Annotated in this window: 52 protein-coding genes and 4 pseudogenes (1 of these 56 cut by a window edge); 27 read left to right on the forward strand and 29 right to left on the reverse strand. The window is 55.0% G+C overall.

Features of this window, described 5'->3' with window-relative positions; translation table 11 throughout:
• Positions 1-1,496, reverse strand: the 5' portion of a protein-coding gene (locus JAO29_RS14325; RefSeq protein ID WP_334268924.1) for a M14 family zinc carboxypeptidase. The gene continues 367 nt to the left of window position 1, outside the view; the window shows 1,496 of its 1,863 coding nt (coding positions 1-1,496); it begins with the start codon at positions 1,494-1,496; its stop codon lies off the left edge, out of view.
• Positions 1,497-1,912: 416 nt separating this feature from the next.
• A complete protein-coding gene (locus JAO29_RS14330) occupies positions 1,913-4,663 on the reverse strand; it encodes a TonB-dependent receptor (protein ID WP_334268925.1) in 2,751 nt (916 codons plus the stop codon).
• A gap of 1,140 nt (positions 4,664-5,803) precedes the next feature.
• Here JAO29_RS14330 and JAO29_RS14335 point away from each other — a divergent pair.
• The 3 genes and pseudogenes from JAO29_RS14335 (at position 5,804) to rpmG (ending at position 7,400) form a co-directional block, all read left to right on the forward strand.
• Positions 5,804-7,012 carry a GTP-binding protein gene (locus JAO29_RS14335; RefSeq protein ID WP_334268926.1) on the forward strand — a complete coding sequence of 403 codons (1,209 nt, stop codon included), beginning with the start codon at positions 5,804-5,806 and terminating at the stop codon, positions 7,010-7,012.
• Between the two features lie 9 nt (positions 7,013-7,021).
• Positions 7,022-7,251, forward strand: a pseudogene (gene rpmB, locus JAO29_RS14340) (50S ribosomal protein L28).
• Positions 7,248-7,400, forward strand: coding sequence for a 50S ribosomal protein L33 (gene rpmG / locus JAO29_RS14345; RefSeq protein WP_334268927.1), 153 nt, complete (start codon positions 7,248-7,250; stop codon positions 7,398-7,400). The pseudogene rpmB and the gene rpmG overlap by 4 nt, the downstream one beginning before the upstream one ends.
• A 583-nt stretch (positions 7,401-7,983) precedes the next feature.
• On the opposite strand, the gene JAO29_RS14350 is transcribed toward rpmG, so the two are convergent.
• Positions 7,984-8,373 (reverse strand): Fur family transcriptional regulator, encoded by a 390-nt coding sequence (locus JAO29_RS14350; protein WP_334268928.1) that lies wholly within the window; start codon positions 8,371-8,373, stop codon positions 7,984-7,986.
• 206 nt (positions 8,374-8,579) lie between these two features.
• On the opposite strand from JAO29_RS14350, the gene JAO29_RS14355 reads away from it, so the two are divergent.
• The 3 genes from JAO29_RS14355 to JAO29_RS14365 all read left to right on the forward strand — a co-directional run bounded on the left by JAO29_RS14355 (position 8,580) and on the right by JAO29_RS14365 (position 16,386).
• Positions 8,580-9,002, forward strand: a complete 423-nt coding sequence (locus JAO29_RS14355) for a MerC domain-containing protein (protein ID WP_334268929.1) — start codon at positions 8,580-8,582, stop codon at positions 9,000-9,002.
• 1,077 nt (positions 9,003-10,079) lie between these two features.
• Positions 10,080-12,380: a TonB-dependent receptor gene (locus JAO29_RS14360; protein WP_334268930.1), complete on the forward strand. Its 2,301-nt coding sequence runs from the start codon at positions 10,080-10,082 to the stop codon at positions 12,378-12,380.
• A 10-nt stretch (positions 12,381-12,390) separates the two neighbouring features.
• Positions 12,391-16,386 carry a cobaltochelatase subunit CobN gene (locus JAO29_RS14365; protein ID WP_334268932.1) on the forward strand — a complete coding sequence of 1,332 codons (3,996 nt, stop codon included), beginning with the start codon at positions 12,391-12,393 and terminating at the stop codon, positions 16,384-16,386.
• A 923-nt stretch (positions 16,387-17,309) separates the two neighbouring features.
• Here JAO29_RS14365 and kdpC read toward each other — a convergent pair.
• The 7 genes and pseudogenes from kdpC to JAO29_RS23530 form a co-directional block, all read right to left on the reverse strand.
• Positions 17,310-17,867: a potassium-transporting ATPase subunit KdpC gene (kdpC, locus tag JAO29_RS14370; RefSeq protein WP_334268933.1), complete on the reverse strand. Its 558-nt coding sequence runs from the start codon at positions 17,865-17,867 to the stop codon at positions 17,310-17,312.
• Positions 17,868-17,876: 9 nt separating this feature from the next.
• Positions 17,877-19,913, reverse strand: coding sequence for a potassium-transporting ATPase subunit KdpB (gene kdpB, locus JAO29_RS14375; protein ID WP_334268934.1), 2,037 nt, complete (start codon positions 19,911-19,913; stop codon positions 17,877-17,879).
• Between the two features lie 18 nt (positions 19,914-19,931).
• Positions 19,932-21,695, reverse strand: coding sequence for a potassium-transporting ATPase subunit KdpA (kdpA, locus tag JAO29_RS14380; RefSeq protein WP_334268935.1), 1,764 nt, complete (start codon positions 21,693-21,695; stop codon positions 19,932-19,934).
• Positions 21,695-21,781 carry a K(+)-transporting ATPase subunit F gene (gene kdpF, locus JAO29_RS23525; RefSeq protein ID WP_442886401.1) on the reverse strand — a complete coding sequence of 29 codons (87 nt, stop codon included), beginning with the start codon at positions 21,779-21,781 and terminating at the stop codon, positions 21,695-21,697. The genes kdpA and kdpF overlap by 1 nt, the downstream gene beginning before the upstream one ends.
• Entirely contained in the window at positions 21,778-21,972 is a 195-nt protein-coding gene (locus JAO29_RS14385) for a hypothetical protein (RefSeq protein ID WP_334268936.1), read from the reverse strand. Before JAO29_RS14385 ends, kdpF begins: the two co-directional genes overlap by 4 nt.
• Positions 21,973-22,005: 33 nt before the next feature.
• A complete protein-coding gene (locus JAO29_RS14390) occupies positions 22,006-22,209 on the reverse strand; it encodes a hypothetical protein (RefSeq protein WP_334268937.1) in 204 nt (67 codons plus the stop codon).
• 28 nt (positions 22,210-22,237) lie between these two features.
• Positions 22,238-22,309: pseudogene (locus JAO29_RS23530) on the reverse strand (hypothetical protein); the annotation flags it as partial.
• Positions 22,310-22,683: 374 nt separating this feature from the next.
• On the opposite strand from JAO29_RS23530, the gene JAO29_RS14395 reads away from it, so the two are divergent.
• Positions 22,684-23,472, forward strand: coding sequence for a sensor histidine kinase (locus JAO29_RS14395; protein ID WP_334268938.1), 789 nt, complete (start codon positions 22,684-22,686; stop codon positions 23,470-23,472).
• Between the two features lie 72 nt (positions 23,473-23,544).
• On the opposite strand, the gene JAO29_RS14400 is transcribed toward JAO29_RS14395, so the two are convergent.
• The 3 genes from JAO29_RS14400 to JAO29_RS14410 all read right to left on the reverse strand — a co-directional run bounded on the left by JAO29_RS14400 (position 23,545) and on the right by JAO29_RS14410 (position 26,051).
• Entirely contained in the window at positions 23,545-23,784 is a 240-nt protein-coding gene (locus tag JAO29_RS14400) for a hypothetical protein (protein ID WP_334268939.1), read from the reverse strand.
• 138 nt (positions 23,785-23,922) lie between these two features.
• The gene (locus tag JAO29_RS14405; protein WP_334268940.1) at positions 23,923-24,624 is read right to left on the reverse strand and encodes a response regulator transcription factor; all 702 of its coding nucleotides are present in this window, start codon (positions 24,622-24,624) and stop codon (positions 23,923-23,925) included.
• Positions 24,618-26,051: a sensor histidine kinase gene (locus JAO29_RS14410; protein WP_334268941.1), complete on the reverse strand. Its 1,434-nt coding sequence runs from the start codon at positions 26,049-26,051 to the stop codon at positions 24,618-24,620. The genes JAO29_RS14405 and JAO29_RS14410 overlap by 7 nt, the downstream gene beginning before the upstream one ends.
• 238 nt (positions 26,052-26,289) lie before the next feature.
• Between JAO29_RS14410 and JAO29_RS14415 the strand changes: the two are divergent.
• The 4 genes and pseudogenes from JAO29_RS14415 (at position 26,290) to JAO29_RS23535 (ending at position 30,729) form a co-directional block, all read left to right on the forward strand.
• Positions 26,290-28,188, forward strand: a pseudogene (locus tag JAO29_RS14415) (APC family permease).
• A 458-nt stretch (positions 28,189-28,646) separates the two neighbouring features.
• Positions 28,647-29,315, forward strand: a complete 669-nt coding sequence (locus JAO29_RS14420) for a hypothetical protein (protein WP_334268942.1) — start codon at positions 28,647-28,649, stop codon at positions 29,313-29,315.
• A gap of 17 nt (positions 29,316-29,332) precedes the next feature.
• Positions 29,333-30,346, forward strand: a complete 1,014-nt coding sequence (locus JAO29_RS14425; RefSeq protein WP_334268943.1) for a hypothetical protein — start codon at positions 29,333-29,335, stop codon at positions 30,344-30,346.
• Positions 30,274-30,729: a hypothetical protein gene (locus JAO29_RS23535; RefSeq protein ID WP_442886396.1), complete on the forward strand. Its 456-nt coding sequence runs from the start codon at positions 30,274-30,276 to the stop codon at positions 30,727-30,729. The genes JAO29_RS14425 and JAO29_RS23535 overlap by 73 nt, the downstream gene beginning before the upstream one ends.
• Before the next feature lie 5 nt (positions 30,730-30,734).
• Here JAO29_RS23535 and JAO29_RS14430 read toward each other — a convergent pair.
• Positions 30,735-31,087, reverse strand: a pseudogene (locus tag JAO29_RS14430) (carboxypeptidase regulatory-like domain-containing protein); the annotation flags it as partial.
• Positions 31,088-31,128: 41 nt separating this feature from the next.
• On the opposite strand from JAO29_RS14430, the gene JAO29_RS14435 reads away from it, so the two are divergent.
• The 3 genes from JAO29_RS14435 to JAO29_RS14445 all read left to right on the forward strand — a co-directional run bounded on the left by JAO29_RS14435 (position 31,129) and on the right by JAO29_RS14445 (position 34,112).
• Positions 31,129-31,710: a hypothetical protein gene (locus JAO29_RS14435; RefSeq protein WP_334268945.1), complete on the forward strand. Its 582-nt coding sequence runs from the start codon at positions 31,129-31,131 to the stop codon at positions 31,708-31,710.
• A gap of 146 nt (positions 31,711-31,856) precedes the next feature.
• Positions 31,857-33,419, forward strand: coding sequence for an outer membrane beta-barrel protein (locus tag JAO29_RS14440; protein WP_334268946.1), 1,563 nt, complete (start codon positions 31,857-31,859; stop codon positions 33,417-33,419).
• 63 nt (positions 33,420-33,482) lie between these two features.
• Complete coding sequence (locus tag JAO29_RS14445) at positions 33,483-34,112, forward strand: SOS response-associated peptidase family protein (protein WP_334268947.1); 630 nt, start codon at positions 33,483-33,485, stop codon at positions 34,110-34,112.
• A 95-nt stretch (positions 34,113-34,207) separates the two neighbouring features.
• On the opposite strand, the gene JAO29_RS14450 is transcribed toward JAO29_RS14445, so the two are convergent.
• Positions 34,208-34,411: an aldo/keto reductase gene (locus tag JAO29_RS14450; protein WP_334268948.1), complete on the reverse strand. Its 204-nt coding sequence runs from the start codon at positions 34,409-34,411 to the stop codon at positions 34,208-34,210.
• A 9-nt stretch (positions 34,412-34,420) separates the two neighbouring features.
• Positions 34,421-34,663: a putative quinol monooxygenase gene (locus tag JAO29_RS14455; RefSeq protein ID WP_334268949.1), complete on the reverse strand. Its 243-nt coding sequence runs from the start codon at positions 34,661-34,663 to the stop codon at positions 34,421-34,423.
• Between the two features lie 730 nt (positions 34,664-35,393).
• Here JAO29_RS14455 and parS point away from each other — a divergent pair.
• From parS to moaA, 7 genes are all read left to right on the forward strand, one after another.
• Positions 35,394-35,873, forward strand: coding sequence for a type II RES/Xre toxin-antitoxin system antitoxin (parS, locus tag JAO29_RS14460; RefSeq protein WP_334268950.1), 480 nt, complete (start codon positions 35,394-35,396; stop codon positions 35,871-35,873).
• Entirely contained in the window at positions 35,870-36,331 is a 462-nt protein-coding gene (locus JAO29_RS14465; RefSeq protein ID WP_334268951.1) for an RES family NAD+ phosphorylase, read from the forward strand. Before parS ends, JAO29_RS14465 begins: the two co-directional genes overlap by 4 nt.
• A 636-nt stretch (positions 36,332-36,967) precedes the next feature.
• Positions 36,968-37,867: a LysR family transcriptional regulator gene (locus tag JAO29_RS14470; RefSeq protein WP_334268952.1), complete on the forward strand. Its 900-nt coding sequence runs from the start codon at positions 36,968-36,970 to the stop codon at positions 37,865-37,867.
• A gap of 180 nt (positions 37,868-38,047) precedes the next feature.
• Positions 38,048-39,316 (forward strand): cupin domain-containing protein, encoded by a 1,269-nt coding sequence (locus JAO29_RS14475; RefSeq protein WP_334268953.1) that lies wholly within the window; start codon positions 38,048-38,050, stop codon positions 39,314-39,316.
• An 82-nt stretch (positions 39,317-39,398) separates the two neighbouring features.
• Entirely contained in the window at positions 39,399-40,235 is an 837-nt protein-coding gene (locus JAO29_RS14480; protein WP_334268954.1) for a sulfite exporter TauE/SafE family protein, read from the forward strand.
• A complete protein-coding gene (locus tag JAO29_RS14485; RefSeq protein ID WP_334268955.1) occupies positions 40,232-40,630 on the forward strand; it encodes a DUF1634 domain-containing protein in 399 nt (132 codons plus the stop codon). The genes JAO29_RS14480 and JAO29_RS14485 overlap by 4 nt, the downstream gene beginning before the upstream one ends.
• A 344-nt stretch (positions 40,631-40,974) precedes the next feature.
• The gene (gene moaA, locus JAO29_RS14490) at positions 40,975-42,024 is read left to right on the forward strand and encodes a GTP 3',8-cyclase MoaA (RefSeq protein WP_334268956.1); all 1,050 of its coding nucleotides are present in this window, start codon (positions 40,975-40,977) and stop codon (positions 42,022-42,024) included.
• A gap of 454 nt (positions 42,025-42,478) precedes the next feature.
• Here the strand turns inward: moaA and JAO29_RS14495 are convergent, their stop codons facing one another.
• Positions 42,479-43,186: a hypothetical protein gene (locus JAO29_RS14495; protein ID WP_334268957.1), complete on the reverse strand. Its 708-nt coding sequence runs from the start codon at positions 43,184-43,186 to the stop codon at positions 42,479-42,481.
• Between the two features lie 252 nt (positions 43,187-43,438).
• Between JAO29_RS14495 and JAO29_RS14500 the strand changes: the two genes are divergently transcribed.
• Entirely contained in the window at positions 43,439-44,386 is a 948-nt protein-coding gene (locus tag JAO29_RS14500) for a helix-turn-helix transcriptional regulator (RefSeq protein ID WP_334268958.1), read from the forward strand.
• On the opposite strand, the gene JAO29_RS14505 is transcribed toward JAO29_RS14500, so the two are convergent.
• From JAO29_RS14505 to fdhD, 4 genes are all read right to left on the reverse strand, one after another.
• On the reverse strand, positions 44,325-44,783 hold the full coding sequence (locus JAO29_RS14505) for a hypothetical protein (RefSeq protein ID WP_334268959.1): 459 nt from the start codon (positions 44,781-44,783) through the stop codon (positions 44,325-44,327). The two genes, JAO29_RS14500 and JAO29_RS14505, sit on opposite strands and share 62 nt — an antisense overlap.
• 24 nt (positions 44,784-44,807) lie before the next feature.
• Positions 44,808-45,296 carry a hypothetical protein gene (locus tag JAO29_RS14510; RefSeq protein ID WP_334268960.1) on the reverse strand — a complete coding sequence of 163 codons (489 nt, stop codon included), beginning with the start codon at positions 45,294-45,296 and terminating at the stop codon, positions 44,808-44,810.
• 136 nt (positions 45,297-45,432) lie between these two features.
• Entirely contained in the window at positions 45,433-45,816 is a 384-nt protein-coding gene (locus JAO29_RS14515; RefSeq protein ID WP_334268961.1) for a DUF7009 family protein, read from the reverse strand.
• Entirely contained in the window at positions 45,813-46,727 is a 915-nt protein-coding gene (gene fdhD / locus JAO29_RS14520) for a formate dehydrogenase accessory sulfurtransferase FdhD (protein WP_334268962.1), read from the reverse strand. Before fdhD ends, JAO29_RS14515 begins: the two co-directional genes overlap by 4 nt.
• 346 nt (positions 46,728-47,073) lie before the next feature.
• Here fdhD and JAO29_RS14525 point away from each other — a divergent pair, with 346 nt between their 5' ends.
• The 3 genes from JAO29_RS14525 to JAO29_RS14535 all read left to right on the forward strand — a co-directional run bounded on the left by JAO29_RS14525 (position 47,074) and on the right by JAO29_RS14535 (position 49,742).
• Positions 47,074-48,420 carry a cytochrome ubiquinol oxidase subunit I gene (locus JAO29_RS14525; protein ID WP_334268963.1) on the forward strand — a complete coding sequence of 449 codons (1,347 nt, stop codon included), beginning with the start codon at positions 47,074-47,076 and terminating at the stop codon, positions 48,418-48,420.
• A complete protein-coding gene (locus tag JAO29_RS14530; RefSeq protein WP_334268964.1) occupies positions 48,413-49,429 on the forward strand; it encodes a cytochrome d ubiquinol oxidase subunit II in 1,017 nt (338 codons plus the stop codon). The genes JAO29_RS14525 and JAO29_RS14530 overlap by 8 nt, the downstream gene beginning before the upstream one ends.
• Positions 49,430-49,595: 166 nt before the next feature.
• A complete protein-coding gene (locus JAO29_RS14535) occupies positions 49,596-49,742 on the forward strand; it encodes a hypothetical protein (protein WP_334268965.1) in 147 nt (48 codons plus the stop codon).
• A gap of 36 nt (positions 49,743-49,778) precedes the next feature.
• Here the strand turns inward: JAO29_RS14535 and JAO29_RS23540 are convergent, their stop codons facing one another.
• The 8 genes from JAO29_RS23540 to JAO29_RS14560 form a co-directional block, all read right to left on the reverse strand.
• A complete protein-coding gene (locus JAO29_RS23540) occupies positions 49,779-49,916 on the reverse strand; it encodes a LuxR C-terminal-related transcriptional regulator (protein ID WP_442886398.1) in 138 nt (45 codons plus the stop codon).
• Entirely contained in the window at positions 49,894-50,205 is a 312-nt protein-coding gene (locus JAO29_RS23545; protein ID WP_442886402.1) for a hypothetical protein, read from the reverse strand. The genes JAO29_RS23540 and JAO29_RS23545 overlap by 23 nt, the downstream gene beginning before the upstream one ends.
• A gap of 567 nt (positions 50,206-50,772) precedes the next feature.
• A complete protein-coding gene (locus JAO29_RS14540) occupies positions 50,773-51,504 on the reverse strand; it encodes an LrgB family protein (protein ID WP_334268966.1) in 732 nt (243 codons plus the stop codon).
• Positions 51,501-51,851, reverse strand: a complete 351-nt coding sequence (locus tag JAO29_RS14545; RefSeq protein ID WP_334268967.1) for a CidA/LrgA family protein — start codon at positions 51,849-51,851, stop codon at positions 51,501-51,503. The genes JAO29_RS14540 and JAO29_RS14545 overlap by 4 nt, the downstream gene beginning before the upstream one ends.
• A 187-nt stretch (positions 51,852-52,038) precedes the next feature.
• Entirely contained in the window at positions 52,039-52,875 is an 837-nt protein-coding gene (locus JAO29_RS14550) for a transporter (protein WP_334268968.1), read from the reverse strand.
• Between the two features lie 47 nt (positions 52,876-52,922).
• A complete protein-coding gene (locus JAO29_RS14555) occupies positions 52,923-53,843 on the reverse strand; it encodes a bestrophin family protein (protein WP_334268969.1) in 921 nt (306 codons plus the stop codon).
• Positions 53,840-54,175 (reverse strand): Rieske (2Fe-2S) protein, encoded by a 336-nt coding sequence (locus tag JAO29_RS23550; RefSeq protein WP_442886399.1) that lies wholly within the window; start codon positions 54,173-54,175, stop codon positions 53,840-53,842. The genes JAO29_RS14555 and JAO29_RS23550 overlap by 4 nt, the downstream gene beginning before the upstream one ends.
• Positions 54,176-54,247: 72 nt before the next feature.
• A complete protein-coding gene (locus tag JAO29_RS14560) occupies positions 54,248-55,192 on the reverse strand; it encodes a cupin (protein WP_334268970.1) in 945 nt (314 codons plus the stop codon).
• Between the two features lie 1,158 nt (positions 55,193-56,350).
• On the opposite strand from JAO29_RS14560, the gene JAO29_RS14565 reads away from it, so the two are divergent.
• A complete protein-coding gene (locus JAO29_RS14565) occupies positions 56,351-57,232 on the forward strand; it encodes an SDR family NAD(P)-dependent oxidoreductase (protein WP_334268971.1) in 882 nt (293 codons plus the stop codon).
• A 71-nt stretch (positions 57,233-57,303) separates the two neighbouring features.
• Positions 57,304-57,477, forward strand: a complete 174-nt coding sequence (locus JAO29_RS14570; protein WP_334268972.1) for a hypothetical protein — start codon at positions 57,304-57,306, stop codon at positions 57,475-57,477.
• Positions 57,478-57,519 lie beyond the last annotated feature (42 nt).

The following is a 57,519-nucleotide window of genomic DNA, read 5'->3' on the forward strand; positions in this document are numbered from 1 at the left end:
ACGGGTTTCATGGAATAGTCCACCAGCATGCCGCCCTCCATCATGGCAGCTGCGTACTTCACATCCGAAAAGCGCCAGGTGTCAAACTCCTGCTCCATATCTTTCGTCGTGCGTTCCATCACGACCCCGTGCAGGGCGAGTTCATCGGCGATCTCTTTCCATGCGCGAGGAATGAGCCAGCCGAGCGGTTCCTGCGCCTCGGCCGTAGTATCGATGCCGTCATGCATGGCCACTTCGATGTCGTCTTTCTCTGAGGTGTAACGGGTGACAGGCGTTCCCGTTATCTCCGACTGAAACTGTGCCGTTTTTAGGGAGTGATAAAGAAGCGGATGGGAGGTGGAGGCGGTTTTGCCCGCCAGATAAACGGGCGAAGCATTGCGATCACCGGCCATGGCAGCATATTTGTCATCAGCCGCTTGAATGGATGATCGGAGCGCTTTCGGATCCTCGGTGACAATATCGATAGCCGCAACCATGATGTCGTAGTTGGCCCAGGCACGGGTCTTGGCTTCCTTGAGGCTATGAGTCTCCACCAAAAGGCACGGACGGTTAAGTGCAGCGGTGTACAGGTGTGAATACCGTGGCGAGAAGACCTCGACGAAGAAGTCGCGTTTGCCATCGGCGGAACGTCGCAGCGCGCCGTAGGGCGAGACGAGATGGCCGCCAGATTCCATGCGCTTATTAAGCTCGGGGATAAAGCGATCATTCACCCAGGCGCGCGTTGGTTCTCCCAGGTCGCCGTGATGGGCCATATCCCAGGTGACGTCGTATTGGTAGTCGGCACCATCGGTGACGTGATTATCGAACATGAAGTCCGGCATCCAGGCGTGATATAGAGAGAGCCAACCTTTCATCTCCGGGGTGGCCGCCTTGATGTAGTCGCGATTGAGATTCAGTAGTTGAGCATTGGTCCGCGTGCCACTGATCTCGGGGCCGTTCTGGTTGGCGCGGTTGAAATGGCCGCGGTCCTCATGACCATCGATGTTGAAGACGGGAATGACGACAAAGATCGCCTTCCTGAGCCAGGCTGCCTGATGCTCACGTTTCGTGATCACCATGTCGCGGATAAGCATGAGGGCGGTGTCTTTGCCTTCGATCTCTCCGGAGTGAATGCCACTCTGGATGAGGATGATGGCCTTGCCGGTCTTTGCCGCAGCCGCAGGTGTAAAAGCCTTGTCGGAGGAGACAATGGCTGCATACATCGGGCGTCCTTCGGCGGTAGTGCCGAACCGGACCACCTTGACCGAGGAGGAACTCTTCTCGAATCGCCGCAGCATGGCCACCGTCTCGGCATATAGGCCTGTTTGGCGCCAGTCTGTCTTTTCGCCCGTAGTAAGCCAGTCCACCGGTGCCGCTTTTGAGCTGGCCGCAAGCGTCGCGGCTTCCTTGGCCATGGGAGGTTCATAGGCCGAATGAGGAGAGAGCGCCTCGCGTTGGGCAAAGACGGGAGTAAAGGCCAGACAGAGGCAAAGAGAAGCAATATGCCGGATGGGCATGGGTTGGGCTCCGTGAGATTCAAGTATGTTACGAGGACGCAGAGAGCACCTTTCAGGACGCAGGACATTGAGTCCATCGGCCGGAACATCGGTTCGCGCCTATCGCATCTCTCTTTCAGAGCGATGCAACGCTCCCTTGACGAACATAGACCTCTTATCGCGAGTAAGGCTCCGTGTTGGGGTTCATATCAGTGAGAATGATCGTGGTGATGATGCCACCTTTCAAAGGAGACCACCACATATACCGTGACGGAGAAGCACAGGAGAAGCAAAATTGCCAGTGAGATCAATTCAGCCCGCTTCCAACGTATAGCCGCCACACGCCGTTTACTTCCTTTGCCCAGAGTGAACATAAGTCACCTGAAACAGACCTGGGAGCAGAATCTGCTCCCAGGTCTGTCATTACCGGAACTGAGCTAGAAGTGAAAACCGATTTCGGCTGTCATCGCTCGTGGAGTGACGTAGTGCGTTCCACTGAACGTTGAGAGGAAGTTGTACAGAGCGACCTTGTTTGTAAGGTTGACCGCGGTCAAACGCAGACTGACCCGTCTTTTGTCCCCGCCAAAAAGATTGTCTTCCCCTACTGAAAGATCGAACAGGTTTCTCGGCGCGACACGTGGCGGATTTTTATCGTCATCTTCAGTGTTCGGTGCAGGAATGCTGACGAGCTTCGAGGTGAGTTGATTGGCAGGGCACAGTGCCGGAAGGGCTGCGAAGGGAGTCGCCTTCACGCCATTACAAGTAAGGCCTGCCTGAGCTTGCTGATCTGCCGTTAGACCGGAGATATCGATATAGTTGACGCCATTGATAACCGGGTTCAAGGAGCCATCATCGCCGGCGCACGGGCTGTTAGCGCCAGTCGGGTTGAAGCACGGTACGGCACCAGCTACAAGACCGCTATCGAAGCGCCAATTGAATCCAATAAAGGGGCCATGTTTGAAAGGAATTTGATACTGAACGTGGGTTGTTTGATTGAAGCGCTCATCGTGGTCGATACGGAATGGATAGCCACTTTGCCCGACGGTCGCACCCGCCCCCGCATTCTGCGGGGGAAAGAAACGCGCCGAAACACCCGACATAACGACGAATGCGGTTATGTTGTGAATGTTCGGCACGTCTGCACGGAGGGCAAATCCAGGGATCTTCGAGTTGTGCCAGTTAATGGGGAAGGTGATCGGAGTATTCCCGACAACACTAAAGTCGAAAGCACTATGTGTGTATTTCCAGATGTAATCGGCGCTGATCACCAGTTTTGTGCCAAACGCTTGTTGTAGACCTGCATGAAATTCGTTGCGGAAGCCGGGCGTAACAACGTTACTGCCTCCCTGGCAACCTAAAAGCGGCGATAGCACGGCGTCACTGCAGCCCTGACTTGAGATGACGAGGTTTTCATTGAATGGCGTCTCCAATGTGCGTGCATAGGATGCTCGCAGGATCGTCCCTGTTTTCTTGATGCTGTACGCCGCTCCCAACCGCGGTTCGGCTTGACGTTCTGAGCTGAGTCCGTTGTAGAGGTCACCACGAATCCCAATATTGAAATTCCAATTTCCAGCTTTGATTTGGTCTTGGACGTAGAGCGCTAACTCCTTTATGTCAGCATGCCCGAAATAACGGTATAGACCACCGTTACGAGTCAGATCATAAGGTAGGAGATTAGAATCGAAACTTCCGCCGTCGGCAGGATCATTTGATACTAGTCCCGCAGCTGCACATTGCCCTGGATCGCTGAAGCCGCTTTGCGGTGCTCCATCTGCATCAACACAAGGGGCGTTGAACGTTGAATCAACCAAACCGATTTGATCGTGCTCACGCAGAAAGGTGTGCGAGTAAACGCCGCCCATCTTGATATTGTGACGGCCTTGGATGTAAGAAAAGTCGGTATGGACTCCAGCATTCGTCAGTTGCCTTTGCTGGGCGATTGATTCAGTTCCAACCGGACCTAAATCCGCCAGCAGATTGTTACTCGGATAGTAGTTGTACTGATCGTGGCGAACATAAGGAGCGAAGTTGAAGATCCCGTTCGTACCAATGATTCGAGTAAACGTGGGGGCAATATTGAAGGTCTCTATCTTGTTGCGCTGATCGGTATTTCCGACGTTCTCGAAGACAGGGTCTGGGCCACTGCCTCCGCTGATCACATTCTGAACATTCAGATTGTCATAGGTGTTTGGGGTCTGAAACCACGATCGGCTGTAGGTCAGATTAAGGTGTCCTGAATTTTTTGCCGAAAACTGCCGATCGACTCTGTCGAAGACGTTTTGTTGATTTCCTTTGGCATGGAACACCGAAAACTCGGCGGGATCGAGAAATCGACCGGTATTGAGACCGTCAATCTCGAAGAAGTTCCCCCCTTTGGGACCGCCATATGCAAGATCGAAAGAGCCGGTTGAGGTTCCGAAGGTTCCGTAGGAGGTGGTTATGCTGCCGGTAGGCTTGGTAACTCCCATGCCGGAACGCGTCGTTACATTGATCACCAAGCTGGTTTTATCTCCGTATTCCGCAGGTGGAGCGCCAGAGATGACTTCGATGGACTGAATCGAATTGGAGGGAATCTGATTCGAAAAGACTTTGCTTTGCTGATCGGTGATCGGTTGCCCATCCAGTGAGAATGAATTTGAGGCGTGATCGCCGAGACCATGGAACAATCCATTCGAGTCGGCGGCAACGCCGGGAGAAGCCAATGTCACCAGGGAACTGAGAGTAGAAGACGGCGTTTCCAGGGGTAAGCGGTCGAAGAGTCCCCGATCAACATCCGTGTGGAAGACAGAGCTTCTCTCCAAAAGATCTCCTGACTCGACGTTGATTGTGGTTGAGGATGTCCCGACCTGAAGAGTTTCGCTTGCCGCCACTGGTACGGTGGACCGAATGTCAACATCCTGCGCTATTGAGGAGAATCCGGCCTTGCTGACCGTTAGGTGATAGGAATTAAAGGGGATATTGGAAAATTGGTATCGCCCTCCATTGTCTGTCGTCTGGGTTCGCTTATATCCGCTCACTGGGTTGAGGATGGTGACGGCGGCTCCCGGGAGAACAGCTCCCGAGGGATCGGTGATTGTACCGCCGAGTGTGCCAGCGATTCCAGCGGACTGAGCCGACAGATTGATGGCGTGGAGAGATAGGGTAACGATGCAAGCCGCGAGGCTCGCGCGAAACAGAGAGATAAACATGAAAAGCTCCTGTGCTGTTGTTTGACCGGTGAGGAAAAGGAACTAGCTACTGGTCAAAAGCACAGGAGGGGGGCGAACGGAAAGACTGAAGTAGTAAGGCTCGTTCGGCACGGATTCCACGGTCTGTGGCTGAATGAACCGTGTAACCAACACAGTGCTGACGAGAATATCTACGGAGTGGAACTCAATGGCCGTGTGAGCGGTGATGCAGAGCGAGCAGGTCTCCTGGGGATGGCCTATATGTGAGTGAGAGACCTGTGCTGTACAGCACAGCGCAACTAGCCCGACGCACAGCAAGATCAGCAAGTTTGATAACAGGCGTGGATTACCACCGCGGTTCGCGACCGGTCTGAACATCTTCCGAAGCATCGCAGATACGTCTATCCACATCGCGGGCATTCCTAGCGCTTAAGTGAAATCACAACCAGCCCTTGTCAAAGGACCAAGAGGAGAGAGCGCGTTAGCAGATCATCGCCTGGTTAAAGAGAAACGACACGAAACAGATTTTGTGAAAGCACGAGTTCTGTCGATCCAGCGAACAGGCAGGTCCATGTGCGAGGAGCTGCTCAACTTGCGGACGGTGAGATCTCGTGTGGCTAATGATACCTTAATTGCATTAGAAAAAGAAAAAGGCCCGGTCTTTCTTTAAGTCATTGAGATTGTGAACAAACCAGGTGCCAGAAACTTCTGAGATTGGGCACAGCGATCGAAAGGCTTTACCAAGCAGGATCTGCGATGGATTTAGCTAAATGGCAGGAAGGCGGAGGGCGAATCGCTGCCTGACGGAGAATCTCCTTCAGAGGAGGACTGAGAGAGTGTGTGATCGCGGAGATCGGCTCTGAGAACAGTGCCACCGCTAGTGCAGTGACGAATGGGGCAGTTACCGCATGACAAAAAGAGCAGGCAACGCATTGCTGATGCTGGAGCGAATGGAGATGAGCGTGAGCTGATGCAACCAGTCCGGTAAGGAAGACGACCGCCAGCAGCAAAAGAGCGAAAGCACTTCGCAAACTCCTGGGGTCGACGGGGTTGCGGAGCGCTCGCATGATGAATTATTTCGTCACAAGAGTGCCCCGTCAATGCTGACTTTGCGATAGTCTTAATGCAAATGTATTATCATTTTCATTAGGAGTATCGCCAATGAAAAAACTACCTACAACCGTGTTGTCTGGATTCCTGGGGGCCGGCAAGACTACCCTTCTCAATCACGTGCTCAACAATCGCGACAAGATGCGCGTTGCCGTCATCGTCAACGATATGAGCGAGATCAATATCGATTCTCAGCTGATCGCTCAGAGCGGGGCCAACTTGAGTCGGACCGAGGAGAAGCTCGTCGAGATGACCAATGGCTGCATCTGCTGCACCCTTCGCGACGACCTGCTCAAAGAGGTCTCCCGGCTCGCGCGAGAAGGGCGTTTTGACTATCTGCTCATTGAATCGACCGGAATCTCTGAACCTTTGCCAGTGGCCGCGACCTTCACATTTATAGATGAAACCGGTGCATCCCTCTCGGAGGTGGCCAAGCTCGACACGATGGTCACCGTGGTGGACGCCGCCAAGTTTCTTGATGACATGCAATCTGTGGATGATCTCCGCGATCGTCAATTGGCTCTTAGCAGTGCCGATGAGCGGACACTCTCAGACCTGTTGATCGACCAGATCGAGTTTGCCAATGTCATAGTTATCAATAAGACAGACATGGTCTCCTCGGAAGAGCTGGAACGGCTTGGGGCCCTGCTCGAGCAGCTCAATCCTGCGGCCGAGATCGTCCATTCGAAGTATGGGAGAGTTCCCCTTCACAGTATTCTCCATACGCGACTCTTCAACATGGAGGAGGCCGAGACATCCGCGGGCTGGGTTCGTGAGCTGAATGGCATGCACACACCGGAGACCGAGGAGTACGGTATTTCAAGTTTTGTCTATCGCACACGCAAGCCCTTTCACCCGGCGCGGCTGGAGGCCCTGACCGACGGTGGGTTTCCGAACGTTCTCCGCGCGAAGGGTTTTCTGTGGCTCGCCTCTCGTCACGATGATTTGATCCTCTTTTCGATCGCGGGAAAGACGCTGACGGTTGAGCCTCAAGCGCAGTGGCTCGCGGCGGGACCTCAGGAAGAAGAGCACGACGAAGAGACGAATGAGTACATCGGCAAGGTGTGGGAGCCGGAGTATGGCGACCGCCGTCAGGAGATCGTCTTCATCGGGATGAAGATGGATCGCGAAGATACGGAAGCCCGGCTCAATGCTGCGCTGCTGACGGACGAGGAGATGGCGGCTGGGGCGGCTGCCTGGCAATCCTTCCCAGACCCATTCGCCGAGATGTTTCGCGAAAACGAGATTGTAGGGCCATAGGAGGAGAGTATGTCGAAGGTTTGCAAGATCACCGGCAAGAAGCTGCAATTTGGGAACAGGATTTCACACTCTAACAATAAGACCGCCGGCGGTGGGAGCCGAATCTTCAATGGAAGAGGATTTGGTTGCCATTGGAGAATCGCTTTATCCGGATGCGCGTCAGTGCGCGTGGCTTGCGTACGATGCAGAAGATTGGAGTCGAACGGACACTGGCGAAACTGAGCGGGAGATCGCGATGAGGACCATCATCAAGCTCGTGTCCATGGCGGGAACCGGGCACTTCTACACGACAACCAAGAACCCGAAGCTCCAGAGTGGCAAGCTCGAACTGAGGAAGTACGATCCGGTGTTACGAAAGCACGTGATGTATCGTGAGGCGAAGGCTTGAGCGTCCGTGAAGTAGACGGCACTGCACTGAACAAGATTCACCTCCCCGGTTCCCTGCAGCGCCGTGGTCGGGCACTGTTGAACCAGCAGTGCTGGCTATGGGGCCACGACGTGAAATGTGCTAGAGGCAACCTGCTGATGGAGCGCGGATTTGAGCGGCTGCGTGCGCCTGCGGGCGCATCAGGTTCCACGCAATACACTTTGCATCTTCCAGCGGGACAACGTTTGATTCTTTGGGGCTTCGGGATGTACTTCGGAGGAGACGAGGGCGTGTATGTGAATCGCTACGAGTTTGTTCCGCGATGCGCTGCGTTGGACTGCCGATGGAGGAGCGCGGAGGCGATGGGCAGGCTGCCAAGGTGTGGAAAATTTCATCTTCTGGCGCAGGGGGCACAATGGATCGCAGAGTACGAAGGCTGGGTCCTCAAAAACATGGGGTCCTCGTATCGGGTACGAACTATCGTTGGATGGGAGGAACGGGCGGCGAAGGTTGGGCACATTGTCGCAGCCTGGCGTGAACTATCGCACGAGCTTTCTTCGCTTGCGTCGACACGTAGATCGTCTGGTGATGTGATCGCTGACGATCAGCGGCATTCGGAGCATTTGCCGTACACAAAAAACTCATGGCCCGTGGCCACAAATCCGCGGGGAAGCTTGGGTTTGACCTGTACTTCACATCCAACAAGCTCAAAAAGTTTGCCGCAATGGTTGCACTGGAAGTGGTGATGGTGGTCTTTTCCAGCCACTTCGTATCGTGCTGGATGCCCAGGAATCTCAACCGAAATCAACCACTCATCGGACACCAGAGCGTTGATATTGCGGTACACGGTGGCAAGGCTGATCCCTTCGACCTCGCTCTGAGCAAGGGCAAACGTCTCTTCAGGAGATAGAGGACGGTCTGCCTCCATAAACGCTGCACGAATCGCTTCTTTCTGTTTGGTTTTCCTGGGTAACGATGTGTGTTCTCTCGACATCCTGTCCTCAATGCTAAGTCTGCACTACTAAATGCGATAGCTCTTACAATAGTATCGCCTGTCTCACGCCAGTTATTATAAATGGTTTATCATTAGCAACATAGGCTGGGTATTCCGCCTGTGGCAGCCAAAGAATACTCGCCAGGGAGATCTAGCGACTCCCGCGAGCAGGCGGTGCTGCTCGCTTCATTAAAGGATTTTCTCTCATGGAAGGTGGCAAAGCCCTCCGGTATCTACCTGATCAGCTCGGCATCTGGGCTTCAGTCGTCTGTGTGATTCACTGTATCGGCACCCCTGTTGTACTTTCCGTTTTGCCCATCCTCGCTCACTACACTCCGAACGAAGAGAAGACCCATCGTCTGGTTGCGCTGAGTATCACAGGGGTCGGAGGCATCGCTCTCGTCCGAGGTTTACGCATCCACGGTGAGTGGCGCGTTCTCTGGCTCATGAGCGCGGGGTTGATCTCTGTCTTCACCGCAGCCTACTTAGGAGATAGGCTGCCTTCCCACAATCTTGAGGTGCTGATCACGATCATAGGCAGCACTCTCATGATCGCCGCTCACCGCCTCAACCATACCTTTTGCCACAGATGTCAGTGTTGTGTCCCGGCACGTCAAGAAGCGGGGTAAGTTAGCCGGGCTGAACATACGGCTAAAGGCGTTAGCCCTTCGCAAGCACTCCTCTAGGACCGCAGGACGTAGCTCAAGGCGCTTGACCACATGTTGGTCCACTCGAACAGCTAGCTCGCACACCTGAGCCGCTAGGGTTCAGGAGGTGACACGACCTGAAGGCAAATGTAGATAGCCTTGCCGGAAGACCCGCTGCGGGTAATGGCGATCTCATCTGGACTAACGCCTACCCATGCGTGCGATCGATTCGCGAGCTTCGGGACCACCTGCAGCTACAAATTGGCAAACCCTTGCAGCTCTGGAGCCGCTTCGGCCTGCTTGTTTCCGCTCGGAAATGCTTGAAACGTCACCCGTCTTGAGGCGTCGCGTTTGGCCGCTTACCGAATAAGTCTTGCGACGCCACTTCAACCCTAGACTTGCTCCCCAAATTCACCTCAATCTCGAATCCCCCGTAAAGCGTCATACTTTACTCCTGCGTGCTGACTCCTCAACGAATCCCGTAGGGTGGCGATTCCTCTGTTAGGAATCAATTCGCATTTGACAGGAGCGTGAAGTCGTGGAATCGTGAAACGTATGCTCACGCAAATTGCACAAAAGCGATCCAGCTTCCGCCTGGTCTTGGCGGCAATAGTGGTTGTCTTTTTGCTTTGCGCATCGATTGCGTCCGCATCGCATAACCACCTCGACAAAAAGCATGAAGATGTGGGACATTGCGCACTCTGCCAGATGTCGATGCAGATGGTTGCGGTCTGCGTTGTTCTGCTGTTGGCATCGTTTCAACGCGAAACTCGAGCCATAGAGGCCAAAAACGTTGTTTCCTGGATTTCGGACTGGCAGCCGCCCGCTGCGCGTATTCGCCCTCCTCCCGTCTCCTAATCTTCTCCGTCTTCTCGATTGAGTTTCGACTGAATGCGTCGCCGGGGCGCGTCACTCCCTTTTGAATGTTCGCCTCAAAGTGATGCGTTCACTTAGGTAGCTATCGAGGAACCCTGGTGCAAAGCCTCTCCTGCGGCGAGATCCGTTGCACCTTCGCCGATAGCCGTTTCCATTGCTCCCTTGTAAGTTCAGGAGATATCCGTGAATCGCTCGCTCTGTTTCGGACGCTCTCTCGCGTCCCTGTTTCGCCTTACTCCCATTCTGGTGTCGTTGATGATTGCCATGCCATGCCATGCGCAGGGTACGACGGGGTCACCATCCGCCGCGCCGACTGAAGTTCAGAAGATAGAGCCGCTAAAAGAGGAGGTTACCGTTACGGGCACGCGCTCGCCGATTGAGCTTGAGCGTTCCCCCGTTTCCCAGGCCGTGGTAGGGCGTCAAGAGATTGAAAACCGTGATGTCCGGCTTATCGACAAGGCGCTTGAAAACACGCCAGGAGTCATCAGCCTTCGGGCGCGCGGCGCATCGGATAACGACTTCGGTCTAGGGCTGCGCGGCTTTGCTGGGCGCGGTGGCCAGGTGAGAACGCTTATCCTGCTGGACGACCAACCGATCAACAACTCCTTCAACGGCTCGATCAATTGGGCCATCTTTTCGCCGAGCGACCTTCAGCGCATCGAGATCGCTCGCGGCCCGTTTTCTTCGCTCTATGGCGGCAATGCGATGGGCGGTGTGGTGAACCTTATCAGCCGTAAGCCAGATGGTCGCCACGGTGAGTTCTTCTATCAATACGGAAGCCGGGCGACGGACAACTACAACATCCACCTCACGGATCGCTTCTTCGACCGCCTCGGCGTCACGGTTGGATATAGCGGATACAAGACAGGCGGTTACTCGCCACAGGGAGTGTTCGGAACCGTTGTCACGTCGGGCACGGCAACACCTGTCACCGGCGTACGGCAATGGGCAACGAACACAGGTGGCACGCAGTACGAAGTCGGTTCGCGCGGTGCGCAGTGGTACAAGAGCGAAGCGCTTCGTCTCCGTGCGGAGTACACCTTCACGCCGAAGCTCTTTGGCTACCTGCAATTTCTGCATATGCATCGCGGTGATGGTTATGGCCCGTACGCTACCTCCCTGCGCAATGCGGCGGGCGACCCCATCGACAAGGGCGTCGTCAGCTTCGCGGACAACTCTGGGACGACGCGCCGGTTGAGTGTTACGCCGGTCTCGTACCTCGGTGGTCCTTCAGGAGCTACAACAGACTTCTACCACGGCCAGATCACCGCGCAGGCTACCCCAGCGTGGAATGTTCGATTGACCGGTGGCCTAAACGTGAATCCGACAAGCTGGTATACCACTCCCGGCACAGGCTCGACGCTGACCGGTGGCGTTGGCACGACGCCGAACCAGTTCGGCCAGTCGATCTATGCCAACATCCTGGCGACGCACGCCGGACGGAGCGGGACGTTGCTCTTCGGAACCGAGACGCGCGGAGATCGCGCCAGCACCGCCACACGGAATATGACGAACTGGCTTGATCGCAATACGGTTACGAATGTCACGCTCCAGGCATACGGAAAGACAATCGATCAGTCAGGATACGTGCAATATCAATCGAATCTCTGGGAGAGGCTCAATCTTGTCGCCGGCGGACGATTCGATTACTGGAAGACGTACGACGGCGGCAATCAGGCGACCGCTGCCGCTTCAGTTATGAAATACGGCGACCGATCGCAGCACGCCTTCACCGGGAAGGTTGCGGCGAACTATACGTTGCCGCATGAGTGGCATCTGCGCGCCAGTATCGGGAATGCATTTCGAGGCCCCTCCGTGTATGAGCTTTACTACAACTTCGTGCTCGGCACGACGAAGTATGTTGCCAATCCTGATGAGCGACCGGAACGTCTTCTCGCGTATGAAGCGGGCGTGCAGCACACATTTCGCGACCGCTATTCCGTGGAGGCCACGGGGTACACGAACCGAGTCAGTGACCTCATCTATCGCACAACAGACCTTGTTGTCGACCCGACTGGCGCGACCAAGGTCCTCACGAATGCCGGAAAGAGCCGGACCTGGGGAACGGAACTATCTGTCCGAGAGAGGGTCCTGAACTGGCTGGAACTACGGCAGGGATACACCTATACCAACTCCATCATTCTCAACAATCCAAGCCTGCCCGCAACAGTCGGCAAGACGCTGCCGTATGTTCCCGCACACATGCTCACATATCAAGCCACGGCGACACCGAAGCGTTTCGTCGTCAACTGGACCGGGCGGTATGTGAGTCCTGTTTATTCGACCGACACAAACACGGATACGGTGCGCGGTGTTCCTGGGAGCTACAACCTCTTCTTCGAGATGGATGGCACGGTGACGTATCGCGCCACGAAGAACGTATCCATTGTGGCGAACGCGGATAACCTCCTTGATCGGAAATATTTCTTCTACTACCGCAGCGTCGGGCGCTCACTCTTTGCTGGCGTTCGAGTGCACTTCTAGGAGACAGAGAATGAACTGGTTCAGAATAGGGATCTGTGCTCTCGTTGCATTATCTTCAACGGCAGCAGCACCGGCGCAACAAAGAAAACCAAATGTCGTGGTTGTTCTTCATAGTTCGCAGACCATGCCTGCTGCCTTTGCAAAGTTCCAGCAGACGGTTGGCAAGGATGCCTGCGACTGCTCCATCCTGAATGAAGACGAGCTGACGCCCGAGCGCCTTTCCCAGGCGAAGGCCATCTTCATGCAGCATCCTTCGCAGGAGATGCTCGACCGGTTTAAGCCCACGGGATTAGAGGCCATCAAGAATGGCCTGCAGGTCGCGACCGATGTTCCTGAGTTCATCATGCGCGACTGGGGAACAGAGCCAACCATGCGACTTACCGGACGGCTTATGCCGTACTGGAACAATGGCGGTGAAGAGAACATGCTCGGTTTCCTGCTGGTGCTTTATCGAGCGGCCGGAGGAGCGAACAATATCTCTATCCCACCTCCTATTCAGATGGCGAACAAGGGTATCTATCACCCCGATGCACCGAAGCTCTTCCCAACGATGACGGAGTACCTGGCGTGGTATCGCAAGGCGAAGCCGAACCAGGGTGCTCTCGTTACGGTTAACTTCTTTTACACCTACCTCAAGGACAACGACACTGCGGTTGTGGATGCCTTGGTTCGCGAACTGGAAAGACAAGGCATGGCTGCGGCTGGAGTCGTCGGTTCGCCGCACTCCAGTCTCGCGGCTGTATTCAACCAACCCACCAGCGACCCCATTCGCGTGATGATGATGTTTACGCTGGCGCTGGCTAAGCCAGACGACCGTGTCCTTCTCGAAAAGCAAAACATCCATGTGATGGGCATGATGCTCACCCGTCAAACTCGTGCAGAGTGGGAGGCGGCCGATCGCGGCGTCACGCCGGATCGTGTCACACCGATGCTCTCTTCGCCGGAGGCGTATGGGGCCACCGAGCCGATGATGGTGGGCACCACAGAGGGTGGATCGAAGGGCGTTCCACCACATCTTGAGCCTATTCCGGAGCGCGTGCACGCTGCTGCTATGCGTGCGCATCGCTGGGTTGAACTCGCAGAGAAGAAAAACGAGAGTAAGAAACTTGCGATCATCTACTACAACAATCCTCCCGGGAAAGGGAACATCGGTGCAAGCTATCTGAATCTTGCGCCAAGTATTCGCGCTGTTCTGGAAACACTAAAAACATCCGGCTATCAAACCGGAAGCTCGCTTCCCACCACGGAAGAGATTCTCGCCCAGCTTGCAAGCGTTGGTCACAATGTAGAGAACTGGGAACCGGGTGAACTGGACCGTATGGCACGCTCCGGTCGAGTCGCCCTGGTGCCGGTGACGGAGTACGAAAAGTGGTTCGCAGAGTTGCCGGAGAAGTTTCGCAACGCAGTTAATGAGCGTTGGGGTAAGCCGCGCGATGCAAAACTTATGACGTGGACCTCTCCCGCGGGAAAGAGATTCTTTGTCATTCCGGGAGTACAGCTGGGAAATATCTTTCTGGGGCCACAGATCCTTCGTGCGTCGGCGGAGGAGTACACCAACGTGCAACACAGTGCGACATTACCACCACATCATGGCTACATTGCATCATTCCTCTATTATCGCAACATACTCAAAGTCGATGCGATGGTGCAGATGGGGCGCCACGGAACGCTGGAGTGGCTTCCCGGAAAGAACGCCGGCCAGGCGGGGTGGGACACCTCGGAGGTATTGCTTGGTGACCTTCCAAATGTCAACTACTACATCATGGACGGCGACGCCGAAGCGATCCAGGCACGGCGTCGCGGCGCGGCCGTGCTCATCTCTCACCTCACACCAATTCTTTCTCGTACTGGATTTGAGGAGCGTTTCGGCGCCCTCAGTGAGGCGCTGAACCGCTGGACGGAGACGCATGAGACCGCCCCGGCACTCTCCGAAGAGTACGCGAAGCAAGCCATTGCCGAGATGCAGCGCCTGGGACTCGTCAAACAACTGGCGCTCGATCCGAATAAAACGGACGAGACGATGGAGAGGGTCAGTGCGTTCCTCGACAGTGTCGAAGAGTCTCCGTTACCGCTCGGCCTCGCCACATTGGGACAGATGCCATCGGATGATCGGCTTCGCGCAGGCCTGAAGGCATTTCTGAGTAATGGATTTCTACCGGACGAGAGCAAGGCCGTTGCTCCGTATCTCGACGACTGGACGAAAGCTGTCTTTGACGGCAGTGCGGCGACTGTGCCTGCATCGCTTCCCGCTAAAGTGCATGAGAAGAGTGAGCGCAGTCTCACCGAAGCCCGGACGTGGATGACGAACATGCGTATCTCTCCCGTGCGCGAACTCGAAGAACTTCCGAAGGTGTTGAACGCCGAATATATTCCCAGCGGCCCCGTAGGCGATCCGTTGAATGTTCCCGAGGCCCTCCCTACCGGGCGCAATCTGAATCAGGGCGATCCCAATCTTCTGCCGACACGCGCTGCATGGGCGCTAGGGAAACGTATGGGAGACGAACTGCTCGAACGCTACAAAAAGCAACACGGCACCTATCCGGATCATATCTCGATGGTGCTATGGCAGGGAGAGTCGGGCAGGAACCAGGGAGCCATGGAAGCTGAAGCCATGTACCTGATGGGGGTCCAACCGGAGTGGAACAACCGTAATGTCGTGGATCGGCTTTCGCTAATTGCCGACGCTCAGATGACGCATCCGCGGGTGAACGTGGTCTTCACCGCGAGTGGCCTCTACCGCGATGGCATGGCGGAAAAGATCATCCTGCTGGACCGCGCGTCGCGCATGGCGGCCGCAGCGGGTGACAATGCGCTCAGCCGGCAGAACCGCGAGATAGTCAAAGCATTGATGGCTACGGGGATGAGCGCTGAAAAGGCAAACGAGCTCGCCGGAGCGAGAGTGTTCTCTTCGGCGCCCGGCAGCTATGGGACAGGGTTGTCCAATCTGGTGGAGCAATCCCGCGACGTCGAAGAACATCAGACGATGGCCGAGTTGTATCTCGCAAAGACGAACTATGCCTATACGGAGAAGTCCTGGGGAGCCAACGAACCAAAGCTTTTGCAGCATCAGCTCCAAGGCAATCAGGTTGTCCTGCACAGCCGTTCGTCGAACCTGTACGGTGCAGTGGACAACGACGATGTCTATCAGACGATGGGAGGATTGCGTCTTGCCTCAGAAGCGGCCGGAGCGAAACCTGAGCTTGTGATAAACAACCTACGCCATGCAGGGCACGAAAAAGTGGAAGGCGCACGCGATTTCATCGCAACCGAGTTGAATGCGCGCAACTGGAACCCGCAGTGGATTCGCGAGATGCAGAAAGAAGGATATTCCGGCGCACGAGAGATGATGCGAGCCGGAGAGTTTCTCTATGGATGGAAGGCGACTGCCCCTGAAACGGTAGCTCCCGAAGTCTGGCGGAAGATGTACGACGTTTACGTGAAGGATGAATACCAACTTGGCCTCAAACAGTTTATGGAGAAGGCGAATCCGGCAGCGAGACAGGCCATGTTGGGGCGTCTGATAGAGATTGACCGTCAGGGCACCTACAAGTTTACTCCCGCAGAACGGCAGCAGATGGTTCAGGAATACGCCCACAATGTGTCCATCAATGGACTGGCCTGCGAGGCGAACACCTGCGGCAATCTGAAGCTTAAGCAGAGCATCGCGAAGCAGGTGCGACAGCTTTCGACGGATCGCATGATACCTACAGAGCAGCGAGAGTTTAGACGGCAGGTTAGCCGGAGCAGTGCTCCCAAGCCTTCGGCCGCCAAACCACTTCAGAAAGCGAAGCTGGTCGGCACCAGTTCACTGCCTGCATCACTCCACGGATATAAGGTGACCTACGTAAAATTAGGGCATTTTATGCAGACTTCGAGACGCTACGTGAGTGAGCACTTCGCTCCGTTGCTTCTCATCTGGTCTATCTCAATCGGTCTCGGCGTCATCCTCGGTTTCGCCCGAAGGCGATGGATCAAGCAGACGGTCTTGCAGTTAATGCCTCGCTAAGACGATCTGCTGGACGGACCATCGAACTCCATGCGCCTTCGGGCGTGAAGGCCTGGCAAAGGCCTGGCAAGTCAATGCGGTGCAGATCGCGCTCAAACGTGCGATCCTGAATCACATGTCCAGTTCTCTCACAGGTCAAAGCAAAGCCGCCATGCTCATGCTCTGCGCTTTGCTGCTTGTGATGAGCCTCATCTCCCCTATTTGTCCGGCGTGCGATGGTCTTGGAGTTCAGCACAGCCCGGCTCACGCCGCGGACAAAGGCGTTGCCGCCCACAAGTGATGACTGCAACGGGGTCTGTTCCTGCTGCGGCTTTCACTGGCTTCCTGCCATAGGGACGCAGCTCCCGACTGTCGCCCTCGTGACCGGGATGGCCGCTCCGCAAAACGAGCACTACTCTAGCCGCTTCACATCCCCACCGTCTTCCTCCTCGCGTCTAGCCCAAAAAGAACTCAGCAAGGACTCGCTTCGCCAAGCGGTGCAACTTCTTCTGGAGCTTCCGCTGCCTGTCAGGTTTGAAACTGGACTTTAGTCCGATTTCGTGGGCTCATTCTGAGCGGCGAGCGTCGAGGAGTGCACTTCGAGTTTTACTGCACCCATCCGTCGGAAGCTCTTCTCGCCGACGCCGTCCCTCCCGTACTGCTCGTCTCGAGGACGGTTGGTAGTTCCTGGTCTTCCTCATGTCGAACGCGCATCAGACCGAGGCCGGCAGCGCAAACGGCACTCACACCTGCTTTAGGGGCAGGAGTCCGCGCACCTCTAAAGGCGCGAGCGGATTCTTGGGGAAGGCTGCGTGTTATGCGCTTCGGGTATCGTATTCGCCTTGGTATCCGTCGATACGGCTCTTCCGGCAGCATATCCCAGGTGATTGGAAGGACCTGATCGAGGAAGTACGGACGGCTCGTTGAACCGCCCGTACATTTCATCAACGGATGGAATCCAATGCGAGGTTTAGCTGAAGAACGTTGACGCGCGGCTCACCCAACAGACCGAACTGCCGCGGCTGCACATTTGACTGCACCAGCACGCTTACACGTTCTTCAGTCAAATGCCTCTCGCGCGCGACGCGAGACACTTGGTACAGAGCAGCAGCGGGTGAGATGTCAGGGTCGAGTCCAGACGCGGACGCTGTAACCAAGTCGACCGGAACAGCCCGGCCGCCATTAGACTCGGATTTCACGCTTCCGTCCACACGATCTATCAACGTCTTACTCGAAGGCCCGAGGTTGGATCCGCTCGAAGCGCCCGCGTCATAGCCTGTGCCAGCGGCTGACGGCCGGCTGTGAAAGTAACCTGGCCCGGTAAACGGTTGGCCTATGATTCGTGAGCCGATCAGTTCTCCGTTCCGGGTTAGCATCTGGCCGTCCGCCTTATCGCGGAAGATGAGACGAGATATCCCGGTAATCGCCAACGGGTAGACGATGCCCAGCAGGACTGCAGTGATCGCGGTATACAGGCACGCGGTAATGATCTGCTTCTTCATACGTTCTCCTTATGCCAAGTGAATCGCGGTTATGAGCATGTCAATCAGCTTGATTCCGACGAACGGAACGATGATGCCGCCGACACCATAAACGAGCAGGTTGCGTTGTAGCAAAGCTGCCGCCGAGAGCGGTCGATAAGACACGCCGCGCAGTGCCAAAGGAATGAGCCCCACAATAATTAGCGCGTTGAAAATGATGGCTGAGAGCACCGCAGACTCGGAGTTGTGCAGGTGCATAATGTTTAACGCATTCAGCACCGGAAAGACTCCCGCAAACATAGCCGGGATAATGGCGAAGTATTTCGCTACATCGTTCGCGATGGAAAACGTAGTGAGTGCACCACGCGTCATAAGAAGTTGCTTGCCGATAGCCACAATCTCGATCAGCTTCGTGGGATTACTGTCTAGGTCCACCATGTTGCCGGCTTCTTTCGCTGCCTGGGTGCCTGAGTTCATGGCGACACCTACATCAGCCTGAGCCAGTGCAGGAGCGTCATTCGTTCCGTCACCGGTCATCGCGACGAGCTTACCTTCGCTCTGTTCGCGCTTGATGAGGTCCATTTTGTCCTTGGGCTTCGCTTCTGCCAAGAAATCGTCTACTCCCGCCTCGCGGGCGATGGCGGCTGCCGTGAGCGGATTGTCTCCGGTGATCATGACGGTACGAATGCCCATGGCACGCAGTTGCTCAAAGCGTTCCTTCATTCCGCCTTTCACAACATCCTTGAGATGGATGACGCCCAAGGCGCGGCCATTTTCCGCAACAACGAGTGGTGTGCCCCCGCTGCGAGCCACCTGCTCCACAGAGGAACGCACCTCGTCCGGCATGCGGGAACCATGCTCCTCCAGGTAACGAGCCAAAGCATCCACAGCGCCTTTGCGAATGCTGCGTCCATCAACCTCGATGCCGCTCATACGCGTCGTTGCGGAGAATGGAACGAACTCTGCATTCATTTGGCCGAGCTCACGGCCGCGGAGGTTGTACTGTTCCTTAGCTAGCACAACGATGGACCGGCCCTCTGGCGTCTCATCCGGCAGCGAAGAAAGCTGAGCTGCGTCCGCAAGCTGGTCCGCAGAAATGCCATGTGCAGGAATGAATTCCGACGCCTGGCGATTGCCGATGGTAATGGTGCCCGTCTTGTCCAAAAGCAGGGTGTTGACGTCGCCCGCAGCTTCGACGGCACGGCCCGAAGTTGCCAGCACGTTGTGCTGTACCAGGCGATCCATGCCAGCGATACCAATGGCGGATAAGAGACCGCCGATTGTTGTCGGGATCAGGCACACGAGCAGCGAGATCAGCACGAATACCGTTTGAGGCGCTCCTGAGTACTGCGCAAACGGTTGCAATGTGACCACCGCGAGCAGGAAAATGATCGTGAGTCCTGCAAGCAGAATGTTCAATGCAATTTCGTTCGGTGTCTTCTGCCGCTCGGCTCCTTCGACAAGCGCGATCATGCGATCCAAGAAGGTTTCGCCGGGATTAGAGGTGATACGCACCGTGATGACATCGCTGAGAACGCGGGTGCCGCCCGTCACAGCAGACCGGTCGCCGCCGGCTTCTCGGATAACGGGCGCGGACTCTCCAGTGATAGCCGATTCATCGACGGATGCGACCCCTTCGATGACCTCACCATCGCCCGGTATCATCTGCCCGGCAGTCACGCGAACCACATCGTCCGAGCGCAGCTGAGAGCTAGGAACCTCCCGCACCTCTCCGGACTTGTTCACGCGGTAGGCTGTGGTCTCGGACTTCGCGAGTCGGAGTGCGTCTGCCTGTGCCTTGCCGCGGCCTTCGGCCATGGCCTCGGCAAAGTTCGCGAAGAGAACCGTGAACCAGAGCCACAAGGTGATCTGCAGATCGAAGCGGAGGTGTCCGCGCTGGCCGGAGAAGTCGCCAAGCAGCAATACTGTAGTCAGCACGCTGCCAACTTCGACGACAAACATCACCGGATTCTTCATCATCAGCTTGGGGTTGAGTTTCCGAAGCGCATCGACGGAAGCTCTCCGCACGATGGTCGGATCAAATAAGGAACGTTTCTTGGTAGCCATTGAATTCTCCGCAGCTTTCTAGAAGAGTTGGCCCGCACGCAGCATGAGGTGTTCCAGAATCGGACCCAAGCTGAGAACTGGAAAGAAGGTCAGAGCACCAACGATGACGATCACGCCCGTGAGGAGAACCGTGAAGAGAGGCGTTGTCACAGGGAACGTGCCCGCGGAGGGTGGTGTGATCTTCTTGAGCGCGAGATTGCCTGCAATGGCCATCATGGGAACAATCATGAGGAAACGCCCGGCAAACATCGCGACAGCAAGCGAAAAGTTGTACCAATGCGTATTCGCGCTCAAACCTGCAAATGCGGAACCATTGTTGCCTGTTGCGGAGGTGTACGCGTACAGGATCTCGCCCAAGCCATGTGGACCGTGGTTCGCAAGGCTGCTCAGGCCAAGTCCAGGCATGCGAATGGTAATGGCTGCGAAGACAAGGATCAGCAGCGGGAAGATTAGCAGATAGAGCATTGCCATCTGCACGTCGTAGCTCTCGATCTTCTTTCCTAAGTATTCCGGCGTTCGACCAACCATCAGGCCTGCAATGAACACAGCCAGGATCACAAAGACCAGCATGCCGTACATGCCGGCGCCCACTCCGCCAAACACTATTTCGCCAAGGAGAATGTTCGTGAGTGGAACCAAACCGCCGATCGGTGTGAAGCTATCGTGCATGCTGTTGACGGCACCGCAGCTTGCGTCCGTTGTGACAGTCGCAAATAGTGCGGAGTTGGCGATGCCGAATCGCACCTCTTTGCCTTCCATGTTTCCGCCGCTCTGGGCCGCAGAAACTTGCTGGTCCACCTTGTGGAACTGCGGATTACCGTGGGATTCAGCCCAGAATGCAGTGGACACTCCAGCGAACCACAGAACCACCATCGCGCCCAATACCGCCCAACCGTGGCGTGGCGAGTTAACCATCTTTCCCAGCGTCACCGTCAAACCCGCCGGGATCAGGAAAATCGAAAGCATCTGCAGGAAGTTGGTCAGTGGTGTAGGGTTCTCGAACGGGTGCGCGCTATTTGCATTGAAGAAGCCGCCACCATTCGTTCCCAACATCTTGATCGCCTCCTGTGAAGCAACCGGGCCCTGCGCAATGATCTGCGTCGTGACATTCGAAATCTTGCCATCGGCGCCCGTAACCTTCTGCGCTTCAACCAGCTTGACCGTGTCATAGGGTTTCAGGTTTTGCACTACACCCTGGGAGACCAAAGCCAAAGCGAAAATAGTGGAAATTGGTAACAGCACCCACAGAGTGCCACGTGTGAGGTCCACCCAGAAGTTGCCGAGCGTCTTCGCCTCTCGGCGTGCGATGCCGCGAATGAAAGCGACCGCTAACGCAAGACCAACCGCGGCAGACCAGAAGTTGTGCGTCGCGAGGCCGAGCATCTGAGTGAGATAGCTCATGGTCGTTTCGGGTACGTAGGACTGCCAGTTCGTGTTTGTTGTGAACGAGACTGCAGTATTCAGTGCGAGGTCGGCAGGCACTGCCGGCAAATGCTGAGGGTTCAGAGGGAGTAGATGCTGTACCCGTTGGACAACGTAGGTCAGCACGAGCGAAGCCGCACTGAAGATGAGCATGGCTAGCGTGTACTGACGCCACGTCATCTCTTCTTCGGGCTGCACACCAGTGAGCTTGTAGAGCGATCGCTCTACTGGGCCGAGGACCGGATCGAGGAGAGTCTTTCGCCGTTCAAAGACTGCAGTCATGAAGCTGCCCATCGGTGTGGCGAGCAGAAGGACTGCAGCGATGAAGAAAAAGATTTGAAGCCAGCCGTTTAGGGACATCAGAACTTCTCCGGGCGCAAGAGCGCGTAGACGAGATAGACCATCAGAAGAGCAGCGACGGTCAGAAGAGCAGCATTGAGAATCATGGACGTTTTCCTTTCAGGCGTTCGCAACCACCCAGGTAGAGCAGGGCTGCCGCAAAGAGAAGCAGCAGTAGAACTATGGCAAGCATGTCGAGCATCTTCGGTCCTTTCCTAACACTTGGTTCTTCGCCGAGACGGGCGTAGATCACTTTCCATTCGAATACAGCTGGCACAAGGAACTCATAAAGATTCATGTCCAAGCATCACCATGCTGCCTGTTTCGTGCCTCACCAGTAGACGAGGCCGATCGTGGCGGTCGTTTGACTGTGACGAAGAACGCCGGTTTGGTCGGTGAGGAAGAACTGCCTATTTGAGAAATCCGTCCGATACTCTGCACGTGCAAGCAAGCCTGGGGCAAAGGTGTGATCGGCGATCAAGGTCAACTCCTTCAACGCTTGTGTGCTGCGGTCTGAAGAGACCGCCTCTGTCATCGAAGTACTCGAAACGGCCAGTCACGTTCCAGTTCTTGGGCAACGAGTACTTTGCATAGGCGGCGCCAATCACGACGCGCCCAGGCTGTGGTTGTGACACCGTTCGATTGAGTACATAATCCGCTTCACCTACGAGGGTGAGGTTCTTGCTCGCGGTTCATGTCGCATAAGTATCGAAGATATGTTCACGTCCGTTGGGCGCGGGTGAAATATTGGTTGTGGGGAGGCGGGCTGGGTTGGAGAGGTTGGCAATCCAGGGTTGAGGGTCGCCTGGACAGCGTCACCGGCGCCAGCTCGGTGGTGCTCTTTCTTCTTGATGGTGACAGGCTCTTCCAGTACGGAACTACATCGGGGGCCTTCGAAATACCACATCTCCGGCAGGTAGCGCTCAGTCTCAGCGATTTGGATGCTCAACCAGCAGGGGAAACGCGGCTACCGATTATGGCGGGCGTGCGGCCGCGCGGATTGGTCACCATGCGTGGTGTCAAAGCTTCGCATGAGAGCCTGCATACGATCGGGGATTTGATCTCGATGGCGCTGGACCGCGCTCAAGCACTCGAAGACGTCGCAAAGAGCGAGGCAAACAAGGAAGGAGAACGCCTGCGCACCCTCATCATCGATTCGATCACCCATGAACTGCGGACACCGCTAACGTCCATCAAAGGTGCGGCATCGGCGCTTCGCGCCAATCGAGACATGCCCGCTGCTTCGCGGGAAGAGTTGATCGATGTTGTAGACGAAGAGAGCGACCGTCTTGATCAGCTAGTGGAGCAAGCAACTGAATTGGCTAAGCTCGACTCGCAACAGGTGCACATGACATTTGAGCTTGTCGAAGCACAATCTCTCTTCGTGAACGCTGAACGTATTTGCACAACCAGCTATCCTGATCATCCCATCACGATTAAGGAGCCTGCCGTACCGAAGGTCATTGCCGATGCAGAATTTGTAAGCAAATTACTTTGTAACCTCATCGAGAACGCAGCCAAATACTCTCGCAAAGGCTCTCCCATCATCCTCTCAGCGTTGCGGCAGGGTCAGGAAGTCGCGATCAGCGTGGCGGATCTGTACGGAATAGACCCGTCAGAGCAGGCGCTTATCTTCGACCGGTTTTACCGTGCTCGCAATCCCAACAGTTACGTGACTGGCACCGCTATGGGACTGGCAATCAGTAAAGCAATCGTCGAAGCGCATGGGGGATCTGTTGCGGTCACGAGTCAGCTTGGCGCAGGCTCTGTGTTCACCTTCACACTACCCATTGCATAAGACTAGTGGCCGAGCGAAGGTCGCCTGCTTATTGCGATTTTCGTGCGGCCTCGGCCTTCGAGAAAAGTTCGGCTAGAGCTTCGCTCTCTTTGGCTCGCTCTCGTAGTACTCTCCTAGCATCCGAGCGCGATCCGCAGCCTGCGGGTAGCTCTTGCCTCCCGAATACTTCAGCGCATATTCAAGCGCCTCATGCTGCTGCTCGGCGGCCGTTGAAAACAGACGCTCTCGCTGCATATAAAAGTCAGCGAGGCTGCGGTAGTCCTCTTCGCTCCGCGCGGTTTTGGCCCTGATGATCGCTTGGCGCGCGGTCATGTTCACCGGAGTGCGGGCAGGCGTTTGTGCAAGGGCACAGACAGAAAACTAAAGCAGAGGCAGCAAGCAGACGGTAGGCTTTCATCTTCGACTCCGTCCTACAGCTTGCAGCGGAGTCTATCAGGAATGCATAAAGTCTTACGGTTCCGACTTAAACCTGTATCCGATGTAATTCTCTGTCGTGAGATAAACCGGCTTTGCAGGATCATCTTCGATCTTCCGGCGCAGCTGGCTCATATACGTTCGAAGGTATTCCCGTTCACCGCCATACTCTTCACCCCACACCGCGGTAAGCAGCTTGTGATGGGACAGTGGCTTGCCGGCATTCTGCATTAGGATAAGGAGCAGATCAAACTCCTTAGGAGTTAGGTGCACCTCAGTATCGCGCTTGAAGACCCGATGCTGCTCTGCTTCCACCCGAATTTCGCCGACCTGACGGGAGCGGAGCGCAGATCCCTCGGGAGTTCGCATTCGACGGACCGCCGACCGAATGCGGGCCGTGAGTTCCATTAGTAGAAAGGGTTTTGTGATGTAATCGTCTGCCCCGGCATCCAGCGCCAAGACTTTGTCGTCTTCAGTGTCGCGCACCGTGAGCACCATGATTTGCAGTTTCGGATGTTGTTCTCGGATGCGCTTGCAAGCAGCGAGGCCTCCCATGCCGGGCATGTTCAGATCGAGAAGCACAAGTTCGTAGTGCTCGTGTCTCAACTCGAGCAGAGCGTACTCTCCGGTGGCAACTTCACCTACTTTGAACCCGAGCGTCTGAAGGGTACTGCTTAGGCTGTGTCTGAGAGCGGCATCATCTTCGGCGATGAGCACAACGCCTTCGTTGGTCAACATGGTCCTCCTTTAGGAACGGTGAGAAAGAATGTAGTGCCAAGTTCTCGAGAGCTTTCGACGCGGACAGAGCCCTGGTGCATGTCGGTTGCGCGTTTGGCAATGGAAAGCCCCAGACCGGTGCCAGGCGCTTTATGACCCGTAGAGGGGCTCCTGTAATAACGCTCGAAAATGAGTTGCCGTTCTTCGGCTGGGATGAATGTGCCTTCATTGTGAACGGTGATCTCGATTTCATTCTCAGCGCACATTGCAGTTACGGAAACCGGTGAATCGGCGGGACTGTATGTCAGCGCGTTCTCCATAAGCTGCACTAGCGCCATTCGCAGGACCTCCAGATCGGCCAAGATCTTGACACTTCCCTGAAGGAGCGTCGGCGTAATTCTTCCGCTATTTAGTTGCCGGGGCAGCTCCGCGATTGAGGATTCAAAGAGGTCTTGAAGCGAGACCAGCCGTCGGCGAAGTGCAATTTCTTGGCTGTCCAAGCGAGAAGTTCTCAGCAGCTTGTTCGTAACTTCTGAAATGGAGAGCGCCTGCTCTTCGATCGTTCGCGCGAACCCCTGCTGAAGCGAACTGAGATTGCCGATCCCAATGAGGCCCGAAGCGGAAACTGCGATGGTCGTTAGGGGGGTTTTCACGGAGTGAGCGAGGCCATCGAGCACCGCTGTGCGCAGTTGTTCGGAGACAGCAACCGACTCCGCGAGAACCTCCGCACGCATTGCTCGCACCCGCTCCAGATTGCTGGCGATTAAAGCTGCGACGGCGCTCATAAACAATGGGGCTCTGTGAGCACCACGGAAGACCACCGCGCCAATCGGTTTCGCTCCAAAGCGGAGTAGCCGAATGTGTTCCGCCCGCGTCGGAAGGTCACAGTCAGCGCCTGCGCGAAGGGACGCGATCAGGCCTTCCTCGGCGTCCGCAGCGTCTCCGGAGAACCAGTAGCGAGATGCCTTGCTATCCCAGAATGCTACACCTTGCAGCCCAAGCTGCTTTTGGACTGTCAGACACAAGTGCTCTTCCGGCCCACTCTTCCAATCTGCCAGGAGGATGTTCTGGGAAAGCTGGAAGAGTTCGCTTTGGTCTCTCTCTTTGGCCTCCAGGGTCAGACTGTATGCCCTAATGCGTTGGACCAGGTGACTCACGAAAACTGATACAGCCACAAACGACGCCAATGCCAGAAGATCCTGATAGGAGTAGACGGTCAGGCTAAACTTCGGTTCGGTGAAGAAGTAGGCGAGACACACTGTCGAGGCCACCGACACGACCACAGCTGCCAAAAACCCCGCTTTCCATGAGGCGAGCAACGCGAGAAGCATGAAGCCTGGGATAGCTGCGGCGACTCCGATGTGCAGTCGAACCGCGACCGCGCTGGTGGCCAGGGTGGCCGCACTGATCATGGCTGCGACGATCCACCGCGATGCAGACTGCTTCATATAGAAAAGCATAGAGAAAAGCGCATAAGAAATCCGTAAAGCGTGCGGCGTTTTTTCTTGGTTTGGCGAGTCTTTCGATTAATCAGCTCATCCGGCGAGGCCGGATCCTCATGCCTTCTTTATGGGTGCTCGACGGAGACTGAGTGATGCTGGCGTGAGTACCCAAGTCCGGGATAACCCCCGAGATCGGGGCCGCGGTCGTTGCACTGCGGACCCGCACGAAAGGTGAGACCTGATCATGTCAATACTTGATCGGATAGTTGGATCTGCTCTGGCAACAGAAGAGAAGCACTCACAGCAGATATCGGCCAGAACGGGCGTGGCAGTATTTGGACTCGACGCGCTGAGTTCAGCTGCCTATGGGCCTGAAGCGGCTTTGACCCTGCTTGTTCCTCTCGGTATCGCAGGCAGCTTCTACCTGCTACCCATTACCGCGATCATCATTCTCTTGCTGAGCATTGTCTTCCTATCCTACCGTCAAACGATTACTGCATATCCCGGCGGTGGAGGTTCGTACTCCGTTGCAGGAGTGAATCTCGGGCCAACTTTCGGTTTGCTAGCCGGAGCCGCTCTCATGATTGACTACGTCCTTAACGTAGCGGTCGGAATAGCTGCGGGTGTGGGCACGATTGTGTCGGCGGTGCCGTCCCTGCAACCTCATATCACCCTGCTTTGTATGGGCGTCTTACTTCTTCTTTCCCTGTTGAACCTGCGTGGTGTGCGTGACACCGGCGCAGCGTTCGTGCTCCCCACGTACTGCTTCGTAGCGGCGCTCCTCATACTCGTAGGTATCGGCTGCTGAAAGGTGGTGCAGTCCCATGGTCATCCCACGCCTCTGATCGCGCCTCCCCATGTGCACGGAACCATCTTGGCCCTCCCCGGACTGTGGCTGCTTCTGAAAGCCTTCGCGAGCGGCTGCGCAGCGATGACGGGAGTAGAGGCGGTCAGCAATGGCGTGACAGCGTTCAAGCAGCCCAGTACTCAAGTTGCAAAACGGTCTCTCACGATCATTATCGGTATCCTCATTTCGCTTCTGGGGGGCCTCGCATGGCTTGTGTACGCCTACCGGGTGACCGCAACCGACCCCTCTTCATCCGGGTACCAAAGCGTTCTCTCCATTCTACTGGGGGCCGTGACAGGGCGAGGCTACTTCTACTACTTTGCGATGGCGAGCATCACGCTGGTGCTTTGTCTATCAGCCAACACCTCCTATGCGGACTTCCCACGTCTCTGCCGGATCATGGCAGTGGATCGATTCCTGCCACCAGTGTTCTCAGTGAGAGGCCGTCGCCTCGTTTACACGCATGGCGTGGTAGCGCTGACATTTTTCGCGGGTGCGTTGCTCGTCTCGTTCCGCGGTGTGACAGATCGGCTCATTCCGCTCTTCGCGGTGGGTGCTTTTCTTGCATTCACGTTGTCCCAGGCCGGAATGGTGATCCACTGGTGGAAGCGAAGACGACGCGGTCTCGCTTGTATCAACGCCATCGGAGCTATCGCGACCGGTGCCACAATCATCATCCTGCTCGTAGCGAAGTTTGCAGACGGTGCCTGGATAACAGTTGTCTTGATACCGCTGCTTTATGCGTTGATGATCGCGATTCGGAAGCACTACCATCGCGTTGCGCGGAACATCATTACTGTCGCTCCGATCTCCATCCGTTCAACGGATGATCCAATCGTGATCGTTCCGATAGATCGATGGAGTCGTGTTTCGCGCAAAGCCTTATCATTCGCCATGCGCATCTCGTCTGACGTCCGGGTTGTCCATATAGATGGAAGCGGAAGCCATAGCACACTCGCGGACCAGTGGCGTCATTTAGTCACCGCTCCGGCAGCGGCGGCTGGAGTTCCGGCACCTGAACTTACGATCGTTATGTCTCCTTATCGTTTTGTAGTTCATCCCATTTTTAGGTTTGTCTCCGAAGTAGAGCATCAGAATACTGATTGTCTGATTGCCGTGGTGATTCCCGAACTTGTCGAACGACAGTGGTACCACCATCTGTTGCACAATCAGCGATCAGCCGTGCTCAAAGCTCTGCTCTACCTTCGAGGAACTAAGCGTGTCATGGTCATTAACGTCCCATGGTACGTCGAAAAGGCTGATCAAAGAGAATTAGAAGAATCGCGGCCCCCCTAAGCCGGCAAGTGGACGGAGGGACGTGCTGTTCAGCAGTGCTGACTAGAACTGTGGAAGCAGAAATGTCTGAAGGCTTTATGCCTTCTTGACGATGAAGCTTGTCTGATCGATCTTGACTACGTTTTCTTTGGTGGTCAGGAGATCGATCATGCACATCTTTGGAGGCCGTAGAACACAGCACTCGTGGCAGTCAACTGTTTTTTCAACTGCTGTCGTCCTTCTACTCTCATCAGCGGGTTCGACGAGGTTGGCGGCACAATCCACGTTCGGCAGTATTCTCGAATCGGTTCAGGATGCATCGGGAGCCGTGATCCCGGGCGCGACCGTGCACATCCGGAACCTGAATGACAATTCGAGCCGCGACACCTCTGCGAACGTAGCGGTGCGTATCAGGTTCTCAACCTAAATCGGGCAAGTATGCCGTCACCGCAGTAGCTCCTAACTTCGCAGAGACCACTTTGACGGATATCACGCTCGAGGCCAGACAGCAGCTACGCGCGGATATGGAACTGCAAGTCAGCGACACGCAGCAGACGGTTTCCGTTGAAGCCGATTCGACCACGGTCAACACAGAGAACGGCACTATCGGCGACACGAAGAAGTTCAACCAGGTCGTCGAAATTCCGATGAACTATTGCGGTGGCAATGACAGCCCACTCGCAGCGCTGGTCGCGGTACCCGGTGTGCAGCAGGACAGCAGCGGTAATGTGTCTATTGGCGGAGGAACTTCAGCACAGATTCGATATTCTGTGGATGGAACTTCGACCGTCAACATCCGCCAAAACGGCGCTCTCGCAAATATGAATCCATCATCAGAGCTCATCAGCGAGATGAAGGTTACACAATTCAACAACAATGCTGAGTTTTCTCAGATGGCCGACGTGACCATCATCACCAAGAGCGGCACGAACCGTTTTCACGGAAGCGCGTTCGAATACCTGCAGAATAGCGCGTTCGATGCAACGACTTGGGGCTTCGACGTTAAGCCACATAAGGCGTACAACACCTTCGGTGGGAGCTTTAGCGGACCTGTGCGCTTGCCGCACATCCACCCGACTACAGACCGGACGTTCTTCTTCGCCGATTATGAGGTAACCGTCGGCGGTTCACCACCCCGCTGGTTCTAACCGTTCCGAGTCTCGCGATGCGATCTGGAGACCTCAATGGGCTTCCTGGTCCGGCAGCCGTGGATCCCACGACGGGAATGACGTTCACCAGCAATCAAATCCCATCGGCCCGTCTCAGCAGCGTTTCACTTGCACTGCTAAACCATTACATACCCTTGCCGAATGCGACTAACGGAGGCGATGTCACCGGAAACTATCGAGTGCAGGCACCTACGCCGGCTAACATCAACGGCTATGATGTCAGAGTTGATCGCACGCTGAATGACAAGCAGCAGGTCTACGGACGCTGGAGTTGGAAGAACGTCGATTCCACATTCACAAACAACCTGCTGCCCACCGCGTTGCACCGCGAGCCCAATCGTAATCTGATCTTCTCTTATAACTACACAATAACGCCAACGCTGCTGAACGAGGCCCGCTTTGGATTGACACTGTACACATCGAAGGTCGAGTTCCCGATTTCTGGTGCAACAGCAGTCCGGACCCTTGGATTGGAAGGGTTGAACTTAGAGGACGTGCCCAACGTGAATGCATTCCCTACATTCGACTTCAGCGATGGCACCAACTTTACAACGATTGGACGCGACAAGACTGGAACCACTCGCTCACAGACGCTGCAGTTCACGCACAATCTTTCCTGGGTGAAAGGAAACCACACCATCAAGTTCGGTGTGGATGTCCGCCGCGTACGCTACACCGACCTTGAGAGTTTCGGCGGCTCAAACGATTTTGGGGCCTTCACATTCAACTCCTCAACCTTCGGCGGCAATGCATTCGCCGATCTGCTTCTCGGCCTTCCTTCAAAGAGCTACGTGGCGCGCTCTGGACCGGATACCGCACTGCACGCATACCAAACGGGCGTTTATGCGCAGGACGAGTGGCACATGGCGCGCTACGTCACCTTTAGTGCGGCCTCCGCTGGCAGGCCCTTCCACCGTTCACCAGTGAGAACAACAACTTGGGTGCCTTCGATCCCACGAACGGCGGATTCATTCTGCCGAATCACGGAACCGCAAGAACCGAGATGCTGAATACGATCAACGCATGTCCTGGCGTCAATCCACTCCTGCCGTGTGCGCCTATCGAAAAGGCGAGTAACATTGGTGTCGGCGATGGTCTCCGCGCTTTCTATAAGAAGAACTTTCAACCACGGCTTGGTATCGCCTATCGTCCCTTCGCTGACAACAAGACTGTTCTGAGAGCCGGGTTTGGCATCTTCACCATGACGAGCCTCGGCCAACTCTCGTTCAATTACCACCAACATCAACGTAGGGGTCGTGCAGACCACTGCAAACCAGCCTCGCGGCTGTCTGCGGTGCTGCCACGTTCGGAAATTGGAACGCTGCCTGCCCATTCGCCTGCGTTGCCGCGGTTCGCACGCAGGTTGAAGCGGTCGGCCACCGGTGTGCCATAGTTCACCTCGGGAGCGAAGACCGATGGTGCATCACCAGCGGCATTGCTCAGGTTCTTCGCCCAAGTGTGATTGACTTGGAGAAGCAGCCCGTGATTCATGCGCTGATTCAATTCCGTTTGCAGCGCCTGGTAGTTTGCGTTGCCTGCGTTCTCGCTGGAGAGGATACGGCCCCAGTTGGGATAGGGGCGCCTGCTGTAGTCGTTAGGTGTCACGCTCGCGTGCTGCTGGTTGAGGTCGACGGTCTGGCCATCCGATAGGAGTTCATTCCAACGTAGCTCACACGCAGACTGAGATCGTTCATCACTTGCCGCTCCATGGTCAGGTTCCACTGAGCAGCTTGCGGGTCACTGAAGTGCAAGTTGACATTCTGGTAGAAGTCGCCCGTTCCTGCAGAACGTGGTGGGAACCCGTCGCCATCGCATCGTAGCTTCCGCGATCTATCAGCTGCCCTTCGGACGGCAGAGGCAGTTCTTCAGCGGGATGAACCGGCTCGGTGATGCGTTGCTGGGTGGTTGGGAGATCAGCACAGTTTCGCTTTGGCAGACTGGTCCGTACCTCACGCCGATCACCAGCCCGAGTTACGACACTGCAAACCTGAACCTCGTGTTTCGCGGGGCCGCTTTACGACCGGATTGCACTGGCAATCCCATTCCGGCCGATCGCACGCTCGGCAACTACTTCAACGTTAGTGCGTTCAACCCCGTTCCCGCCGCAGGCAGGATCGGCAATTGTTCCGTAGGGAGCCTGGTCGGCCCGGGAACCACCGCGATCGCAGGCGGACTGGCGAAGACCTTCGCCGTAAGGGAGTCGCTAAAGCTCCGTTTCGAGGCGACGTTCACAAATCTTCCCAACCATTCGAACTTCGCGGCTCCAGCGATGGACGTTTCAGCACCCGCGTCTTTCGGGCAAATTACCTCAACGCAAACTGCAGAGAACCCGGGAGACAGAACTGGACAATTCGCGCTTCGGCTCGACTTCTAAACGACTGATCGCATGCAAACTAATAGGTAGCAGGGCGGAGCTCAGGCTCCGCCCTTTGCTGTTCGCGATCCGTCTTCATGCCTTCCTTATCCATCAGGCGATGAAATAAGAATGATGCCGCATAGCGGGTCAGAAATGAGAACACCGTGATTGTTAATCGCAAGACAAAAGACCAGACGACTGGCAAAGTAGCAGTCGCTTTTCTGGCAACACTCGCGCTGGTCAGTTCGGCGTTTAGCCAGACGCAGTCGCCCGCGGAGGCCAACATTCCGCAACACACGCAGACGGACGACTTGCAGAAGCGTGTCGATGCACTTCAAAAGGAATTGGACGAGATCAAGAGAGCAAACGCAGTGAACCCTGCGGAACAGCACAACACCACAGCGAAGGCTAGCGCGCCAGCGCATCCTGTCTCCGAGGAGGATCTGTCAATTGCCGACGACCCGCACGCTGAGCCATTCTCCTACGCGGACTTTACCTGGTTGAACGGCAACGCTCGGACCAAGGATACTCCTTACGCCACAAAGTTCTTCACGCCGGAGATTCGATCTGACGTCAACTATACCTACGACTTTCGCCACCCACAGGACGATACGATCTCAGGTTCCAGCGAGGTCTTCCGCGCCGGTGAGGTGCAACTAACGCAATTCGGTGTTGGTGGCGACTTTCACTACGACAATGTACGTGCCCGCTTGATGACCCAATTCGGGCTGTACTCCCAGACCACCCCACGTAACGACGCAAGTCCCACCCGTGGTCAGTGGAATTTGGCGGACGCGTATCGTTACGTTTCGGAAGCCTACGGCGGCTATCACTTCAATGTGCAGCACGGCATCAACGTGGACGCGGGCATCTTTATGTCCTACGTCGGTCTGTTCTCGTACTACCAGTTCGACAACTGGGCCTATCAGCCGTCGTATGTGTCGTCGAACACCCCATGGTTCTTCAATGGTGTCCGCGTCCAGTGGTTTCCGACAGCCAAACTTAAGATCGAGCCTTGGTTCACGAACGGTTGGCAGTCTTATGGGAAGTTCAACAATCGACCAGGCATTGGAGGTCAGATCCTCTACAGACCCAATGGACGTTGGTCGATTCTCGGGAATCAGTACGCACTTGGACGCGATGCTCTTGGGGTAACCGGAAGGACGCGCTATCACACGGATGACAGTGTTGAGTACAAGTACTTCGATCGCCCAGGCACCGGCATCACGAAGGCGGCTTTCACACTCACGGGGGACGCTGGCTGTGAAACCGGCGGAGGTGTGAGCTGTTTTGGCAATGGAAAGAATGGACCGAAGCAGAGCTTCCTTGGCTTTATGCTCTACAACCGTGTCTGGTTTGATAGAGATCGCTACGCCGTCACCGTCGGAGGAGGTCGGATCAACAACCCGGGGCGCTACCTCGTCCTGCTGCCTCCAATCAATGGTGCGACTGCAGCATCTGGTACGCCGTACTTCACAGAGAATCCGGGCGATCAGTTCAAAGCTTGGGACACTTCCGTGACTGCAGACTACATGCCCAGCCAGTACTTCACTTACAGATTGGAGTACAACCATCGTGCGGCGAACGTCCCCTACTTCAGCGGTCCTGGAGGAGTAACACCGCCGGGAGGAAACACGGGCGTGCCAGGATCTACTGTGGCCGGCTGGTCGCCAGATCTGCGGAATAGCGAGAATCGCGTGACGCTCGCGTTCCTTGTAAAGTTCTAATCTCTCTAGCGTCAATGAGGGGATCGCCGCAACGTGCGGTCCCCATTCGTCATGTGGTGCGCCATGTTCGATTTTGAATTGTCTGCCAGCATTGAGCACCTAGCCTGCTGGGCTTCTCTTCCTCCATCTTCGTGTCAAACCGAGGATAAAGTCACACGATACAGTCACCAGCATTACCCCGTTCTACGCCGTAAATCGCCCGTAGGATGTCATGAGTTTGCATGGATGCGTCTGGGCTTTATCCCGTCGTATGCTCACGACGAAAGCGGGTCTTTGGACCGCGAAGAAGCGCATGCGGAAAGCTTGAACTGTGCTTCTTGCTTTCGTAGCGCCTTTCGGCGTCGTCGCTGTCTAATTCCGGCAGATGTGGTTCACATCTGCCCGGAGACGGAGGGTTCAGAAGCCTGCTGTTCACTGGAACTCGATACCGGAGAGATCTTCGGCATCGCCGGGATTTGGGAAACCTGGTGCAACGATCAAGGTCACGCGATCGAGACGTTCGCCGTGATTAGTACACGTGCTGGCACCGTGTTGCCGACCGTCCTGAACCGCATTCCCGTGATTGTTGCGCCCAGCGATCAAGATCGCTGGCTGCACAGTGAACCTTCAGAGCAGGCCCCGTACGACCTGCTGCGCTCTCTGTCCGGAAAGGACTTCGTGGAGTGGAGGCTCATGCCGCACCTGAAGCAGTAGGAAACGATCTTTAGGATTACCGGAACTGGTGTTTGCAGAAGCAATAGATCACGACGATCATCATGCTCTATGTCTCGCAGTGCACGTCCCGTGATCTATTCCGAACTGCAGCCCCAGTGGATGTTTGCGGTCTCGAAGAAGTTGATTCCAGCCTCCAGCGCTTGCCTGAAGAACGGGCGCGATGCTTCTTCATCCAGTGACCATGCCTGCGGGGGGCGCTTCGGATCGCCAAAGCTCATACATCCAAGGCAAAGGCGCGAGAGTTGAAGGCCGGTTCGGCCAAGGCTCACGTATTGCATAGGTCTCCTCTACTTTGCTCCCAGCACCAACGGTTCGGCTTCGATGAGCCGCACGGACTTCACCATAGTCGCAGTCGCACTCCCGTACTTCTTGAAGTGTTCCAATTGGAGATGAGCCTGATAGGCCGCGGGACTGGCGTGGGTCTCGAAGAGACTGATCTGATTGGGCTCACCTTTTACGCTAACCGCATACAGGGTGAGTACGCCAGGTTCTATCCGGATCGAAGTTTCGATTTCTTCTCGGTGAATCAATTTGTAGGCCTCCAGTTCCATTGAGCGCGTTCAAGCCGGAATTCGTCCTTGGGGATGACTTCCATAGGTTGGGCCTGTGATATGCGCAGGCGCAACTCACCCAAGCCACCCATCCACAGCCTTCGGACACCTGTTCGTCTCTGTGACATCAAGGCATAAAGTCAAGAAGGCGATAGCACCCCTTAACAGTTTAGCTATTCTGAATGAATGGCTCGGCAGATCATTTTGTCCCGCTCTGCTAGCTAAGCCGAGCGAAGGTTGTGCGTGCATGCGCCGCACCAGCGGAAGGCATCAGAAGAAGTATGAGATCTCGGAAGCATGCCCAAACGAGGCCTTCCCCAGTTCCGCTAGCAATGCTTGTGATTGATGCGCTGACCACGTTTCATTTTCCGGACGGTGACGCGATTCTCCAACAGGCACTCACGGGGCTGACTTCGAACAGTTGCATCACCGCAGCGGCGCAGGATGCAAACATGCGCGGATTCGATTTTTATATCCCTCCGGATTGTATAGAAATGTGCGATTTTGTAAGTTGCTGACTCTTAAAAGGGAATGAAGTGCATCAAAAGAAATGCCTTGCCGGGTTGATCGTACACGGCACTATTTCTCGGGCTTGGCACTCAGCGAAGGAACGGAAAGCCGAGGCAGCGGGAATTGGGACTCATAGCAAGTACTCGGGAATTTTGGGGCAAATGCCGATATAATGTGAGCATGTTGCGCGGAGGTGGTTGTGGCCAAGGCTACTGTTCCAGTCGAAACTCCCGAGCCCGTCAGTCCCCAGCGGCGTGAACCGGCTGTGTTTTACCGCCGAATCCAACGCAAGCTCGGGGCCAAGGACTTGCGATCAGATGAGGATATCGCCCGTCTGGTCGAAGAACGGCTTCCTCTCAGTTCCGTCGAATCACTGACCTCGACAGGTCTCAGCGACGACGAGATCTATAGATATGTTGTGCCGCGGCGGACGCTGGTCCATCGGCGATCGAAACGCGAGCCCCTGACACATGAGGAATCAGACCGCGCTGTGCGGATTGCGCGCATCGCCTCCTTGGCGGAAGAGATCTTCGGAGAGGATGCCAAAGCCGCCCGTTGGCTGCGCAAGCCGAAGAGCCGGTTTGAGGGACGGACCCCAATGGAAGTGCTTCGTACGGAAGCGGGCGCAAGGCTCGTTGAGGAGATGCTTCTCCAACTGGATCACGGCATCTTTGCATGACGGGTGGGATAACCCTCTGGAGGGTTAGCAACTACGCCTCCCTAGAGGGGATTGGCGGACTGTATGTCTCAGGAAGATGGCATACAAAAGGGCACCCGATCGTCTACTGCAGCGAAGACCCCTCCACGGCTCTTCTCGAGACCCTCGTTCATCTGGAAATCGACGTCGAAGACCGGCCCGAAACCTTCCAGGTTCTGAAGATCGAATCTGCTCAACAAGTTTCTCTTGAGCAGATCGATATCGAGATACTCGGCGATGCGTGGCGGAGTGACCTAGCCCGCACCCGGAACGCCGGTGACGAATGGTTGCGATCGAACAGAACTCTTCTTTTGGAAGTGCCCAGCGTTCTGGTTCCTGAACGTCGCAACTATTTGATCAACCCTATTCATCCAGAGATGAATAGGTTGCGAATTACCGCTCGGTATTCCCACCCATTCGATCAACGATTGCTCCGCTAGGAGCGGTCGTCATGCGTAAGACGCATCACGCGGATCTGCAATCTCATTGGACGGCAGCAAGGCAAAGCACCTAAGTTCGGGACACATCACGACTGAACAGTCGTTGGAGGTGCCAATGCTTCACCCAAGATGTCCTGCCCACGCCACCGAGGAAAAGTACTCCCCGGTTCACCTGTACTCTCCGCTCAAAACTAAGATTCGCCATTTGCAGCAAAGGCCTTCTCGCCTAGTGAGGCTGCTTGCTCCTACACAGGTTGCGTTCTCATTTGTTGACGTCTACCATGCGCAGGGAACGATGGACTTCTCCGGGGCTCAGACCCTTGATAGGGACGTTCAGGACCCACCCGCGTTAGATCGCTTCGGAGCGGATACATGAGGGATGGGTTCGAGCGAGTAACTTCAACCCTTGCAGTCTTCAATAGTTGGACAATATATAGTTAAGCCCATAAGGCTGGGCCGCTTTCTTGACAGGGAACTGGCTGAGGGGCGGAGAAGCGCAAGCAGCAGCCTAACCGGACTCGAACTGCCGGAACATCCCCGCCAGCCCGACGCCGGCTAGAAGTCCCCTCATGCAGAAGTGTCAATAAAGAGCCGGCACCCACGCCATTGCTACGATAGGGATCAGAACTCGAGGCGATGAGCGACGTGGAATTAAAGCATCTGACATCTTTTGTTGCTGTGGCCTCCAAACTGAGTTTCGTGCGGGCTGCGAACCAACTCCATCTCTCCCAGCCTGCATTGACGGGCCAGATTCAGAAACTAGAAGAAGAACTTGGAGTTCAGTTGTTTGAGCGAAACCGCCGAATGGTGAAACTCACAGACGCCGGAAAGATATTTCTGGAAGATGCCAACTCGATTCTTGCCCGTACGCGGAAAGCTGCGGAGCGCGTTCAGAGAGCGGCAAGAGGCGAGATCGGTCGGCTGAGGATAGGCTTCGTTTCTTCGGCCGCGCTTGCAATCGTTCCAAACATCGTTATCGAGTACAGGAGACAGAGTCCCGGAGTCAGTCTCGATCTGATCAATCTTAGAACAGTGAGTCAGGTGAAAGGCCTCCTTGGAAAGACCATTGACATCGGATTTATTCGCTTGCCATTATCGAACGATCAATTGGATATTACCGTGATCCATCGCGAGGAATTCGTAGTCATCTTGCCGAAAGAACACCGATACGCAAACGTCAAGACACTTCGGATAGCGCAGCTGCGAGACGAACTATTCGTTGCATACGGTCGCCGTTGGGCACCAGGATTCTTTGATTCGGTAGTCCAGATGTGCACTCGCGAAGGATTCAGTCCGAACATCATTCAGGAGACAGGTGAAATGTATACTGCGATCGCTCTCGTTGCGGCAGGAGGAGGAATAGCGATACTGCCGCGATCGGTCGTGCTGGCTCAACCAAATAGTGTCGTAATCAAGCCACTGCCGAAATCAGCTGGCCATTCTGAAATTGCAATCGCCACCAGAGCCGGGGATGACTCATCTCTCGTTCAGTCGTTCGTCTTGCTTGCTCGGAGTATCTGCAAGGCCAGTTATTAGGGTCCGAGAACCTACCTCTATCATTCTTCGCATTTCGTGACAGACCTGTAATCGGCCCAATCAATTACTGAATACGAATAATACGATTGGACTTATCACATTCTGCTCTCTCTAATGGATAGTGAAAGTGCGACGGCCTCAGAAGCATCTCGGCGCACAAGAACGAGCGGGAGAAAGCAAGTGTGCGATCAGAATGAAGACAAGCCGTTTTCCGATGGAGTATCGAGACGGAGCTTTTTGGGTGTCGGTTCAGCAGCGTTGGCGACGGTTGCAATTTCAGGTTTGACAGCCAATGCGCAGCTTCACGAGGATATCGCCAAAGCGGAGAATGACCACTCCTTAAGCGATCCTGGGCCCGAGAACAAACTACTGTTCGGCTTGAACCCTCACACCAATACTCCTCCACCTACCGATCACGGGGATATTGGACCGATCTGGTTCTCGTTTGACCTCGCACGTAAACGTGTCGAAGAGGGTGGATGGACACACCAGGTTACTCAGCGGGAGCTTGGAACTTCCAAGGATATTGCCGGTGTGAACATGCGTTTGACGGCCGGCAGTTTTCGCGAGTTGCACTGGCACACCGCCGACGAGTGGGCTTTCATCGAGTATGGCAGCGCTCGCATCACCGTCATGAATCCTGACGGAACTATGTTTATCGACGATGTCAGCGAAGGAGACCTGTGGTTCTTCCCAGCAGGGTTCCCGCATTCAATTCAGGGTCTTGGTCCGGACGGTTGCCAATTCCTTCTCGTATTCGATGAAGGCGGCTTCTCTGAAGACGGGACGTTTCTGCTCTCGGAGTTTGTAGCCCATGTTCCTCCTGAAATTCTAAAGAAAAACTCGCATCTGTCATCTGCCGATATTGCGAAGCTGCCAAAAGAGCATCTGTATATCTTTCCGTCGAAACTGCCAAGATCTTTGGCCGCGGACAGAGCTGCGATTGGAGGAAGCAGGGTCGCGTCGGCTCAGCAGTACACGTTCAGGATGGGATCCATGAAGCCGCAAGTGCAGAGCGATGGCGGCGAAGTACGTATAGTGGACTCGACCAACTTCCCTGTTAGCACCAGCATCGCTGCGGCCCTGGTCAAGATCAAGCCCGGCGGTATGCGCGAATTGCACTGGCACCCTAATGCTTCGGAATGGCAGTTCTGGATTACTGGCAAGGGCCGAATGACGATCGTCATGCCGGAAGGCAGGGCCCGCACTATGGATTTCAATGCCAATGATGTCGGCTTTGTTCCAGCTGTCGCCGGACACTATATAGAGAACACAGGAGATACCGATCTCATCTTCTTGGAGATGTTCAAGTCATCGCACTTTGTGGACTTCTCCTTGAATAACTGGATTCGGCGCATGCCGCCAGAGATGGCGACCGCTCACCTGAATCTCGATGAATCCGGACTGAAGAAGATTCCTAGCGAGAAACAGCCCATCATCGCCGGTTGATTGGAATTAGATGCCAACCGATATGGACGCCAGGAGGTTGGCGTTTATCGAATCAAGCTTGCGGTGATCGGAAAGCCACTCAATGACTGCGCATGAATTCACACTAATCGTTTTTGTTATCTCGATATCGGCTGGCCTTCTGGGCGCGTTAACCGGCCTCGGCGGAGGTATCGTAGTTACTCCCGCCCTCACCCTCCTGCTTGGTGTGGACATTCGCTATGCAATCGGAGCGAGCTTAGTTTCGGTCGTGGCCACGTCCTCTGGAGCCGCGGCGGCATATGTCCGTGACGGTCTCTCCAATATTCGAATTGGAATGTTTCTCGAGATGGCGACGACCGTTGGAGCGATCTGTGGGGCATATCTTGCCAGCAAGCTGCCTACTAATGCGCTGGCAATCCTCTTTGGACTGGTACTCCTCCATTCCGCCTGGCAAGTCGTGCAGGCGAAACGACAACAGAACAGAGAGCAACAGCACGATCCCCTCGCCAATAAACTTCAACTGGGCGGTGTGTTTCGCTCGGCGGAAGGGGCGATCGACTACCGAGTATCACGCGCCAAGTCGGGCTTCGGCCTGATGTATGTGGCGGGTGTAGTTTCCGGCATGCTGGGCATTGGGTCGGGAGCCCTGAAAGTAATTGCGATGGACAGCATCATGGGGATCCCGTTCAAAGTATCCACGGCGACCAGCAGTTTCATGATCGGGGTAACCGGGGTTGCCAGTGCCGCGATCTATCTCAAGCGGGGATATATCCATCCGGTCATCGCGCTTCCCGTTATGCTTGGCGTTCTTGTAGGTTCCACTCTCGGAGCGAAGCTTCTGCCCCACTTGCCGGTGAAGACCTTACGTCGGATCTTCGCGATTGCAGTGGCTTTCATCGCGATCCAGATGATCACGCACGGTGTACGAGGGCGCATATGACCAACATCGGAATGACGGGCACGAAGTTGCAGCGGATTATCGGATTGACGCTTCGCAGCGGTGTGATAGCAGCGAGCGCTACTGGAATCCTCGGCGGCGTACTCTTCCTTGCGACGCATGGCGGACAGCTTGTTTCATTTCACGTTTTTGAGGGAACCCAGTCGCCTTATTCCTCCCCGGCTAAGATTGTTCAGGCGGCGTTGAAATCGCACAGTGGCGATCGACCATTGCGCGGACTTGCGATCGCGCAGCTAGGCATAATGATGCTCCTGCTCACACCGATCATCAGAGTAGCTTTCTCGATCGTCGGTTTTGCGATTGAGCGCGATCGTATCTATGTCGTAATCACGTCCATCGTGCTTGCGACACTCATAGCAAGTCTGTTGTTGCGTTGAAGTACGGGCGGACTCTGCGGGTGCAGAACAAGCGCACAAATTGAGCCGGTCGATGAACGAGAGAAAAGTCACCATGTTCAAAAATCTGTTAGTCCGAGCCGCCGTATCGTCGTTCTCGGAGTTGCTCTGTTTTTCTTGGGTGGGAAGAAGATCCCGGAATTGGGAAAGGCCTAGGAGAAGGTCTTCGAGGGTTTCGCGATGGGAATTAAGGGTATTGCAGACAATCAGTCACCGACGGACAAGATCTAGCGTAGAGATCCATCCAGCTTGCGGAAAATGTTTGACCATAGACGACTCTGCTTTCAGCGCCTATGGGTTCGTAGAAGCATCTGAGGTGTAGGCATATGGAACACTCTTCATTTACGAGTGCTGCAGTTCTTGAAGACGGTCCCGACGCTTTGTCACGTCTGCAGGACCGGCACGGACGACTCATTACAGACCTGCGCGTTTCGATCACCGATCGTTGCAACTATCGGTGCGTCTATTGCAGAACTGGAAATGTTGGTGCCCAATATGCTGAACTTCCGATTGCGGCGTACGTGCGGATGGTGAGGGCATTCGTAGATCTTGGAATTGAGAAAGTGCGGCTCACAGGAGGTGAACCCCTTCTCCGAAGGGGGTTGACGGACCTAATAAGTGAGCTGGCAAGTATGCGGACGATCAACCGGAGCCCGTTGGATCTGGCAATAACGACGAACGGACATCTACTTGAAGATCAGGCGTGGCGACTTCGTGATGCGGGTCTGAATCGCATTACCGTGAGCATGGATGCGGTGGATGCCGAGACTGCGGCGCGCATCACGCGTGTTCCGGGCAGTTTCGATCATGTGCTCAAGGGTATTCAGGCAGCACAACGCGCCGGCCTCGAACCGGTGAAGGTGAACTGCGTACTCTTACGTGGTTTCAACGACGACCAGATAGTTCCGTTCGCACGATTTTCTCGAGAACGTGGTGTCGTTGTTCGATTCATCGAGTTCATGCCACTTGACGAAGACCGCTCGTGGACGCTCGATTCTGTCGTTTCATATTCGGAGGTCAAAACCCGACTTGAGAGCCTAAGGCCACTGGTGAAACTGGACCCTACCACGTCGGGTGAAACAGCGGTTCGCTACACCTTCGATGACGGTATTGGTGAGATCGGGATTATCGCGCCAGTGTCGCGAGCCTTCTGTGGGGAGTGTAGCCGGATACGAGTGACGTCCGATGGAAAGATCCGGACTTGCCTCTTCTCGCAATCTGAGCATGACCTCTATGCAATCCTTCAACGTGGCGGTACCGACAACGACCTGGCCAGTTTCATCCGGCGCACGGTAATTATGAAGGAAGCGAGGCACCACATTGGCGAACCCGGCTTTCTTAAACCGTCGCGCAGCATGGTGCATATCGGAGGCTAACACCCAGTTCACCACTTGCGCGTCTTGAGCCTAAACTGCAAATCCACTTCATCGGTGTTCAAAGTCTGCCGGACAGTACCGCACGCTTTTGCGTGAAGGCCCTGGCATCTTACCGATTTCGATATCGAGTCTCAAGCTGTGCCTTGGTTATAGACCCCTAAGGGCTCGGTCATACCTTCGGGCGACGAGATGCAGCAGTCACGCTTGGATTTGTGACCAATTACCGAGATCGGTCCATTGGTATCCACGATAAAGCGTGCCCGATGCTCTGCTGTTTTTGTTAGAGATGGCCGTCGGGCAATCTAGCACATTGCAGCTCTATAGCATTTGCTTCTTCACTTTCAGAGCTAGCCGAGAGAGCGTGGCGTGACACCCAAAGACTCGCAAATGTCGCTGACGATATGCCTGCAGTTGCGAACCTTTGGATTGTTGTTCAGGAGCTATTTCGGGGTGGTTAGTTGTAGTTCACCTCTGTCTGCTCCGCGGAAGGCCGACGAACCATTGTTATTCCTTCGCTGGAAAGCAGGAAGACGGTTCCTGTTTGGTTGTTCGAGATATGCTGCTTTACTCCATGCACGGTGGTCAATAAGATCGGGTTCGACAGGTCGCTCGTATCTAGGACCGCATAGTCTTCCGGCATAGGTGTAGACTGTTGCGGTGCGTAGGAGGCAAACTTGAAGAGCAATTCAGATTGGCCAATCACCTCGATATTCTCGGGGCTTCCTGAGTACGCGTTTGTTGGCAGCAGAGCGATCGTGGGATGGTTGATCTTACGGACATTCAGAAGCGCATAGTTATTAGCTTCGCCGCGGTAGCGTATGAGTATAGAGTCGGCATTCAGGTTCTGCACAACGTCGAAAGGCCCTGACTCCGAGAGGGCCATTGTTGCAATTGGTCGGACGGTCGCCGGGTCAGTCACATCGAGAGCTATCAGATTCTTTCCTCCGATACCTTCCACATAGAGGATCGTCCGGCCATCACCAGTCTCATGCAGGAGCAGGGCCTCGCCGTCCTTTTGTGCGAGTTCCGGGAGCTTGGAAGGCTCTACAACAACGAGACAAGTCGAGTGACCTTTGCCCGACGATTTGTTAGAAGCAGCATTGGCCTGTAGTTCGCCTGCGAAGACTGCCACGAGGATTAGTGAGCAGACGGCGGTTTTCATTGTTTTATCCTTTCGGGTTCATTGCAGTGGGATTCTCGAGTCCCGCCGCAATATGTGAATGTGCAGTTGATTAGCGCTTAGTCCCGAGATAGGACTGGAGTTTCCGCTTGCGGGAGTGGCCCGCTCGATTTCAACTGCTAGTCTGTTCCAATGAGCCACCGGCCGTATTTGCAGTTCTTCGTCTCATTTAGGAATCTTTAGAATGGAATGATCGGGGGTCGCTACGCTATGGAGCAGCCAGTTGAAAAACGCATGATTCTGGTCGGAGCGGAGGATCCGCTTCCATCGAACCACTTCTGGTTCGATGGAGAGGGATTCAGTATTTACACCGCGAAGCAGCCGCGAAGCACATGGAGTGAGCATGTGCATGATTGCGTGCAAATCACCGTTGGATTGGAACCAGCGCATATCCATGCGGAATGGCGGGCGGGAGGAAAGCTCAGGCAACACAAAGAGTTCATTGGAAATGCGGTGTCGGTGATTCCCGCCGGTGAACCCCATCGAACGCTTTGGCAGAGACGCGCAGATCTCATCCATATCTACCTCGGTCGGGAGCTACTGTGTGACTATTCACGACAAGTGCTTCACCAGGATTCATTCGAGCTCTCCCCCAACTATCTGGTTCGTGATTTATTGATCGAGGAATTGGCCCGCGCCCTCTATCTTGAGTGCGAGACGAACACCTTAAATGATGTCTTCGCGAAGTCCGTGATCGCCGTCTTGTCTGTCCATTTGCTCAGATCGTACGGCATTCGTCCCGACAGTATCGGCTATTTCCAGGGGGGATTGGGCCCTGCCAGGGAACGTCGCATTCGCGAGTACATTGAGAAGGACCTTGAACGCGATCTGTCGATACAAGCGCTGGCACTGGTAGTAGGGCTGAGCCCACAGCACTTTGCAGTGCTGTTTCGAGACTCGACAGGATTTACACCCCATCAGTACGTTAACCATCGTCGCGTCGAACGGGCTCAGCGTCTGTTGGCGGACCGAGCGATGTCTTTGGTTGAGATCTCTATGGCCTGCGGATTTTCGAGCCAAAGCCAGTTCATAACGCTCTTTCGCAGGTTGGTGGGAATGACCCCCGGAAAGTTTCGCTCAGAGTTACCTTGTATCGACAACAAGCCGGCCATCAGCACCATCAATGATCGGTTGCGGACATCTCGAGCGCCTCTGATGCCCGGAGGTACGAGTGATAGTTAAATACGAATAGCGTCAGGATTCCGAAGACCATGGAGAGTAACGCTAGTGCTGCGCCGTATGGACGGCCTTCCGTAAGCGAGAAGCGAATGAGAATGATAGATACAACGAATGCAGCGTTGCGGAAGACCATCTCATACCGGCCCGATATGACGAGCGACAAAATGAGGATCACAACATCTGTGAAAATCATCACGGTGAAGAGATCGTTGTAGAAGAAGCGCGATGACATGAGATCCCTGCAATCACCCGTATGCGCCGCATTCCAACCGGCGGCTGTGAACCGCATGAGATGGTACGCTGCCAGCGAGAGTAGGAGGAAGGTCAGCCCCAACGCAACGCCCTTCTTCTGCCCCCTGAACCTTTCTCTCCCTTTCGTTAGTTCGGGCGTTCGGGGCATGCGGGCCTGCCGAGACGCCACGTGCTAAAAAACTGTAACCATTAAAAACATCAGCAAACCGCCCCCCATGTCAAACATCAGCGGTATCGCTTGATGTGGGTGCTCTTGTAGCCAATTGGGTTCGGCCGCATTCGAGAAATCTTTGAAGACGTCCCGGATGAAGACGAGGGACACGATCTCAAACTGATTTCCGATTGAGCGTGTGGTTGAAGCGGGAAGGGCCGCAATCAACGTCAATACTTCATAGAACAGAATGAAATTGAACGGTGTTGTAATCACCGACAGATAGTTGGTTCCTACCGCTGCCAGTAACGGCGGCGGGTGCGGTAGAGCTCGCGCGAAAAACACAAGAAGTAGATGAACTGCAAAGCCTGCAATACTGAGCTTTACAACCAACCATTTCAGTAGCTCCTTATTCTCTTCCGAGAACATGTGGTCATGCACCTGAACCAGGTTCGTCCACGATAGGGTAGCGACCCGAGCGTAATGCATGTTCGGATAAGCATGCTTCATCGCACGTCCCACTTCCTCGTTCCGACCTCGGGAGCAGCCCTCCCCGGCTTTCAGAGACTATCGTCGCTAACATGCCGGGAATATCTGGTTGTTTAAGAATGGGGTGGCCATGACGCTACCGTTGCCGCCGACGGAATCAGCAGACCGCTTCCGAATGAGGATTCGCGAAGGTGTCGGTGTTGTCCTCGTCGCTGCGGTCGAGGCAGGCGAAGTCCTTCTCGACAATTATTTCGAGTGAGCACCCACCACCAATTTCGACTGAGGTATAGACCCCGACCTCGGTCTCTTCTCCCCAGACACTGGCCTGTACTTCGGAAAGCTGGATCGTGACGCTTTGGGCTTCATATCGAACCTTCACGGGTACTGGCAGTGAAGCACACTCGAGGGCATAGGTCAGACGAGCACCTGGCGTTGTGGCGAAGTGGACCGTGTCCTCAACGCGCTCACCTCGCAGAAAGCTAGCCAATTCCGACCGCGATACCCGAAGGCGCAGAGAGTTGCCCTTGATTCGTAATTTCATAGAGGTCCTTCCTCATTAGATGAATGAAATCCAGAGATGTGTTCTGCTCCGTGATAAACGTTGAAGTGGTCATCCCTCAGGAACCCAACCAGGGCGATGTCAAACCGTTTCGCGACGTGAACTGCAAGGCTGGACGGGGCACCGACTGCGGCTACCATGGATACGCCACCCATTAGTGCTTTCTGCAACAGTTCGAAGCTGGCGCGCCCGGAGAGGAGCAGCAGAGTGTTGCGAAGCGGAACGCGCTCTATGAGGAACTCAGCGCCCATTAGCTTGTCTACCGCGTTGTGGCGCCCGACGTCCTCGTGCATCGTAATGAGCTGGCCTGCCTCATTGAATAACCCGACTCCATGTAGGCCGCCCGTGCTACTGAAGAGTGCTTGCGACTCGCGCAGACGAAGAGGTAACTCGTACAGAACCGGGGCGCTGATGGAGAACTCATTTCGAGCGCGCGGAGGGCACACGCTTTGCAGTGCAAGCAGAGATGCCTTTCCGCATATGCCACAACTGGAGGTTGTGTAGAAATTGCGTTCGAGGTGCGCAAGACTTACCGCTACATCTGATTCCAGCTCGACCCTGACTATGTTCCTTCTCGGCTGATAAGGGAGAAGGTTCGCATCATTGACTTGCTCCTCAGCGATTTCCTGCGTTCCCTCCGGCGCATAGCCCAGTTGTTGAATCTCCGCCGCATCACGAATGACACCTTCAGTCATCAGAAATCCTGCTGCAAGTTCGAAGTCGTAGCCCGGGGTACGCATTGTCACTGAGATAGATTTGATCTTCCGAGCAGTGGATGGTCCATAGCCAAGCTGGATTTCCAAAGGTTCTTCGACCGCAAGCGTGTCGGTCGCCGTGTAGGAAGAGTGGCCACGCACTTTCTCGATGGATATCTCGGATACGGACCTGCTCATAAAACGCTCCCGTTTGCCTCTTGGACTTCCAACCCAATTTGGGCTGGCAACTCTCCAGGCAGGATTCATCGACACGGCTCTAGGTCGCTGACCTTGGTGCCTCTTCGGTGCCTGGCGAGTCTTGAATATAGCTCAAGCGAATCGTGGGATTACTACAAGAATGGTCTGCGATCGCAAGGCGACCATAAGAATTCGAAACTATCAGGGTGAATCGAGAAGTTTCGATCGTTCAAACCGGTGAGACTAGGCCTAGCCAGATTGTGCTGCTATGCGGGCGGCCCATTTGTGTCCCTCGTGAAGCCGCCTGTGACGCTTGAGCTTATGCCGAAGGAAGACGGTGATACCGATGAGCGATATTTTTGCAGCTCGTACACAAATGGCCATATCCCTGGCCTTTCATATCATTTTCGCCGTGATTGGTGTCGCATTGCCGCCCATGATGGTGCTCGCGGAGGCCATGTGGCTTCGCACCAAAGATCCTGTTTACCTCTGTCTTGCCAAACGCTGGGCCAAGGGCACTGCTATCCTGTTCGCGATCGGCGCGGTGTCTGGAACGGTTCTGTCATTTGAGATGGGGCTTCTGTGGCCTAGATTCATGGGCCTGGCGGGGGCTGCGATTGGAATGCCGTTTTCTCTTGAAGGCTTTGCGTTCTTTACCGAAGCGATCTTTTTGGGGATCTACCTCTACGGCTGGCGAAGGGCTTCACCGGCAGCGCACCTATTCTCGGGCATCGTAGTTGCAGTAAGCGGACTGGCCTCCGCCTTCTTCGTATGCCTTGTAAATGGCTGGATGAATACGCCAACGGGCTTTCGGTTGTTGAACGGTCAGTTCGTCGATATCAACGTCTGGAAGGCTCTCAGAAATCCTGCGGGCACGCCTGAGGCAATCCACATGATCCTGGCTTCCTATTGCGCTGCTGGCTTTGCTACGGCTGGAATCCACGCGCTGCTTGCGCTCCGAAGCAAACCAAACCAGTTCCACCGTCGCGCCATCGCCATTGCACTTGCGCTCGGTGGCTCGGCAGCTGTTTTCCAGGCTGTCAGCGGTGATGCCCTGGCCCGTGTAACCGCAGTCAATCAGCCGACCAAGCTCGCAGCAATGGAAGGTGACTTCGAAACGAGGGGCGGTGCTCCTCTTCGTATTGGGGGGATCCCAGATGTTCAGACGAGACAGACCAAGGGCGCGATTGAGATCCCGTATGGACTAAGCATCCTTGCTTTTCATTCGCCGAAAGCTGTCGTCGCCGGCTTGGATCAAACCCCTCGTAGCGATTGGCCGAACGTTCTGGTTGTTCATGTTGCCTTTCAGATTATGGTCGCTATTGGATCGCTGCTCGCCCTGATAGGTCTCGTTTCTGGATGGCTGGTGTGGAAGAGGCGCACTGCTTTCACGCAAAGTCGAGTCTTTCTCAAAGTCCTTGTGTTGTGTAGCCCACTGGGGTTTATTGCACTTGAAGCGGGATGGGTTGTGACTGAGGCCGGACGACAACCCTGGATCATTTATCACATCATGAAGACCAGCGATGCCGTGACTACGATGCCGGGATTGCCCGTAACACTGATCCTATTCACTTGCCTGTATTTGATATTGTCCGCAGTTGTGATCTGGCTGATGTCGCGTCATGTGATTGCGACGCCCAAGGACGAAGAAATCCAAGCGCTTGCGGTTGGTAAAGGAATCGTACATGCATAATCCCGCAGTATTGCTCACTCTTATTCTCATGGTATCGCTAACGTTTTATGCGCTCTTCGGGGGTGCTGACTACGGTGGCGGAGTATGGGATTTATTGGCCCGGGGACCGCGCCAGCAGCAACAGCGAGAGCTGATTGCGAATGCCATCGCGCCGGTTTGGGAGGCCAATCACGTCTGGCTAATCCTGGTCATCGTGTTGCTGTTTGCCGGATTTCCGCCTGCATTTGCTGCAGTCTCAACAGCGCTGCATATACCATTGACAGCGATCATTATCGGCATCGTGATGAGGGGATCCTCTTTCGTTTTTCGGGCTTATCACACCGCGGACTATCGCACTCAGAAGCGTTGGGGGATGATCTTCGCAGTAGCCAGCACGATCACACCCATCTGCCTCGGAGTAATTGTTGGGGCAATCTCGTCTGGAAACATCGTAGTCAAGCAAGGCATCTCCGAGAATGGCTTCCTAACTCCATGGCTCGGTTTGTTCCCTTTGATGGTAGGTGTCTTTTCCCTTTCATTGTTTGTCTTCCTTGCTGCTGTGTATCTGACCGTTGAATCGACCGATGTACAGCTGCAGGAGGACTTCAGAAGGAGGGCTCTGGTCTCCGGCTTGCTCGTCGCACTGATGGCGCTCGCAACGTTTGTTTCCGCCCGAACCGGTGCGCCTGACATCTACAGTGGGCTCTTGAAGCCATCAATCGTCTGGATTGTTCAGGGCGCCACCGCTGTATTCGCCTGCACGGCATTCCTCTGCCTGCTGGCACGGAAGTATAAGATCGCCCGAGTAGCAGCGATGCTCCAGATCACCTTCATTCTCTGGGGATGGGGAATGTCTCAGGCCCCGTATCTCCTCCAGGGCGACATGACAGTCAATGATGCGGCGGCGTCCCCGGCGGTTCTGTGGACACTGATCGCGGCAGTAGGCTCTGGCCTCGTACTTCTCGTCCCATCCCTCTTGTATTTGCTTCGATTGTTCAAGATGGGTAACGAGCATCTTCCGTTGCACTGATCCTTGTTGCAAGCGTGTAGTAAATACCTGACGCTTCTGCTTGGCTGCACCACTAAGGAAGCGGATGGGTATGATCCCATCATCTATATTCTGAGCCGCTTTTGCTCGCAGGTGAGCGGTCGACTCGCGATGGGCACCGACAAGGCCTTTCTTCACATCGGGGATCATGATGCGCATTCGTGATTGGGGTGTGAACTATGAAGAGATCGAACCGTACTATGACAATTGCGAGAATCTGATCGCTGCTGGCCGAAAGGCTGGCAATCCGAATGGCTTCGAGAAGACAGAGGCCAGCTACCAGGCTCTGATATAACTGGCCGCTGCCGTCATGTGGTGGAGAAAACCCCTTCTATTTACGGATAAACTCTAAATCAGCTACTGATTGTGCACCCATCTTCTTCATGACTTGTCCCCGACGTACCTGATATGTGATCTCGCTGATGTCGAGTTCCGCTGTCGCCTGCTTATTGAGATATTCGGCGATCACCCAGGCAGCACTTCTCTCTCGTGAGGGGCAAGTTTAGAAAGACGTAACCGCAATTCGAAGAGTTCGGCGGGGTCAATCGTGACTGCGAGTCCTTCTCGAACGCCTCGTTGATTTCCTGGAGCAAGTCTTCCTTGATGAATCGCTTCGGAAGAAAAGCGATCGCGCAAGCTTTCATGGCTTGCACGGTTGAGGGTATGCTCCCGTATCCAGCCAGGAAAATGATGGGCCGGTGATCTGTCTCAGATATGCGCTGCTGCAAAGTCAGTCGATCGACAGCGGGAAGATTGATCTCTAGAAGCCGGGCACGCTACTACGTTCGGTTTTGGGAAAGCAATATAATCGGCAGCCAAGTGAAACACAATCGTATTCATACCCACTGGCGCAAGAAGTTTCGCTAGCGATTTACCAACTCTGCTGTCATCATCCACGATGAAGAAAATTGGCCTTTGATTCATGTTCGACTCCGACCCATCTCTATTCCTTCGAGAAAGCGATGGACTGGCCTCGATACTACAAAGTGGATCATTCGGTTGTTTACATGTTTCCGACCGCATTTCCCATCAGGATTTCTCCTGCAGAGATTTATCATTATCAATCGTCCGTATAAGCTCTGAGGCTCGGCTCTCAGCGATGATTCGTCAGGAGCTGAAGCGTGTTGCGCAACGCTCACAAGTTCTTCATCCCTCATGCCCAATGCAGGGCACCGCAACCGTATGCTACCCGCCTAAGGGGTCACAAGCCCGCTTTGCCACGGGCCGTCAGGGGACAAGGACAGACGAGGCGCGACGGAGTTGGAGTGCGGGAAACCGAGTGACTGTAGCCCCGTGTACTTTGACCAAACAGAAAGCTCTCCTTCCTATCGATGTACAAAGTATTTCAAGAGCCCAATGAACACTGGAGCAAGTACCGCGGTGATGAAGCCATTGAGCCCTATGGCGACGCCGGCAAATGCAGCGGACACAGGGTGCTGAGGAATTACTCGAGATGCACCCACACCGCTGCCGGCGACACCTGCCGCCAACCCTCGGACCGCAGGATCCTCAATGTTCATCCACCCGAGAATTGCATCCACACCGATCGCCACAAGAATGCCCCCCGCAATCGCCAGAACAGCCGAGAGTGACGGAATGCCACCTATATTTTGCGAGACCCCGATCGCAATGGGGGTTGTGAGCGAATGCGGGACCATCGAGAGTGCAATTACCTGACTCCCGCCCAGGATTCTTACGACGCCATAGCCGCTCGCCAGACCTATGATTGACCCCGAGAAAAGAGCAGCCACCATTGGCAGAAAGCCTCGACGCATGTGGTCCAGCGAACGGGCTAGTGGAATAGCCAATGCTACCGTCGCAGGTCCGAGAAGGAAATGAATGAATTGGGCTCCTGAAAAATAACTGTCGTAGGTCATATGGCACACACGTAGAGTGATGCCTATGATCAGGACAGCGATCAAGACTGGATTGGCGATGGCTTTGTTGACGCATTTTTGAATGCTCTGACCTATCAGGTAGGCTCCGATCGTGAGAACGAGGGCGAATAGCGGGACGATTCCAGGCGAGATACCGAATGGGTGACCAAATAGATTCATGCTCTCCCCCTTTTCAGGCGGCTCATGACGGCTGCAGTGATGAGCAGCGTGCTTAGAGTAGACACAGTCAGAGCGATCGTCACCGGGAACCAGGCAGCACGTAACAAGTCCAGGTTTGCCACGATGCCTACGCCAGCGGGCACAAACAAAAGCCCCAGCCACCCCAAAAGACCACTGACAGTCTGTTCCATATGTTTCTCGGGTTCACGATTTTGCAGGAGATACCAAGCGGCCAGCAGAGCCATCCCCAAGACCGGCCCAGGGATAGGAATATGTACCGCTTTGCTCACTAGTTCACCGGCAAGTTGGAAGACGAGAAGAACCATCATAGACTGCAGAATCAGCATTGACAGACCCCAATTGGAAGTTGATTTGGTGCTGCACGACCATTGAGATCCCGTTGCGATGAGGGTCTGTTGGGACAAGCGGAGCACCATTTGCTGGATGAGAATTGTGATCCTCCCGTAAACTCTTTCCTGTTTCCGAGGGATCGTATCTGCGAATGAAACGTGAGGCGGTGAAGAAAACGGTCTATCAGAATACGATCCGGGTTGTCAGCACCGTTGCATGGTTGTATGCGTGGTACTGAGAGGCTGCTATCTGAAATCCGCCGCCAAATAGAATGGCAAGACGGTTTTGACGGTTTGGTTGGAGCCGAAATTTGCTCACCATTAAACCTGGGGTGATGAACACCTGACTCTTGCCATCGTTCGGTCCCCCGTGAAAGTAGGTGGAGTTCACCTCCAGTTCTGGCCAAAAGATTTTCTTCTCATGGTCTTGCACTACGGAGTTCCAAATAACATTTCGCCCAATGTTCTGGCCGTTCTCGGTGGGCAACAAGCCGCCTAGGTTCGACTGGAAATAGAGCTTTTTCCAACCCTTCGCCACATAGACCGTCGGAGTCAACGTAACCTTGGCGTTTCCGTTCTTATAAGAACCGGTTGGAATGGTGGCAGCCAGCGCCGCGCTCACCACAAAATCGCCGTGTTCCACATCACCGCTCAACAGACGGTATTTGTAAAGCAGAGAAAAATCTCCGAATCCGTCCTGGGTGACCGGAGAGTGATGCTGCAAATAGGGCGGAACATTGACGTCGATTTCTGTGTTTTTCCATGGAATCAGATCGGCCCCTTTGGAGTTGCCATAAATCCACTGAGGGTGAGCTCCTGGAAGGATCTGCCGGACTACATCTGTGCGAAAGAGTTGGACGAGTCCTGCGTCGGGGCTTACCACCGGGACTGGCACTGCCGGCTGCCTTGATTGAATCGAGTTGACGCTAGACTCCCATTTTGAATAGAAGCTGTCCTGTGCGAGCAGTGTTGAAGCCGGGATAAGAAGAGCGATTACAGCTTGAATTGTTCTGCGTTTCATAATGTGACCTCTACTTCGTGGTTGATTGGTGGATGTTTGCTGCCGACCTACAAGAGAACCCATTCACGTATGGGAGTCGGTGCAGGGGATGTCGGTTCGCCGCACATCTCACGTATCGACTGTTCGATTGACCACGACATGTAGCCGAGAGCCAGATCGTTATCCTCTGTACCGAAGGGATCTTCAATTTCTTGGGCCAGAGCCTCAAGGGCAAGGAAGGTGTAGGCGATAAGGACGGAGAGGATGGGCGTCATTGGTCCGATGCTACTCACCAACCCGAAAGGCAGGAGGAGGCAGTAGAGATAGACGGTACGGTGGACCATGATGCTGTAAGCGAAAGGTAAGGGGGTGTTCGCAATCCGCTCACATCCTCCGATGGTGTCTGAAAGAATGCCCGTAGTCTGATCCATCATGGCTGCTGTGAATTCGCCTATCTGACCTTCCTTCCGGCGTGCCGCGATCCATCGACCTATATAGACCGTAATGACGGCCGGCTTCAAGCGCATGCATTTGAGTTCTTCGCAGCGTTCGGGCGTGAGGTAACGTTCATAATCCGGACCCGGGTCCGTGTTGCGCAGCTGATGTTTAAGACCGTGGATCGTTGCCGCAATCAGTCCGAGAAACTCCAACATCCGTGGGTCATGCCGCTCAAGATGGACAAGGGACTGGCTCTGGCGAGCCAGGGATCGAGTGACATTGAGCATGGTGCCCCAGAGTCTCCTCCCTTCCCAATAGCGGTCGTAGCTTGCGTTGTTACGAAATCCAAGGAACAGTGCAATCGAGACGCCAAGGAGCGTGAAAGGGATCGCTGTGAGCGGAACTGGATAACCATTGATCCTGCCGTGTGCCCAGGTGACAAGGCTCGATATCAGGAGAACCAGAATCAGTTGGGGGAGAATCGCACGAACAATAGAGCCCCGCCAAATGAGCAGCGTGCGAAACCAATGCGTTTTGGGACGGACGATCATGCCTCGTCCCTTCTCTCTGGCTTAAACTCAAGCAGCTTTACTTCATCAGCTTCAATCGTTATCTGGTAAACCTGAACGCTGCGGGATGGCAGATGAGGGAGCTCTCCTGTCCTTAGATCGAATGCCCAACCATGTCTTGGGCAGAGAATGCGTCCGGCGCATATCTCCCCATCTGCGAGGGAAGTCGCGCAATCGTGAGTGCAGACATCGTCTAGTACGGCAATCGCTCCATCTTCATTCGCTACACACAAGGGTGAGCCATGGTGCACGATCCTGCGCATTTGGCCGATAGCTGGAAGCTCTGAGACTTTACAAAGGACCTGTTCCGACATACCAACTCCAAATGAAATAAGAAAAAGCGCTGTGGGCCGGGCAGCCCACAGCTTCGAGAGACGGTTGCGGTACTAGTCTTCGAGATAGAACTGGATGTCGAGAGTCCGCAGGTAGGAGTGCAGGCCAGCATCCTGAATCGGCATGACGAAGGCATCAGCGCCAGATTCGTTCACGTGTTCGTGCCAATAGCCCGCTGGCGTAACAAAGGCCGCGCCTTTAACCCAATCGACACGCGTCGCGTTCTTGATGTTTCCCTTGGCGTCGAGCTCCGGCCCAAGCAGAGTGTACACACCGGGCTTTGCGTCTGCGACAAAGTCCAGGGCGACAGACTGATGACGGTGAGGAAGCTGGCGCGCCCCCGGCGAAACGATACCGAACATCGCCCAGAGAGTGTGCGTGATCGTCATCGTCTGAGCAAAGTTCTTGTTGGCGAGAAGGACGCTCACGCGGCTGCGCTTGCCGGCGTTGGGATCGTTCTTCGCCTTCTCCAACTCTGCGAGGATCTTGGCGCGGGTGTACAGAGTAGGCTGAAAGCGATTTGTGGACTTCTCGACACCGAGGTACTCGAGCAACGGCGAATCATTCACCATGTAGAAGTCGGCCTCAGAATCCGCATAGTGTGTTGCGGCCATGCCGGGGAGGGAGAAGATGTCGCCCTCATTCCAGCTGATAGAGCCGTTCTCCGTTTCGGTGTGACCAGAGCCCTTGATAACGTAGAAGAACTCGCTGGTGGCGTCATACGAAGTTGCCAAAGACTCTCCCGCCTTAATCCGTACGAAGTTCGCGAGAACACTCGGGCCGGTGACGGGGTAGGGGGTCTTCAGTTCTTTCCTCAGGTCGAGCGGAACGATGCGAGTAGCGCCCGAAGCGTAAAGATCCGGCCCGAAGACCTTGATGGGAACGCGCGGCGTTGCTCCGGAAGAGATCGGATCTGCAGCCTTGCTGTATTCAAAGATCTCCGCCTCTTGCGTCAGGGTTGCGGTGGGGATCGCCTTTTGGGAAATTACTGTGCTCATTTTACGTCTCCTTGTAGACGAGGTGAAGGTCGTTGATTGCTTCGGCCAACCTCATGTACAGTCTTGCTTCCGGAAGTCCCCAACGTATCTTTGCTTTCGCTTGTAGTTTTGGATTCTTCCGAACGGGAAGCAGTAAAACACATAAGGGGTTAGGAAAAGTGACTCAGGCATCGCAGCAACGAATCATCCGGGTTGGTGCGGAAGATCCGCTCCCGACCGATCATTATTGGTTCGACGGAGAGGGCTTTAGCGTTTACTCGGCAAAATAACCAAAGAGCACCTGGCGGGAGCATGCGCATGATTGTGTCCAAATCACCGTTGGTCATGAACTTGCCCAAATGCATACGGGGTGGTGCTCCGGTGTGCACTTGAACCAGAGCAAAGAGCTTATTGGCAAAGCCGTGAAGGTTATTCCTTCCAGAGTGCCGCATAAGACCTTATGGCAAAGGGCGCGGCGCTTCTACACATCTACATCTGCGAGAACTGTTGGAGAGACGCGCAAAGGAACTATTGAATCAATCCTGGTTCGAACTTCGCCCGACCTATTTCGTGCGTGATGTGCTGATCGAAGAGCTCGCTCGTTCTTTGCATCTCGAATCAGAGACCGGCACACCAGGATTCCTGGTCGCGAATGCGGCGGTAACGCGATGTGCGTAAGACTCTTGCGTGCCTATTGCACCCGCGAGGGCGATGCTGCGTATCCGTCCGGAGGGCTTGGTCCCGCAAGAGACCGTCAAATCCGGGAGTACGTCGAAATACACTTCGAAGACGATCTCTCCATCCAGGCGCTTGCTAGCGTGGTCGGGTTGAGCTCTCAACACTTGCCGTCCTTTTCGTGAATCGACCGGTTTCACTCCCCACCCATACGTGAACCATCGGCGTATCGCGCATGCCCCTCCTAAACTCGCGCCTTCATTAAAAGCAATCGTGGATATCAATACCGGAAGAATTCACAATTTTCGCCTTATCCAGAAAGCCTTCCCCTTCGGTTTCGAGCAACACTGTGATCGTACTTAGGTCATTGCGACCGGAAGGAAAATTATGAGTCAGGGCAATGATGAAGGACGCCAAAGCGCGAGCCTATCGCGTAGAAATTTTTTAGCGACTAGTTCCGCTGCGTTGACGGGTATTGCATTTAGGGGAAAGGCGGAGGCACAGATGGCGGAGCACACGATTGGCTGGGATAAGAGTTTGAACGGCAAGGTTGCCGTTGTGACAGGAGCAGCGAGGGGTATCGGACGAGCCGTAGCTCTTGCTTTTGCTCAGAGCGGAGCTCATGTAGTCGGCATGGATATATGTGCAACAGTGGATCCGAGGTCTGGTGTCGAACCGGCGACGCCAGTTGATTTGGAGACGACCGGAACTCTCGTTCGCGAAGCAGGCGCAACCTGGAAGGGCATCATCCTCGACCAACGAGACCTGCCAAAGCTGCGTAAAGCTGCCGCCGAAATTGAAGAGGAGTTCGGGCACATTGACATTCTCTTCGCCAATGCAGGCATACAGTCATTCCACGCTCTGCTTGAGATGGAAGATCCGGATTGGAACATAACGATCGACGTTAATCTGACGGGAACCGCCAATGCAGTTCGAGCATTCGGTCCTGCGATGGTTCGTCAGGGCAACGGACGCATCATCATGACCACGTCCACCCAGGGCCGCCACGGGACGCTCAACGGGTCGGCATACTCCGCGTCAAAGTGGGGGATCATTGGTCTGATGAAATCAGCCGCCATGGAGCTCGGGAGGAAAGGCATCACGGTCAACTGCTTGGTTCCGGGCCTGATCGATACACCGCTGACACGACACGAAGAACGTTACGAGCAGGCTCTGCAGGTCGCCGGTCGCACGCCAACAGGCGATGTGAAGACCGACGAGGAAACTGCGAAGAAGCTTCTGCAAGGCAAGTCTCCTCTCGGAGTTCCGTGGATTGATCCGGCGGAGATGGCACCGGTGGTCGTCTTCCTGGCATCGGACGCGGCACGAATGGTGTCGGGCGCAACATTTGATGTGACAGGCGGAGATAGCGCAAACAATATCTAACTCCGAGCCACTGGTACAACGAATAAGCCACCTTCAGTAGGGAGCTGGCTGACCGACAGGAGGGTACAGTCATGACGCACATCGAACTTAGGGAAAATCATGTAGATATGTGGCGAACACTTTTCGACGAGCAACGGACAGCTCTCACGCTCGCGGTTGAGATGCTTTCGCGTTGCCATTTATCTCCCGTTGAGATCCTCACCAAAACGATGATGGCTTTAGAAGGCGCGCAACAAGACTGCTAGATTTGAGCGGCAAGGGCTTGCTGATCTTCCGAGTTTCCCGTC

It is taken from the genome of Edaphobacter sp. HDX4, assembly GCF_036877565.1.
Classification (GTDB): Bacteria; Acidobacteriota; Terriglobia; order Terriglobales; family Acidobacteriaceae; genus Edaphobacter.

What these genes read in the sequence shown, in the direction of transcription:
- JAO29_RS14330 (WP_334268925.1), bottom strand. Translation starts at nt 4,663, where the DNA reads ATGTTTATCTCTCTGTTTCGCGCGAGCCTCGCGGCTTGCATCGTTACC.
- JAO29_RS14335 (WP_334268926.1), top strand. Translation starts at nt 5,804, where the DNA reads ATGAAAAAACTACCTACAACCGTGTTGTCTGGATTCCTGGGGGCCGGC.
- rpmG (WP_334268927.1), top strand. Translation starts at nt 7,248, where the DNA reads ATGAGGACCATCATCAAGCTCGTGTCCATGGCGGGAACCGGGCACTTC.
- JAO29_RS14350 (WP_334268928.1), bottom strand. Translation starts at nt 8,373, where the DNA reads ATGTCGAGAGAACACACATCGTTACCCAGGAAAACCAAACAGAAAGAA.
- JAO29_RS14355 (WP_334268929.1), top strand. Translation starts at nt 8,580, where the DNA reads ATGGAAGGTGGCAAAGCCCTCCGGTATCTACCTGATCAGCTCGGCATC.
- JAO29_RS14365 (WP_334268932.1), top strand. Translation starts at nt 12,391, where the DNA reads ATGAACTGGTTCAGAATAGGGATCTGTGCTCTCGTTGCATTATCTTCA.
- kdpC (WP_334268933.1), bottom strand. Translation starts at nt 17,867, where the DNA reads ATGAAGAAGCAGATCATTACCGCGTGCCTGTATACCGCGATCACTGCA.
- kdpB (WP_334268934.1), bottom strand. Translation starts at nt 19,913, where the DNA reads ATGGCTACCAAGAAACGTTCCTTATTTGATCCGACCATCGTGCGGAGA.
- kdpA (WP_334268935.1), bottom strand. Translation starts at nt 21,695, where the DNA reads ATGTCCCTAAACGGCTGGCTTCAAATCTTTTTCTTCATCGCTGCAGTC.
- kdpF (WP_442886401.1), bottom strand. Translation starts at nt 21,781, where the DNA reads ATGATTCTCAATGCTGCTCTTCTGACCGTCGCTGCTCTTCTGATGGTC.
- JAO29_RS14385 (WP_334268936.1), bottom strand. Translation starts at nt 21,972, where the DNA reads ATGAATCTTTATGAGTTCCTTGTGCCAGCTGTATTCGAATGGAAAGTG.
- JAO29_RS14390 (WP_334268937.1), bottom strand. Translation starts at nt 22,209, where the DNA reads ATGACAGAGGCGGTCTCTTCAGACCGCAGCACACAAGCGTTGAAGGAG.
- JAO29_RS14395 (WP_334268938.1), top strand. Translation starts at nt 22,684, where the DNA reads ATGCGTGGTGTCAAAGCTTCGCATGAGAGCCTGCATACGATCGGGGAT.
- JAO29_RS14400 (WP_334268939.1), bottom strand. Translation starts at nt 23,784, where the DNA reads ATGACCGCGCGCCAAGCGATCATCAGGGCCAAAACCGCGCGGAGCGAA.
- JAO29_RS14405 (WP_334268940.1), bottom strand. Translation starts at nt 24,624, where the DNA reads ATGTTGACCAACGAAGGCGTTGTGCTCATCGCCGAAGATGATGCCGCT.
- JAO29_RS14410 (WP_334268941.1), bottom strand. Translation starts at nt 26,051, where the DNA reads ATGAAGCAGTCTGCATCGCGGTGGATCGTCGCAGCCATGATCAGTGCG.
- JAO29_RS14425 (WP_334268943.1), top strand. Translation starts at nt 29,333, where the DNA reads ATGCGATCTGGAGACCTCAATGGGCTTCCTGGTCCGGCAGCCGTGGAT.
- JAO29_RS14445 (WP_334268947.1), top strand. Translation starts at nt 33,483, where the DNA reads ATGTTCGATTTTGAATTGTCTGCCAGCATTGAGCACCTAGCCTGCTGG.
- JAO29_RS14450 (WP_334268948.1), bottom strand. Translation starts at nt 34,411, where the DNA reads ATGCAATACGTGAGCCTTGGCCGAACCGGCCTTCAACTCTCGCGCCTT.
- JAO29_RS14465 (WP_334268951.1), top strand. Translation starts at nt 35,870, where the DNA reads ATGACGGGTGGGATAACCCTCTGGAGGGTTAGCAACTACGCCTCCCTA.
- JAO29_RS14470 (WP_334268952.1), top strand. Translation starts at nt 36,968, where the DNA reads ATGAGCGACGTGGAATTAAAGCATCTGACATCTTTTGTTGCTGTGGCC.
- JAO29_RS14480 (WP_334268954.1), top strand. Translation starts at nt 39,399, where the DNA reads ATGACTGCGCATGAATTCACACTAATCGTTTTTGTTATCTCGATATCG.
- JAO29_RS14485 (WP_334268955.1), top strand. Translation starts at nt 40,232, where the DNA reads ATGACCAACATCGGAATGACGGGCACGAAGTTGCAGCGGATTATCGGA.
- moaA (WP_334268956.1), top strand. Translation starts at nt 40,975, where the DNA reads ATGGAACACTCTTCATTTACGAGTGCTGCAGTTCTTGAAGACGGTCCC.
- JAO29_RS14495 (WP_334268957.1), bottom strand. Translation starts at nt 43,186, where the DNA reads ATGAAAACCGCCGTCTGCTCACTAATCCTCGTGGCAGTCTTCGCAGGC.
- JAO29_RS14500 (WP_334268958.1), top strand. Translation starts at nt 43,439, where the DNA reads ATGATTCTGGTCGGAGCGGAGGATCCGCTTCCATCGAACCACTTCTGG.
- JAO29_RS14505 (WP_334268959.1), bottom strand. Translation starts at nt 44,783, where the DNA reads ATGCCCCGAACGCCCGAACTAACGAAAGGGAGAGAAAGGTTCAGGGGG.
- JAO29_RS14510 (WP_334268960.1), bottom strand. Translation starts at nt 45,296, where the DNA reads ATGAAGCATGCTTATCCGAACATGCATTACGCTCGGGTCGCTACCCTA.
- JAO29_RS14515 (WP_334268961.1), bottom strand. Translation starts at nt 45,816, where the DNA reads ATGAAATTACGAATCAAGGGCAACTCTCTGCGCCTTCGGGTATCGCGG.
- fdhD (WP_334268962.1), bottom strand. Translation starts at nt 46,727, where the DNA reads ATGAGCAGGTCCGTATCCGAGATATCCATCGAGAAAGTGCGTGGCCAC.
- JAO29_RS14525 (WP_334268963.1), top strand. Translation starts at nt 47,074, where the DNA reads ATGAGCGATATTTTTGCAGCTCGTACACAAATGGCCATATCCCTGGCC.
- JAO29_RS14530 (WP_334268964.1), top strand. Translation starts at nt 48,413, where the DNA reads ATGCATAATCCCGCAGTATTGCTCACTCTTATTCTCATGGTATCGCTA.
- JAO29_RS14535 (WP_334268965.1), top strand. Translation starts at nt 49,596, where the DNA reads ATGATGCGCATTCGTGATTGGGGTGTGAACTATGAAGAGATCGAACCG.
- JAO29_RS14540 (WP_334268966.1), bottom strand. Translation starts at nt 51,504, where the DNA reads ATGAATCTATTTGGTCACCCATTCGGTATCTCGCCTGGAATCGTCCCG.
- JAO29_RS14545 (WP_334268967.1), bottom strand. Translation starts at nt 51,851, where the DNA reads ATGCTGATTCTGCAGTCTATGATGGTTCTTCTCGTCTTCCAACTTGCC.
- JAO29_RS14550 (WP_334268968.1), bottom strand. Translation starts at nt 52,875, where the DNA reads ATGAAACGCAGAACAATTCAAGCTGTAATCGCTCTTCTTATCCCGGCT.
- JAO29_RS14555 (WP_334268969.1), bottom strand. Translation starts at nt 53,843, where the DNA reads ATGATCGTCCGTCCCAAAACGCATTGGTTTCGCACGCTGCTCATTTGG.
- JAO29_RS23550 (WP_442886399.1), bottom strand. Translation starts at nt 54,175, where the DNA reads ATGTCGGAACAGGTCCTTTGTAAAGTCTCAGAGCTTCCAGCTATCGGC.
- JAO29_RS14560 (WP_334268970.1), bottom strand. Translation starts at nt 55,192, where the DNA reads ATGAGCACAGTAATTTCCCAAAAGGCGATCCCCACCGCAACCCTGACG.
- JAO29_RS14565 (WP_334268971.1), top strand. Translation starts at nt 56,351, where the DNA reads ATGGCGGAGCACACGATTGGCTGGGATAAGAGTTTGAACGGCAAGGTT.
- JAO29_RS14570 (WP_334268972.1), top strand. Translation starts at nt 57,304, where the DNA reads ATGACGCACATCGAACTTAGGGAAAATCATGTAGATATGTGGCGAACA.